Below are 41,458 nucleotides of genomic sequence, written 5' to 3'. Positions count from 1 at the left end.
AATTACATAAAAATCTTTATTTTATAATAAAAACCATCATATTGAACATTTAATTTCTCAATAAATTTCTGAAAAAATTTTATTAAGAAATTTATTTAAAAATAACTATTTACATCTTTTTCTCTAAACAACGCTTCCTTCAAACATAAATCATACCGATATAACTATATGAAAAAAGGACATATGCCTACTATTAAGCATATGTCCTCTCATAATTAAAATTTACTATTAACCTTTTTATTAGTTTTATTATTTCACCACAAACCGAGTCTCACTACAACCATTCTTCTGCTTCGTTACCTCTAAAACTGCTGGCATTGCGTTTTTCAACTCTTGAACGTGTGAAATAACGCCAATAAATCGTCCTGATTTTTGTAAATCAATCAATGCATCGATCGCTTTTGTTAATGACTCTTCATCTAGCGAGCCAAATCCTTCATCGATAAACATGGTTTCGATAGAAATACCGCCTTCATATGCCTGGATCACATCTGCCATACCAAGTGCTAGACAAAGCGATGCATTAAATTTTTCCCCGCCAGACAATGTTTTTACGTCACGTGTTTGACCTGTATATGCGTCATATACATCTAATCCTAGTCCACTTTGACGATTTCGTTTTTCAACTCTTTCACTTCGTTTTAAATAGAACTGGCCGTTTGATAGTTTACGAAGTCTTTCGTTAGCAATTTGAACAATTTGTTCTAAATACTCAATTAAAATGTAACGTTCAAACGAAATACGACTTTCGTTATCCCCTTTCATGACTTCATATAAATCAACAAGTTCTTGGAAAGCTTTTTCTTCTTCATGAATTTGTTCATCAATTCGTCTAATGTTTTCATGCAAATCGGTAATGTATGCAACTGCACTTTGGGCACGCTGGCGCTTTTCTTTTGTAATATCAAGCTGAATTCCTAACTCTTTCATTTGTTCTTCTAGAGCTGTAATGTCCGTCCATTCTTTCCCGCTTAATTCATTTACTAGTTCCTCAATTTGTTTAGCCAATACTTCTAAGGATGAATAGTACTCTTGAATTTGCTCATGCAAATGCTTCATTTCTACATCTGTTAATTTTGCTTCTTTATAAGCTTGTTGGTCGATAAATCCACCTTGTTCAAGCTCTGTCGTAAAGCGAAGTAAAGTCTCTTCTTGCTTTTCTTTTGCATGACTTACTTGCTTTAGAGCACCATCATACTCAGCTTGTATGCGTATATTTTCATTTTGCCAATATTGATAAGCTTCTTGTACTTTCTTCCACTCCTCTTCCATAAAGCGAAGTGTGCTAACAGCTTGATCAAATTGTTTTTTCCAGGCTTCTAACGTTTGTAAGTCCTCATGGGTTTTTTGCTGATCATGTTCATAGGACGTACGAAGTTGCATGCACTCCATTTCAGTACGGTGCTGCATCACTTCAGCTTCGCGTTTTTGCTTCTGTAATTCTTCTACTTTTTCTTCTAATCCTTTTACACTTAACGCTAGCTGTTTACGTTTTTCTTCACTTTCCTTTAATGTGTTTACCTCAGCTGCTAGTTGTTTTCCGTTTTGCACTAGCGTACGGTATGTTTCAACTAACTCTTCTGAACGGTATCCTCGTTTTACGACTTCATCTATTACTTGCTCATATTGTAATCTGTAGAAATTCCATTTCTCTTCTACTTGAACATGTAATTTTTCAGCAACTGTTTTCTTTTCGCGCAGTTCATTTAGCTGTTTTTCATCAATGGAATCTCCACGTTCTGTAGCTTTCTTTGGATGATCTATGCTACCACATACAGGACAAGATTCACCTTCATGAAGATGAAGAGCTAACATTCCTGCTTGTTCATTTAACCAACGATGCTCCATCTCTTCATATGCTTTAACTGCAACTTCCATCTTTTGATTTGCAACTTCTTTTTCTTGCTCATATTTTTGCTTTTCTTGCCAAACGTCATATGCTTGCTTTAGTACTTTTGCATCTTCCCGCATATTTGTTAGCTCTTCTACTTTTGCTACATATTGCTCAAGTGCAACCTCTAGCTGTTGTAATTCTCCGGCAATTTGTTGTTTTTGAGAAATCTGTCCTTCTAGCTGTTTCTCAAACTTCTGAATACCTTCCTTCAATTTCCCACTTTGAAGTTCTGCCTGTTGCAATTTTGATTTTTTCTCTGCTAATGAAGCAATAATTGGCTGTAACTCTTCTAATCTTTGTACAGTTTTCTTACCTTCTTCACGAACAGACTCTTTACCCTTTAATTCTTCATATTTCTCATAAGCAAGTTCAAACGCCTTAACCGTCTTTTCTTTTTTTACAGATATTTGTTTCAATAATTGTTCAGCATTTTGTTCACTCTGTACCGCTTCTTCATACCATTGTTCAAATGGTAATAATCGTTTCGCTTGTTCAGCAAGTTTAAAGCGTTGTTCTTCTGTTTCTATTTGTTCTCGATTTGCTTGTAAAACTGCTTGTTTCTCTTGTTTTTGCTGTAAATCTTTGAACTTTTCATTAATAGACTTAGCTGTATGAAAACGATCTTCGGCTTTTTTTAATTGCTGCGTTTGCAATGTTTGCTGCGCTTGTAATTGTTCAACTTCCGCCTCATAGCAATTTTTTTCTTGTTCAAGCGCTTCGACTACTTGGTGCGTATTTACATGTTCCTGTTGAACTAATGTCTCTAATAGTGAATCATCTCGAACCGGTAATTTAAAAACATTACGGAAGTACAGTTCTCTTTCTTTTTGCTTTTCTTGTAAGACGTCTTTCCACTGTTTACGTTTTTGATCTAACAATTCACGCATTAATTTATAACGATCTGTTTTAAAAATACGACGTAAAATTTCTTCTTTATTTTCTGTTTCAGACGTTAATAGTTTTCGGAATTCTCCTTGCGGAAGCATAACAATTTGACTAAATTGATGTTTGCTAAGTCCGATTAACTCTTCAACCTTTTTGTTCACATCTGTCACATGAAAACGATCCACACATGGAACCTTCTCATCACCTATTACTTCATATAGCTCAACAGCATGCCCTGTAACTGTTTTATTCCCTTGTTTTTTATGACCGAGCTGTCTTTTTATTTCGTATTGCTTTCCTTTCAACTGGAAGGTTAATTCTACACTTGTGTATATATTATCATCAGCAAATTGGCTACGTAGCATACTCGTATCACTACGTTCTTCTCCGCTCGCTTCCCCATATAATACATAACAAATCGCATCAAATATCGTTGTTTTCCCAGCTCCCGTATTTCCTGAAATAGCAAAAATACGGTGATCGCCAAGATCGCTGAAATCGATAACTTCTCGCTGTTTATACGGACCAAATGCGGTCATAATAAGCTGAAGTGGTCTCATCCTCGTTCACCTTCCCGTTCCTGCACTGTTTGTAATACGTCTAAGAAAAGACGTTCTTTCTCTTCTGATAAATCTGAGCCCTTCATTTCTCTATAAAAAGCTTTCAAAAGGGATAGATCATCTGTTTTATGTCTAGAAACAGTAACTTCATTGGTTTCTGTAAATTCTCGTCTTTGCATAGAACGTTCAACATGCATAGCATTTGGATATACAGAACGAATTTTTTCCATTGGCTGCAGTACAGGATTTTCATCTAATAACTTTACGAAGACATAATCTTCACTTGTTGGATACTTTAATAAATCATCTATTTTCGCTTCTACTGTTCGCATTTGGCGACGAGGTGTAAATAAACGCTTTTCTATTTCCACTTGACCTGTTTCGTCTAATTCCACAATATAATACCCTTTTTTATGCCGCTCTTCAGAAATAGAATACGCAAGTGGTGAACCAGAATAACGAATCGTTTCATTACGTACAAAGTGCGCTTGGTGCAAATGCCCCAGTGCTGTGTAATGAAACTTATCAAAATAATGACTATTTACGTATTCAGCACCGCCGATGGAAAGCGGACGCTCTGCATCACTCGTATTTTCTTCTGCTTCACCTGAAGAAGTGACAAATGCATGGCCTACAAATATGTGTCTTGCTTCTTGATTCATCGTTTCTGAAAGTTCATTCATGAAAATACGCATCGCATCATCATGCGACCGAATATCTTCATTTTTCATCACATGTCTTACAATACTTGGATCCGCATATGGGATTAAATGAAAATGCACTTCCCCATACTTATCATGTAAAACAACTGGTTCATACGGAAATTGAAATTGGCCAACAATATGTAACCCTTGTTTTTTCATTAAACTGCTGCCAAAATGAATACGGTCTGGACTATCATGATTCCCTGCCACTGCAATTACTGGCGTTTGTAAATCAATCACTATCTTTTTTAATACATCATTTAGTAAATCTACTGCTTCTATTGGAGGAATCGCTCGGTCATACAAATCACCTGCAATAATTACGGCATCTGGTTTTTCTTCTTCCACAGCTTGAACGAACTGATCTAATACAATTCGTTGATCTTCGGTCATATACACACCGTGAACAAGTTTTCCTAAATGCCAATCCGCTGTATGAAAAAACTTCATCTTTTCCTTCCTTTCTCTCTTTTAATTTACTGATTGTAATGAAACCAGTTGGTAGTTAAGTGTTGTCTTCCCATCTTCCCACTCTAACTTTTGAACGATTGCACTACCGATTCTTTCTTGATCAGATTTATATAAAGGTAACATTTCATCCACAGCAAATAAATGATAACCGTCTAATATTAATTGAAATATATTTTCTTCTATATGTAATCTCATTTCTTTTTCATTTGAAATAATCTTTGTATGCATCTCAAATTTCATATAAATACAACCCCTTTTCCAGTTCTCTATACTTTAATAGTATAGCGGCTATTCACGATTGACAAGTGAATACATGATGAAGAATTCACTTTCACATTCATTTTATTTTTTTATGCTATATGTATTTTTTAAATTATAATACGGTATGTGAAATTAACAATATTTCATGTGGATTGGAAATTAAGTCACGATGTTTAAAATAGAATCGCTGATGTCGCGTGACCGTTTGGAAAAGAAGAATGAGCTGAATGTTCTACAAGTTGAATGATTTTATATGATACAAAAAACAGTCCCAATAAAAATATGATTCAATAAGTTTATTAATATCCTAAAGTCAAAGCAATAATAGCTTAAAAAGCAAGTATACAGAAAGCAATTTTAGAAAAGCAGGTAAACAGTAATATGAATTCACATCTTCAAATTCCGGTATAAATTGTTTAATTTCATAAAAATAAAAATGCCTTTTCAGGCATCTTTATTTTTGCAAATACTCTTTCATTATATAGTACAATACAGTTATTAAAACAATTGCTATAAAAAATGAGAATGATGCCACGATATATCCATCTTTATTTAACACATAACACAGTGAGATAGATAATATAAAAACCGGAAATACGAGACGTACTTTATCTTTAATTTCTTCTGTCGTATCTGTACGATGAAAATACTGTGTAATTCCTACCATGAGAGAAGACAAAATAATAACCGATAATAGCAAAGGCCCTGGCATTCCGATCTCCCCTTTCTCTACTCCTATTATATACAAACTCTCACTTCGTTAAAAGCAAGACAATTCAGTAAATAAAACAAAGTGAAGTTGCTATCCATATTGAATTCATTCCAATTACTCACTTTCTTTCAAATTAAATATGGTATATAGTATTCCCTTCATTTTCAAGTTACAAACAATACCCCTACATTTTAAATGACTGATGTTGTAATATTCATTTTCATATGTTGAAATCCTGCAAATATAACTCGTCAAAATATGCACCATTCTAAAAAGTATCTAGTCCGACGTCTAAATGTCCATTTGTTTAGACAGTTAGACACTTTATTACTGGCATTTCTTCTTAATTAAGGACATTAAAACTGGCACGCTACTTGCAATATCAAATAAATTATAAAGGACATTTTAGCTTGTATCGAGAAATAAGAATGAGAAGATATATAAGAGGAGGATTCAAAATGACTGAAAATGTTTTATTTTCCATTCACGAAAATGGCGTCGCGTCAATCACTTTAAATCGCCCAAAAGCACTTAACTCTTTATCTTATGATATGTTACATCCGATTGGTCAGAAACTAAAAGAATGGGAAAAAGATGATCGTATTGCCGTAGTAATCTTGAAAGGTGCTGGCACGAAAGGATTTTGCGCTGGCGGTGATATAAAAACATTATACGAAGCACGTTCAAATGAAGTTGCATTACAGCATGCTGAACATTTTTTTGAAGAAGAATACGAAATAGATACTTATATATATCATTATCCAAAACCAATTATTGCTTGTTTAGATGGAATTGTAATGGGTGGTGGCGTCGGTCTTACGAATGGGGCAAAATATAGAATTGTAACAGATCGTACAAAATGGGCCATGCCTGAGATGAACATTGGTTTTTTCCCAGACGTTGGAGCTGCTTATTTCTTAAACAAGGCTCCTGGGCAGACTGGTCGGTATGTTGCGTTAACAGCATCTGTTTTAAAAGCTGCTGATGTATTATATATAAAAGCTGCTGATCATTATATGCCATCGGAAACTTTACCTACTTTCCTAGATGCAGTCGAAAAGGTAAATTGGCATGATCAAAATATACATATCACTTTAAAAGAACTCATTAATAAATATGAAACAGCTCCTAGTGTAGAAAGTGAACTTGTTTCCTTATTAGAAGAAATTGATCAACATTTTTCATTCCATACAGTTGAAGATATCATCCATTCATTAGATAATGCTGACGGATCCTTCGCTTCAAAAACGAAAGAAACATTACTATCAAAATCTCCGTTCTCATTAAAAGTAACATTAAAACAACTTATTGACGGAAAGGAAAAATCGATAGAAGAATGCTTTGCAACAGATCTCGTGCTCGCTAAAAATTTCATGAGGCACGAAGATTTCTTTGAAGGAGTACGTTCAGTCGTTGTCGACAAAGATCAAAATCCAAAGTATAAATATAAACAATTAAGTGATGTTTCAGATGAAGATGTCAATCGCTTCTTCAATCTGCTTAATGCCTAATCAAAAAGCTAGATGAAAGCAACCTATTTGCTACTTCATCTAGCTTTTTTCCTTCTAGACATATGTATTATGTATCTTCATTATCAGAACGATGGAGGCGTTACAGCGAATAAAATAACGGCATCTTGATCAAATAGATTCTCCCATTTATGTTTCATGTAAGAAGGGATTTTCACACTATCCCCGGGGTATAAAGTATATATATCTTGCTGTAAATACAAGATAATCTGTCCTTCTAAAACATGAGCAATTTCCTCTCCTTTATGCTCTAAAAGTTTTTCGGAGGAAACAGAATTAGGTGGCAAAGTCATTAAAGATACTGCCAAAGCACCCGTTAAATCTGGTGATAATAATTCATAGGATAAATTTCCTACGATCATTTTTTTACGTGCATTCGCTCTTATAACTAGATCATCCGTGTTCGTATCTTCAATGAGAAAACTAAAAGTTGGAACTTCTAAAGCCTTGGCTAGCAATTTCAATGTTTGAATCGAAGGATTAGCTAATCCACGTTCAATTTGACTTAACATAGAAGGTGTTATTTCTGCCATTTTAGCTAACTCTCGCATACTCAGCTCCTTATATTCCCGAAGCTCTTTCACCTTTTTTCCGATATTTATATTTTCCATACCTCATGCTCCTTCAAACAATATGATAGATATATTTTAACATACTTAAATTTTATTTATCATATCACTTAAATTGTGTTAAACTATTTTTAATTAAATTTTCTGAAAAACAAGCACAGAAAGGTGGAGTGATTGTGGAGAACTATCTTCTTTTTATTATCATGTCTATTTGTCTTATTATTTTACCCGGGCCTGATACTGCAATGGCTACAAAAAACACTCTTACTTCAGGAAAAATAGGAGGTGTAAAAACGGTTTTCGGCACATGTATCGCCCTTTTAATTCATACTTTAGCGGCTGTAATTGGGCTTTCCGCTATCATTGTTAAATCTGCTCTCTTATTTTCTATTTTTAAATATGTTGGTGCCTTTTATCTAGTCTATTTAGGAATAAAAGCACTTTTATCTTTAAAAAGCAAAAACAGCATAGATACAAATGAGTTACCTATGAAACGTACAGATGAAAACAGCTCTTGTTTTCGCCAAGGGTTTCTTACTAATCTTTTAAATCCTAAAGTCGCTGTATTCTTTTTGACCTTTTTACCACAATTTTTAAATCCTAACCATAATACATTCATTCAATTTCTAACCATGGGTCTTACCTATCTCGTTTTAACCGTGATATGGTTTGCCTTTTATATCTTCTTAATTGATAAAATCAGTGTTTTCATGAAAAAACCAGCTACTCAAAGATACATCCAAGGAGTTACTGGTATTGTATTAATTGGATTTGGCATCAAATTAGCTTTTGAAAAGAATAGTTAACGATGAAAAGTACACCCCTCTCTAATGGAGGCCACTGAAAAAGTCCTTATAGTTAAAAAAGTGAACTCAAACATAGACACGGGTATGATATGGCATCTTCCTCGGGTCTCATTGGCATGCAAATGCAAGGAGCAATGGCAATATTCGCTGTTAACTTAAAACGAATTATGACCTTATTAAAAGGAAAACAGTAACAAAAATATAGAGAGAAAGGCGACTTTTCGTTCAAAACTGAACGAAAAGTCGCCTTTTTTGTTTTACACGTGTTTTATGAGATGAAAAACGAAAGTTTTTCAGTGGCCTCCTCTAATGAGGGGTGTACTTTTTGTACATGTATATGCTATTCATCTATTAAAACCAGCGCTCTGTCACAACTTTTTTACGTGTATAGAATTGAACACCGTCTGTTCCATTTGTTCCAAGATCACCATAGAAGGATGCTTTATTTCCAGCAAATGCGAAGAATGCCATCGGTGCTGGAACGTTAACGTTTACGCCAATCATTCCTGCATCGATATTATCACGGAATGTTTGCGCATGTTTACCGCTTGATGTATAAATAACTGCACCATTTGCAAATTTGGATTGATTTGTAAGTTTAATGCCTTCTTCTAAATCTTTTACTCTCACAATACTTAAAACTGGAGCAAAAATTTCATCTTGCCAGATTTTCATAGCTTGATTCACACCATCAAAGATTGTTGCTCCAACAAAATATCCTTCACGGGCTTCTTCATTAATTTTACGACCATCTACTAATAAAGTAGCCCCATCTGCTACACCACTATTAATATAGCCTAGTACACGCTCTTTATGAGATTCACGAATTAATGGACCTACATAATTATCTTCATGGAAACCATCGCCAACTTTTAATTTACGTGTTTCCGCTACTAGTACATCAATAAACTCATCAGCAATTTCATCCACAACAGCTACAACAGAACATGCCATGCAGCGCTCTCCACTGCTCGCAAATGCAGAACCAATAACACCTTGTACTGTTTTTTCAAGATTGCAATCTGGCATAACAATCGCATGATTTTTCGCTCCTGCGAGTGCTTGTACTCGTTTTCCATATTTTGTTCCTGTTTCGTATACATAACGTGCAACTGGCTCAGATCCAACGAATGAAACCGCTTGAATGTCCTTATTTTCTAGAATGCTATTTACAACGTCTTTTCCGCCTTGCACTAAATTTAAAACTCCTTTTGGGAAACCTGCTTCATAGAATAACTCTACCAGTCTCTCAGCTAAAAGTGGTGTTCTTTCAGATGTTTTTAATACGAATGTGTTACCGCAAGCAATTGCTAATGGGAACATCCATAATGGAATCATCATCGGGAAGTTAAACGGTGTAATACCAGCAACAACTCCAATTGGGTAACGCCAAATCGAACCATCAATTCCACCTGCAATGTTCGGGAGTGCTTGCCCCATCATTAAATTTGGTGTTGATGTTGCCAATTCTACAGCCTCAATACCACGCTGTACTTCACCACTCGCATCTTTTAATGTTTTTCCATTTTCTAATGTGATAATTTTCGCAAGCTCATCTTTATTTTCTTGCAAAAGTTGTAAATATTTGTATAGCTGTCTTGAACGATTTGGAACCGGCACTTTAGACCATGTTTCATAAGCTGTTTTTGCAGCTTCAACAGCACGCTCCACATCTTCTTTTGGAGAAAGCGGAACATAAGCGATTATTTTCCCAGTTGCAGGATTTGGAACAGCTTCAACTTCCGTACCAGTAGATTCTACCCATTCACCATTAATATGATTTTTCACTCGTTTAATTTCTGTTGTAATCATTGTATTCGCTCCTTTTTTATTGTTATAAGTTCGAATTGTTTCTCACAATTTATAATTCGACGCTATAACCATTCATTATTCATGACTAGAGATTACTTGTTCACTTATCTTCTTATATAAAGCAGCCATGTCTTTTTCCCCATACCCCGCTTTACCCGCTTCATCATACAAGTTCAACAGCATTTCACTTACTGGTAAGTGAAGTTCACTTTCTTTTGCTAAATCAACCGCAAATCCTAAATCTTTCTTTAATAGATTTACAGTAAAACCTGGCTCATAGTTTTCTGGTGCAATAAAGCTTTTATAGTTGCGCTCATAAATTCTACTTTGTCCGTAACTCACATTTAGAATATCAAACATTTTCTCTAAATCCATATTGTTTTTCTTCGCTAAAGTCAAAGCTTCACTTACACCCGCTGTGTAGAAACCTATCAATAAGTTATTAATAAGCTTTACAGTCGTGCCACTATCAATTTGTTCACTTACATGAAACACATTTGCCCCTAATACTTCCATCACTGGTAAACCTTTTTCATATACTTCTTTTGATCCACCGACCATAAAAGTTAATGTGCGATTTTCTGCTCCAATCACCCCACCACTAACCGGCGCTGCTAAGAAATCTACTTTTTTATCATTAGCAGCTTCTGCTAATCTTTTATTCAATTGCGGTGCTACTGTACTGGTATCAATTAGAACAACATTCGGATGACTATTCTCAATTAAACCCTCTTCTCCAAAATAAACCGCTTCCACATCTCGCGGAGATGGTAAACTTGTAAAAATCAAATCACATGTTTCTGCCAAGTTTGCAATTGATAAGCCGATGATTCCTCCATCTTTCTCAAAAGAAGCCTCAGCATCTTTATTTAAATCGACGCCATATACAGTGTAATTTGATTTAACTAAATTTTTAGACATTGGAAGGCCCATATTACCTAAACCAATAAAACCAATCTTTTTCATATTGTTCTCCTCCTATTTAAACAATATATTTTCCGCGATTTATAATGGCTTTTGCAATTTCTCTCTTTTTCATAAATATGTTCGTATATAGAGGTATTGACAGTTGACGAATTTCATCTAGAATAGCGTTTCTATTTTGCTCTTCTTGTACTGCTGCAGAAAGAAGAACCATTGCTGCTGATTCTACTTTACGATACCCTTCCTCACAAAGAACATCTGTTACGAACTGTTTTGTACGTTCTTTTTCTTCACCATTTTTACTCACTGCTTTCTTCGTACGTAAAAATGCTGATTCCATTACATACACATCTTTCAACATGTCTGCTAATACGCGTGAATATTCTTGTTCTTGCTCGATTTTTAATTCAGGAGTTTGAGATAGCGTTTTCAAAGATTGCTTCAATAACTGTTTCGATAATAAAATATAACGATGGTTTCGTTCTATATTTTCAAATGTGCCTTCGTCTACTTGATCTCCTATTTGCTTCGTTTGTTTCATTAACATTTTCGCAACTGTTAAGCGGTTAATTTCATTCGTTCCTTCAAATATACGGCTAATTCTAGCATCACGATATAATCGTTCTACTTCATATTCTTGCATATAACCGTAGCCACCATGAATTTGTACAGCTTCATCCACAATATTTCCTAGTGTTTCCGAAGCATTCACTTTATTAATGGCACACTCCATTGCAAATTGAGACATTTTCTGCATGATGCTTCCATCCCCATTTGTCTCATGAATTGCCTCGTCAATTACGCCTGCTGTTCGATAAGCTGCACTCTCTGCACCGTATGTAGCGATAATCATATTTGCAATTTTCTCTCGAATCATCGTGAAATCAACTAATTCTGTTTGAAACTGTTTTCGTTCTTTTCCGTATTGAACAGATAAACCAATTGCTTGTTTTGCTGTTCCAATATTTCCAAAAGCGAGTTTCAATCTAGCGAAATTGAGGATATTAAGGGCTACGTAATGACCCTTTCCAACTTCCCCTAATACATTTTCAACTGGAATTACAACATCCTCTAAAATGAGTGTCGCAGTCGAAGATCCTTTAATGCCCATTTTCTTTTCTTCTAAGCCAATTGAAACACCTTCACATGTTCTTTCGACAATAAATGCTGTCATTCCTTTATTTGTCTTTGCAAAAACAACATATACATCAGCCATATGAGCATTTGTAATCCACTGCTTTTCCCCATTTAATTTCCAAGTTGTTCCTTCTTCATTTAATACAGCGCTTGTTTTTGCACTTAATGCATCTGATCCAGCATTAGGTTCTGTTAATGCATACGCTCCAATCCATTCGCCTGATGCAATTTTAGGTAAGTATTTTTCCTTCTGCTCGTTTGTGCCATAGTATATATATGGCAATGTTCCTACACCAGCATGAATATTAAAGGAAACACTAAATGCTCCTGCATATCCCATCTTTTCTGCTACAAGGCCAGAAACTGCCTTTCCTAATTCGAACCCACCATATTCTTCTGGTACCTCTATACTTAACAACCCAAGTTCTCCGGCCTTTTCAAACAACCCGCGAGAAACTTGATAATTGTGCTGCTCGATATTTTCAATTTGAGGAACAATTTCCTGTTTAACAAACTGTTCTGTTGTTTTTGCGATTAAATCTTCATCACCTGAAAAATCTTCCGGTGTAAAAAAAGTTGTATTAAGATTCTTATTCAGCGAAAAAAATTCGTCCCATTGCAACTTTGTTTTCTCCATCTGTATCCCCCTATCATTTCGGTCTTCATTTTCTTTATATGCAAAATCTATGCCAAACTAAAAACTTGATAGAACCTGGGCTAAATAAATAGAAAACGTAAAACTGTCTAGACAGTTTTACACTGTTTATAACAATTTGCCTAGATTTTGAATCGTGATAATTTGTTATAAAGAGTCGCCCTAGAAATCCCTAACAATGCTGCTGCCTTTGACTTATTCCCTTTTGCTTCTTTTAAAACGCGTTCAATTAATCCTCGCTCTTCCTCTTCACGTACCACTTTCATCGCTTCTTGCTTTGCTGGTAAAGACTGAATCATAGGTACTAATTTCTTCTGTTCCATATCCCGATAATAGAATTCTTCTGGTAAATCCTTAGCTCGTATATGTACATCATCCGATAGTGCAAATAGTCTTTCTAACACATTGATTAATTCCCGAACATTTCCTGGCCAATTGTAATGGAACATAAGGCGTAATACTTCTTTATCAAGTGTCTTTTCTTTAGCACCATACATTTGACATAACTTTTGTAAATGTTCTTCGACAATGAGTGGGATGTCTTGCTTTCGAAAACGAAGTGGTGGAATATGAATCGGAATAACATGAAGACGATGATATAAATCTTCTCTAAATGTACCTTCTCTAACCATTTGTTTTAAATCTTTATTTGTCGCTGCAATTAGCCTAAAATCAACTGGAATTGGATGTGTACCACCAATTCTTTCTATCTCCCTTTCTTGTAAAACACGTAAAATTTTCACCTGTGTTAATAGAGACATATCACCGATTTCGTCTAAAAATAACGTGCCATGATTCGCAAGTTCAAACTTTCCTGCTTTCCCGTTCTTTTTCGCACCTGTAAAAGCACCTTCTGCATAACCAAACAGTTCGGATTCTAGTAAATTATCAGGAATAGCAGCACAGTTCACACTGATAAATGGACCGTTTTTTGTTATACCTGTATCATGTATAGCTCTTGCAAATTGCTCTTTACCAACACCACTTTCTCCAGTAATTAACACAGACGCTTTCGACCCAGCTGCTTTTCGAGCCATTTTTTTCGTTTCAGAAATCGTCTGACTTTCTCCAAGAATATCTTCGAATCGAATTTGCTTCTTCTTCGGTTTAGAAAATAACGGTTTGACAGCACTATCTTTTTGATCAAACCTCTCTAGTATTTTATAAATATCTGAAATCCCTTCATGAATAAGCATGCCTACAGCACCTATCACTCTTCCTTGCTTCCAAATCGGCATCCGATGCACAACTAAATTTTGGCCTTGCAAACGATGCACTTGATTTCTTTCTGGTACCCCTGTTTTTAATACAACTGGAAGCCTCGTATTCTCAATTACATTTTCGGCCAGTTGTCCAATTGCTTCTTCTTTCGATACTCCGACAAAGCGGCTATACGTATCATTAAACATTTGAATGACGCCGTTTTCATCCACAATCGCAATGCCTTCATACGCAGTGTCGAAAGACAAACGAAACCATTCAATTAATTGTTGTGATTCTTTTAATTGCTGTTTTAGAAACTTTTGAAAAGCGAAAAGTTCAGGCTTGTCTATGATTCCTACAAGTACTCCGTCTTGTTCAGTTGTCACATAAAATGGTATATCCTGTAATTCGTTCATAGTTGTTTTCATACTACCCTTATTAATAGAATTAGTGACAATCATATGAACTAACATACTTTTATCACTTTTTTGTTGTATCCACTGAATACAATCTGTTAGTTTTACAATGCCAATCATTTGCTTTCCATCTAGCACAGGAAGTTCATCCTTTGATATTTTAATAAGAAGTTTAACTGTTTCAGTAATCGTATCGTTACTTCTCACAAACTGGAAATCTTGCTGCATCCATTTTTCTACAGAGAAATCTTTTGTAGAACTCATATCTTCTCACCTCTTGTATACAACAATTCAAATCATATAAAAAGGCGATGAATTCTCACATCAAGCAGTTGTTCTTGCCCAAGATGTCCCATCATCGCCTTTCTTCTCTGTTCTATTGATCTTCAGATAAAACTGTTTTTGCAATTCCGTTATCTAATTCCTCAAAATCATGATACGAAATTGTTTCATACAATTCACTTCTCGTTTGCATGTTAGATAACCCTTCTTTTTGTGAGCCTGTTTCTTTAATTAGCATAAACACACGCTCATATGCTTTTGCTGCAACGCGAAGTGATGTAACCGGATAAATCACCATTTGGAAGCCCATATTTGCAAATTCTTCTGCACTATAATATGGAGTTTTCCCAAATTCAGTCATGTTCGCAAGCAACGGAACATTTACTTTACTGTTGAACAAACGGAATTCTTCTTCGGATTGAAGTGCTTCCGGGAAAACAGCATCTGCACCTGCTTTTACATAAGCAATCGCTCTTTCAATTGCTGCATCTAATCCTTCTACACCGCGAGCATCTGTACGTGCTACAACAACAAGTGTTGGTGCTACTTCTTTAATCGCTTTAATCTTCTGTACTAATTCCTCAGTGGAAACAAGTTTTTTTCCATTTAAGTGTCCACATTTTTTCGGTAATTGTTGATCTTCAATTTGGACAGCGGCTACATTTGCTTCCACCATCTCTACAGCCGTTCTTGCTACATTTAACACTCCACCAAATCCTGTATCAATATCGACAAGAAGAGGTAAGTCCGTTGCTCTAACAAGATCTCTTGCTCTGTCAGCTACTTCAGTAGACGTTACAATACCTAAATCTGGCAAACCCTTACTTGCTGTATAAGCAGCTCCCGATAAATAAAGAGCTGAAAATCCAGTGTTTTTTGCAACAAGAGCAGCCATTGCATCATGAGCACCAGGGATTTGTAAAATTTCAGGTGCCTCTACTAAAGCTCGGAATCGATTAGCAAGCTCTTCTTGTGTTGACGGTTTATTCACAACCCAAGCCATTCTTATTCCCCCTATACTTAAATTAAGAAAAGATCTACAAATTCATTTACATTCATATTTTCTAACTTTTCTTCATTCAAACAAGCTTCATGAATTTTTTCTTGTTGTTTATTAGAATAATGAACAGCCATATTTGCAGAAAACTTTTGAACAACCTTTGGAATCGCTTCGTCTCTACGGAAACGGTGACCTAATGGGTATTCACACTCTACGTTTTCTGTTACTGTGCCATCTTTAAAATGAACTTGAACAGCGTTGGCGATTGAGCGCTTGTTCGGATCAAGGTAATCCAAACTATACTGTTTATTTTCTACAACAACCATCTTATTTCGTAATTCATCTACACGAGGGTCAAATGCAACTTCATCCTCATAGTCATCTGCAACGATATCGCCTTTTAATAGACCAATTGCAGTAATGTATTGTAAGCAATGATCGCGGTCAGCTGGGTTATTTAATAGACCTTCTTTATCAATAATACGAACCGCCGATTCATGTGTTGTAATTGTAATACGGTCAATTTCCTCTAATCGCTCTTTCACTTCTGGATGTAATTTCACTGAGCATTCTGCAGCTGTTTGAGCATGGAATTCTGCTGGATATGATACTTTAAACAATACATTTTCCATTACATAAGAATCTAAAGGTCTTGCTAATTTTAGTTCCTGCTTATTAAATAATACATCTTGGAATCCCCATCCTGGTGCAGATAACGCTGTTGGATAACCCATTTCACCTTTTAATGCAGTAAGTGCAAGGTAAACACCACGGCTTGTTGCATCCCCAGCTGCCCATGATTTACGTGAACCTGTATTTGGGGCATGACGATATGTACGAAGACTAGAGTTATCAATCCATGCATGAGACAATGCGTTAAAGATTTCTTCACGCGTGCCACCAAGCATTTTTGTAACAACTGCTGTTGTCGCTACTTTTACATATAATACATGGTCAAGACCAACGCGGTTTAAACTATTTTCTAATGCAAGTACACCTTGGATTTCATGAGCTTTAATCATCATTTCAAGTACATCGCGTACTTTTAATGGTTCTTTTCCTTCTGAAATACGAACGCGGCTCACATAATCTGCAACAGCTAAAATTCCACCTAAATTATCAGACGGGTGTCCCCATTCTGCAGCAAGCCATGTATCGTTATAATCCAGCCAACGAATCATACATCCAATATTAAAAGCACCGCGTACTGGATCAAGTACAAATGATGTTCCTGGTACACGTGTACCATTTGGCACAACTGTTCCTGGTACAACTGGTCCAAGGAGTTTCGTACATTCAGGATATTGCAGCGCTAAAATTCCGCATCCAAGCGTATCAAGTAACACATAGCGTGCTGTGCTAAATGCTTCTGAGCTCGTCACCTCTTTATTTAATACATAATCCGTAATCTCTTCTAAAATTGCATCTTTTTGTTTAATTTCATTTGTTTTAATCATGCTATCCTTCCCTTTCTGTCGAAAATTCGTTATTATTGAGGATGGGTGTCGGTCAAACACCCACCTGGCGGGCGGCCTTAACAACTCCCCAGTTGTTTTTATTTGCTAAGCACATGTCGCTCGCCGATATAATTTACACGTGGGCGGAACAAGCGATTGTTTGTATGCTGTTCAATAACATGCGCACATAAGCCTACTGTTCTAGAACTGAAAAAGATTGGCGTGTACAGTTGAATTGGAATGCCTAACATCCAATATACTGGAGCTGCATAATAATCTAGATTCGGATAGATTCCTTTTTCCTTCTCCATAATTTTCTCTCCAGCTTCACACATTTCATATAATGTATAATCACCTTTTACATCACATAACTGTTTTAAAGCTTCTTTCATCATGAGTGCTCTTGGATCCATCTTCTTCATGTAGACGCGATGTCCAAATCCCATGATTTTTTCTTTGTTATATAATTTTTTTTGCAGTAACTCTTCAAATTTCTCAACATTTCCAGCTTCTAACAGCATGTACATAACTGCTTCATTTGCACCGCCATGTAGGCTTCCTTTTAAGGATGCGACTGCTCCTGTTAAAGCACCATATAAGTCTGATTGCGTAGATGCGATAACGCGAGCTGTGAATGTAGAGTTTGGCATTTCATGTTCACTATATAAAACTAAAGAGCGGTCGAAGATTTTCTCTTCAAGCTCAGTCGGTTTTTTACCAGTTAACATATAGAAGAAATTCGCACTATACGATAACTCCTGAAGCGGCCCGATTGGCTCTTCATTGCTTAAAATATGATAACTGTTCGCAACAATATTTGGCACTTTGCTTAACAATTTATAACCACGACTTTTGTTCACTTCTAGCGAACGGTTTTCAATATCGTTATCATAACCAGCTAATGCTGATACACCTGTACGTAACCCATCCATCGGGTGCGTTTCTTTTGGCAATGCTTTTAAAACATTGAATACACCTTCTGGTACTTCATATTCTTCCTTCAATTTCTGTTCAAGTTTTTCCTTTTCATCCTCATTTGGTAGATGTTCTTCTAATAAAAGGTGCACAATGTCTAAATAACCTTTTGTCTTTGATAGTTCAATTAAGTCATATCCTTGAATAACAATTTCACCTTTTACCGTATCGAGAAACGAAATTTTCGTCTCCGCTGCGACTACACCATCTAATCCCGGGGAAAATTTTTCTTCAGCTTTCATTATCATTTCCTCCAATCCTAATAGATCTTCGTGCACATAACTGTAAGCCTTTACAACATTGTGAACTACATTTCTATTTCAATGTATCAGAGTTTTTAGAAGATTTCAATTTATTTTATAATGATAAGTTTCCTATACTTTTCCTGCTGTAATAAAATTGTTTTTTAAGAATAACATCTAAATTTTTTATCAAAAAGCCCGTTGTCCCTTCTTTTTCTTTTAAACCGAAATATATTGATTTTCAATAAAATTCCATATAAAGCTTATACAACAAACAATTTACTCCGTATATTTATTATCTTTTTTCAGCACACAAAAAAGCGAGTTGTACATATACACAACTCGCTCACACTTATTTTATATATCGATATTAATTAAATACAATTTTTATATAAAATATTTTCATTTTTAATAAAATTATTATTTTACATAGTTAAATTCAATTTCGTCCATTTTCTTATGATAACTTACTACTAAATCACAGTCCCGAAAATACCAAATATCGTCGGAATCGACAAAAAAAATTGAATGCCATCCTGTTCAACAGATGCGGCTATATCTTCTGACACCTCAAAAGCCACTCCTAAAGAATAACTAGGCTGAATGGTGCTATTATCTCCATATAAAAACTCATAAAAGGTATTATTTATTACAATCATATTGTATCTTTTTATATAGGGACTTCCTTCCGTAAATAGATGTGTTTTTATAAAAAAAGTCCACCATCTATAGTTGGAGTTAGTCTTTCGACTATTGAACTATTAAATAAGTTTATATTTTTTTTGAATATAATTATTGAAAGCGGCTCTTCATATTATAAGGTATCAAACAATAGGTGGTGAGAATTATAACGCATATTATTGATTTTCAAGCTATTCAGCCACGTAGTAAAACAAATGCAAGACAACCAATTCCAATTGACCATTCTCCAAAAAGAAATTCAGTTGCTCAGTTACGAGTAAATATTCCACGTAGAGACTCCCGTGACAACACAGTAGAATTAATCGCAACAGTTGGAGTTGAAGGAGTTACAAACATCGCTCAAATCGTATTTCGTATTTTCCGCCATCATACTGAGATTTTCAACACTCAAGTTGGGATCGAATCCACTGATTCAGAACAATTTTATGCTGTAACCTTCCAAGCAATTGACAAAGATCTAAGATCCGGAACTCATGTTTACACGCTTACTGTTGAAAATATGACTGCCGGTGCCGAAGCTGCAATAGTAGGTCCGGTTTCTTTTAGCGCGTTAGCTATTGGCAACGACCACGATTGCTGTTAATGAAACTACTACAATATCTAAATGTCTTTCTTGTTCTTTTTTATATACATTCTATACTCTGTAAAAATTCGCGTGCACATTTGCAGCTCGTGCAAGAATATACTGCTATATAATACGATTTAGGGGTGATTCTTTTATGTATTTATTTCCAACAAGAATTGCCGTTGTAGCCCCAGTTGCCTCTCCTTCTGTCCATTCTGTTCCCGTTCATACAGCAACTTCTGATGTTGGCATTGAACTCCCAGCAACTTGGCAGCAATATCAATTATCAGGTGGAGCAACACCTTCATTTTGGCATCACGGCACACCTCCTAGTGGCACTACCTATTATGGTCATCCTCCCCATTCTCCGTATCCACCTCTCCAGATTTTCTATCATTTCCCATCAATTTATTTTCAAAATTTTTATGGGACCTTCAACATTTGAACATATATATATATTCTTCCATTTCATATACAGTATTTTTATACATGATAGCATACAAAAAAACACCTAAGTTACCGATCGATCTCCGGTATCCTAGGTGTTTTCCATACACTTTTATATGATTGAAACTTTAAAAAACATTATATTTATTGACCACCATTTGGAGTTGCCTCTCCTTGACCATTTCCATTGCTCGGTTGTGTTGCATTTTCTTGGCCGTTTTCACCGCTTGGTGGAGTTGTATTCCCCTGGCCATTTCCGCTGCCTGGCGGGGTTGTATTCCCTTGGCCATTTCCACTGCCTGGTGGAGTTGTACTTCCTTGGCCGTTTCCACTGCCTGGTGGAGTTGTATTTCCTTGGCCGTTTCCATTGCTCGGCGGAGTTGTATTCCCTTGACCATTTCCATTGCTCGGCGGGGTTGTATTCCCTTGATCATTTCCATTGCTCGGCGGGGTTGTATTCCCTTGATCATTTCCACCTTGATTATTTGTTGCATTGTCTTCATTTTGTTTATTTTGATCATTATTTTGCTTATTTTCTTCATTTTGTTTTTGCTCTTGTTGTTTTTTATCTCCATCTGTTTGTTGCTGCTGTTCTTGCTGTTTATTTTGACCATCATTTTTCTGCTGTTCACTTGAGTTTGAATTTGACGTGCTCGGATTTGGAGAAGAATCTCGTTTTGCACCTTTCACACGTAATTCATCACCCTCTTGAACAACACTACTTGGCGCCTTAAAACGTGACGTATTTGTTCCAAATTTACTCATCATTTCTTTAAAAATCTGTTGTGCAATTTTCGTATTTTTGCTGCTTATATAATCTTCAGGACTATCTTTCATATATCCAGTCCAAACTGCCATTGTATACTGCGGTGTATAACCCGCAAACCAACTATCACGCGATGCACTAGATGGTATACCATATTTCGATATTTGTTCAGATGAATAGTTTGTTGTTCCTGTTTTACCTGCCACATCTAAAGAACTTACATTAGCTGCTGTACCAGTACCAGAACTCACAACAGAACGTAGCATATCTGTGATCATATATGCTGTATAATCTTCCATAACACGTTTCGATTTTGGTTCAAAACTTTGTGATTTCCCATCAGGATAAACCACTTTTTTAACAAAGTGTGGTTTTGTATATTTACCATCATTACCAAATGTAGCATATGCCCCTGCAATTTCAGTTGGCGATACTTCATTTGTACCAATTGCTGTTGACTCAACTGCATCTTTTTTAAATGGAATACCTAAGCTTTCTGCAAAGCTTTGTGCTTTACTTAATCCTACCTCTTTTGCTGTTTTAATTGCTGGTATGTTACGAGACCATTTAAGAGACTCACGCATTGTTATCATACCTTTATACGTTTTATCAGCATTTTGAACCTGTTGTCCTGTCGAATATTTATATGCTGAATCATCGAGTTGATGATAAGTTGGCCATTTTAAATATTCAATTGCTGGACCATAGTCAAAAATTGGCTTCATTGTTGAACCTGCTGAACGATCTAGTTCAATTGCCATATTATGCCCTTTGAATGTCGCTTTATTTTCACCACGTCCACTACCTATAGCGCGAATTTCTCCAGTTTTTGTATCCATAAATGTAAAAGCACCTTGGAATTTATCATTTGGATAACTAATAATATTTTTGTTTAAAAGATCATCAGCATATTTCTGCGCTTCTTGGTCTAAAGTTGTGTAAATAGATAACCCATCAGATCCAACGTTTGCATCTGGTAACTCTTTCTCTACTTCCTTCACAACAGCGTCTATAAATGCTGGATATGGCATTTCTGTAACTTCTTTAGGAGGAAGTAGTCCGTCGGTTACAGGGACCTTCGATGCTTCTTCCATTTGTTTTTTCGAAATATATCCATGTCGATTCATTAAATGTAAGACAACATTTCTACGCTCTGTTGCCCGCTCTACATTTTGCGGTTTTGTTGGATCATAAATACTAGGGCCTTTTGGTAGTCCTGCAAGCATCGCAGCCTGTGGTAAAGTTAAGTCCTTTAATTCTTTTCCATAATAGTTTTCAGCTGCTGTTGCAATACCATATGAGCGGTTCCCTAAATTAATCTTATTTAAATACATTTCTAATATTTCATGTTTTGAATATTGCTGTTCTAACTTATAAGCTAAAAATATTTCTTGTGCCTTACGCTTAGGGGTTTTATCCATAGACAAGAAATAGTTTTTAATAACCTGTTGGGTAATTGTACTTCCGCCTTGTGAGCCATAATTCCCAGTAAGGCTGACTAAAACAGCACGTGCAGTCCCTTTGAAGTCAACACCACTATGATCATAAAAACGTGCATCCTCTGTAGCTAAAAATGCATTTTCTATTAATTTAGGTACTTGATCATACGTAATATTTGTTCGTTTCTCTTTCCCATATTCATATATCAGCTTTTTATCTTTATCATAAATTTTTGCTGATAATGGATTGACAAGCTTTTCCTTTTCAAGTTTCGGAGCATCTTTTATCATAATGAAAAAAGTAGTTACTCCTCCTACGAGCGCCACGATTCCAAGTATTAAACATCCAATTAAAAATTTACGAAAAAACGATGTTTTACCTTTCGTTTTTTCTACATTAGCACTTGGTTGCTTTTTCTTTTGTACTTGTCTTCGCTCTTCTCGAGAGCGATAATTTTCTGACATCTTGCTTTCTCCTGCCTTTCAATTCTCCCGTTGATTTACACGAAAATGAAACCAACATCTTGATTTCACCTCAACAAATAAGCCTATATACTTTGGACAACTTTTTCCCCTCTATCTTTCTAATAATACTTACATGTAACACATATAATATAAGAGGTTGGCTTTCATTTTGCTTTTGGCATAAGTTAATTCGAAAATTTTAAACAGCAAAGTATAAAAAAACATATAACCTCGTATAAATAATATACTTTTTTTTCATTTGGTCAAACTTTTTTATTTGAAAAACTATTACTAGTAAATCAATAGTGCAATAAAAATATCACACCAATATGAATTTCGTGTGAACTCACAATAAACTAAGCGATCACAAAAAACAGTACTATATAAATACAAATTGAAAAACCGACATAAAACCTTTCTTTTTTAGGTAAAAGAGAGCATCCGGCCATGCATAGAAGCGATCAGACCCTCTTCCTACCCCATAGAAAATGAGTGCAGGCCACCCTTTGTTCTTCATAGCAGCGACTTATATGTCGGAAAATCAAAATGGATATATAATATGCAATGTATAGCATCTAAGTATTATAATTCTATAAATTAGCAGGATTTTCCTTTCTTAACAGCTAAACATATTGAAGAAGGGAGATGAACTAACATGACTTTATATCCAGTAATTTCTAAAAATTTAGTCGCTGTAGGTTATAATCCATCATCTATGATTTTACGAATTGAATTCAGAAATGGCACATATGATTTTTACGATGTACCAGAAAGTATATACACAGGATTACGAAACGCGCAATCCAAAAGCTATTATTATGACACCTATATTAGAAATTCCTATCGTCACACCAAAATTTAATCAGTAAGGTTCCTCATTCTCCTAACTTCTTTTCTTGCACTGACTTTCGAAGTAGTGATATTACTGTCTGCAAATAGCATGATAAATAGGAAGCAATTTATATCATTGTATAAATGATTATCTTATGTAAAACAAAAATGGTATTACATTGTTTATCGAATGTAATACCATTTTTAAAATTTAAATATAGCTTCCAATACTACTTGATCACTACTTGCTCCTCTTTAATCCAGCTGCTTTGTCCAATATCAATAGCACCCTCTTTTCTTGCCCAAACACGATAAGAACTTGAACCATCAATCAAACCTTTAAAATTTATACATTCAGGTTCTGCATAATAATTAATTCCATATCCAACGGGGTAGTTTGAATATGCATGGAACCACTCTACATCAAAGTGCTCTAATTTCACCCACTGTTTCTCGTTTCCTAATTTAATCATATCCTTATCTCCACCACCCCAATATCCTTCAAAAATTAGATACGGAATTTTATTTGTGATATGTCCAGTAAATATAGGCTCTTCAGGATTCTTATATAGATGAATTCCGTAACCTTCAGGGTATTTCGAAATAGCAATTCCAATACCTACTGGTTGTCCTAAATTGTCCTGCACCTGACTTGTACCATCTATAAACCATGAAAGTGACTTATCGCTAACTAAATAATTCAAATCAACTTTTCCTATCCCGTCAATATTTCCTGTTTCAGTATATTGCCATATATCACATGGATATGCTGGTTTATTACCACCATATCGCGGAATCCAAAGGAAATCCGCTCTCACCCCACTTAAACCATACTTATTATACATGTGATGACCTACGTACAATCCAACTTTCCAACTCGCAGCTTTACAAGTATCAATAAACGCTTGGGATGCTTCAGCTAACTGATCAGGACCACAACTTTTTAACGTATCATCTTCAACATCAAGAACAAGAAATTTAGCGTTAGCACTTACTCTTGCCATAAAATCTTTTGCTTCTACAATTGCATCTTTAACAGAAACATAACAACCATAAGCATATGCTGCATGTGAAATACCACGTTGTTCCAGATTCGTTACATAGCTTGTATACCGCTCATCAACTGTTCTCGAACCATACTGCACACGGCATATTGCAAGATCAATCTGAGGTGCTACCACATCCCAATCGATATTACCATTCCACTTAGAAATATCAATAATATGTTTGCCCATTATTCATCTCCTCCTTTTGTAATATCACATTTAAATACTTAGAGAAATACTTCAATCTCCCCTCCAACTTGTCCATATACTTGATCGATTCCGACAATATGAATATAGTAGGAATCGATTAAAATAGGTGTGTGTTTTGCCAGTTCGATTTAATACTTTATCGAACGCTAAAGTGAAACTTTAATCAGTGGGGAGCTTACTACCCGCGAATAGAGGGATAAATTAAATATTCAATCAGGATATAAAATGTTATATAACGCCCTATCATGACTCAGTTATATACCTTCTATAAAAACAATTTTCATCGTACACTTTTTAAGAAACAATCCTAAAAATTACTTACCACTATACTTGTAGTAGTAAGTATCTATACTAAACATTGGTAATATTCAATACAAACATTATCAATTAACTATATGAGTCAACTATGTTACATTAATACCACGGTTACTATTACCGTTAAATCCTTGCTCCCTTCAAGGATTTAACATACTCTCCTAATCCAATATGTATAAAAGAAAAAAAGAATCTGTAACAGATTCTTTTTTTCTCATGCTACAACTTAAAAGAGTTTAACAAGAACATATAAAGCATGACTCCCCAGCAAAAAGACCTTTAAATATAAAATTCTGCAAATAACCTATTCTCATTTGTTATACTTAATATGAGGAACGATTGTTACAATTTATATGCTAGCAGAAAACAAAGCAGATGATACAAATTCCTTTTTTCCAAACAAAGCTACAATTATAACAAATGATGGTGAACAAAAAGAAGCTCATCCGTTATTAAGTCAGCAAATTGGTGGTGAATTTACTGGCAAAGAAAAATAAGAAGGCAGTGTAGTCTTCCTTCTCGATGGTGATCCCGAAAAAATTAATCATTTAAAATTAGTATTTAAAGCACCACAAAATAAAGACTCTGTAACAATCGGTGAAGAAAAAACAATTGAATTTGATATGTAACACAAAAGCCGACTTTTTTAAATAAAAGTCGGCTTCCTTCAAAAAATAAGACTTTGTAATATGAGCTTTTAGACATACCACTTAATCTTTATTTCTATTATTGATTTTGTCATATGCTCTAATTTGTTTTTCAAGACGCCTATCTGCTTTTTTATCATTCACCACAAGAATCGCATGGATAACTCCTGGTACCCAAACAATCAATGTCAAAAAGAAGTTTATAATTGCTTGAAACGGTTTTTCGCAAAGTAGAACCGCAAGTGGTGGAAAAAGAATTGCTAATAAATACATCATTCTTATCAGCTCTCCTTATCATTTATTTGTTAATTTATCCCGCATCGACGGACAGTAACACTCCCACTTCAAAATTCAGCTAAAGCAAAGAGGTTATGTATGAACTATCCGTAAAGCCCCATTGATGCGGGCTAATAATCAAATGATAAAAAGCATCCTATTGGACCATCGCCATCAAGTTAAGAAAAGCAAATACCCCAAAACGAAGAAAATGAGTTGAACTCTCATAAATAACTGTAAAATAATAAAATTTTCGTTTTGGGGACACTTCAAAATATTAGCTTGATGGGTATGTATAGTGATCCCTATTATGTATTATGAAACATTACAATTTACTATCACGGGTACGTCGAGAGAAAAAGAAGTATAGCAATGGTGCTGAATTTGTGGTAGTATCACATCTCTTAGAACGACAATTTAAAGTATCAGCTCCCAATGAAAATGGTTTACTGATGTGACATACTTGACATTTGGAGAACGCATCTTGTATCTTTCCACCATCATGGATGCCTTTTAATCGTGAAATTATTAGTTGGGTGATAAGCTTTCAGATTTTAGTTAAAAAGAACTTCATTATTTTTGCAATAGAGTCTTATTGTAACCAGTCTTAGGAAGGGTGATTTGAAATCTCGTTTTCCCTTCGTCTGTATGTAAATAAATTTGGCCTCCGTGTTTCTCCACGATATGTTTTGAAATGGTTAAACCAAGACCTGTTCCCCCGTCGCTTTTTCTTGATTGATCTCCCCTAAAAAATGCTTCAAATACTTTTTCTTTTACCGCATAAGGAATGCCGATGCCATCATCGATGATATTGATATGTATCTTTTGAGTATCTTCAATTAGTGAAATAAGAATATTTGTTCCTTCTGGGTTGTATTTTAGGGCGTTGGACAGTACGTTAGAAACGGCACGATATAACAATGTATAGTTAAACAAAACGTATATTTTCTGAAAAGGGATTTCAAATTGAAAGTTAAATTGTTTTTCTTCAAACAGGCTATAATATTCTGCAGCTATTTCACGAATAAATCCACAAATATCCAATGTGTCAGTTGGAAATGGATAGTCAGGGCTTTCAAGTTTAGACAACTCAAAGACATCCTCAATTAATTCTGTAACGAGTCGTGCTTTTGTATGTATGGTATGTAAAGCTTGCTGTTTCCTCGCTTCCTCCTTAATAAGACCCAATTGTAGTGCTTCAACACAGCTCTGAATAGTTGTAATAGGAGTTTTTAAATCGTGAGAGATATGGACAAGCATGCGCTGCTTGCTTTTTTCTAATTGTTTTTTCTCAATTTCTGTTTTTTCTAGTTTTTCAGCCATTAGGTTAAAGTCATTCTGTATTTGCATTAATTCATAGTTGGATTTAAAACGAAGCCTTTTGTAGTAATAGCCATTTGTGATGTTTCTAATTCCATCAGCAATTGAGCGTAAAGGATTTGTTATTTTCATAGCCATCCAGCGGCTATATATATACATTAAGCCCGAATAAAAGGAGAAAAAGGACAAAGGTTTGAAGTAGCAATTTTGTAAAAGCTGTAATATGCTCTTTCGCTGCACTTGTTATCGAGAACTCTTTCTTTACATATGTTTTTGGAATCTTAACGAGACAATAAGCTGTTTTCCCGTCTTTCGTTTTAAATGGTGCTAGAGAAGAGTAGTACGGATTCTCCTCTTGGTCGTAAAAAAGGGTGTTTAATTCTTTTTCCGTATAGGCGGACGATTTATCTTGTTTTTTTCCTTTAACATAAATAACTTGCAGATTTTCATCGAGAATTTCTACCCAACCATCAAATGACTCAATTGCCTCAGAGGGGATGTCTGCATAGTTCTGTCGTACGATTTCAGTCGCTTTTAAATTAGACAACATAGTATTATCGAACTTCTGTATCATTTGAAAATTTAAAATGACCAGCAAGATAACGACAGTAATTCCAACGGTCAACGAGAAGAAAACATAAGTTTTAATTAAGGTGTTAAATATCTTATTTTTATCGCTCATTCAATTCTTCCTTTTTAGCAAATCGATAACCTAAGCCTCGTATAGTTTTTAAATAAACTGGATTTCTCGGATGATCTTCAATTTTTTCTCTCAATCTACTGATTTGAACCATAATAGTATTGTCATCCGAATAATAATGATCGGACCACACGTTCTCAAAGATTTGTTTTTTCGTAAAAATACGACCTGGCTCCCCCATAAATAGCTTCAATAATTTATACTCAAGGGCGCTAAGTTTAATTTCGTGTCCCCGCTTGTCAAGAATACAAGAGTGGTGATCCAACACTAGGTCATCAATACATGTTTGAGAACCCTCTTGATTAAGTGAGTCAGTATTAAAATCATATGTTCTTCGAAGTTGAGCTTGAGTTCGCGCTAATACCTCCAACAAGCTGAATGGTTTCGATATAAAATCATCTGCTCCTAGCCCTAGTCCCATAATTTTATCCATTTCTTGATTTTTGGCAGAAAGAATAATAATAGGCATTTTATATTCTTTCCGAACTATTTTAATCAATTCGTACCCATTAATATTCGGCATCATAATGTCAATAATAGCTAGATCAATTTTAAATTTCTGTATAAAATTTAAAGCTGATTTACCATCACGCGCTTCCAGTATCGAAAAGCCTTCCATTTCCAAAAAAAGTCTTAGTATCTCTATGATTTCAGGCTCATCATCAACGATTAAAATAGTTCTCACCATCTTCTCCCCCGTTTCTACTAGTTAAAATCTTGCTTAAAACTAACATTTCCCTTTTGTAAGATTATTGTAAGATAAATGACAGTTAAGGGAAAGATTAACATTGTAAGGTGGAGTTATCTTAAACGAAAGGCAACTGAAAAAACTTATAAAGAAATGCAAACTAAAAAAGCTAACTACCGAATAAATCTAGAAAACTTGAACATCATGATACTTGTATGTTAAGTGGCTTCCAGTTATGCATTTGATCAAAAAAGTAGGTGAACCAGCACGTGTAAAATCTGCTCAGTGCAAAAAGAATTTACCCCTAAGATGTTTAGATTCGTATCATAATCAAATCCTCGAATGTGAAAAATGAATGTTTCTATGTTTCTAGTGTACTAGAGTGGATGTTTTAAATAGTTAAAGGAGTGATAGATATGTCATTATCAGTAACCTATGAACAGTATGAGAAAGCAGAGCGTCTGCTTTCTTGGAACACTGTAAAAGATGTATGTAACGGTAAGGTTTTTCCTAATTGGTTAGATAAAGGAAGCCGTTTTTGGTATCAAAGAGATATACAAAAAGAAAGTGAATGCGGCAAACAATTTGTATTAGTTAATCCACGATTAAACACTAAAGAATCCGCTTTTGATCATGCTAGGCTTGCAGAGTCTCTCTCAAATGTAATTAACCGTCAGGTCGACCCAGATAACCTTCCCTTCAATTCCTTTACTTATATCAATGAAGAGAAAGCAATTCAATTTGAAGTAGATGAATCCACGTGGATTTACGATTTAGCTAAATACCAGTGCAAACAAATCAGGACTAAAAAAGTACCTGCGCATGAACTTCGATCCCCTGACGGGCGCTGGTCTGCGTTTATCAAAGGATATAATTTATTTGTACGTTCTTTAGAAACAGGGAAAATCATCCAACTAACTCATGATGGTACGCGATACTATGATTATGGTATTCAACCGGAATCAGAAATTTCCGCTGTCGTTAAACGATTATATAATCCTAAAATTCCACCAGCAGCACTCTGGTCACCGGATTCCAAACAAATCTTGACGCACCGGCTTGATCAACGCAAGGTACGAAAAATGTCTCTTCTACAGTCAGTTCCTCCTGAAGAAGCAAAGCCGCCTGTCATCCATTCGTATCGTTATCCACTAGTCGGAGATAAACACCTTCCATTAGCCCAATTTGTAATTTGCGATATTGAACAGCAATTGATGATTCAATTGGATACAGAACCTATGATTACGGGATTAGTATCACCGCTCAGTCCTAGTTGTCAAACAGCTTTTTGGACAAACGACAGCGACTTTGTTTATTTCACAAAAATGTCTCGTGACTATCGATCTATGCAATTTGTTGTCGCTAATACAAAAACTGGTGAAATTCAAACTTTGTTAGAGGAGAAAAGTGAGACTTTCCTATTTACAGATCTCTACAACATCAAAAGTGGAAAAGGTATAAATGTCCAATGGTTATGCCATGGTAACACTTTTATTTGGCATTCCGAGCGTGACGGATGGTCACACCTTTATCTTTATGATAGTCGTACAGGAAGACTTAAAAACAGAATTACCTCTGGATCCTGGACAGTCCGTCGATTAATTGGTGTTGATGAACAAAAAAGTTGGGTGTATTTTACTGCTAGCGGCCGAGAGCCGGGACGGGATCCTTATTTTCAGCATCTTTATCGAGTTCGGCTAGATGGATCAGACTTAGTGCTCCTTACACCTGAGGATGCTGAGCATGACGTGTTTATTTCTCCTGATTATTGTTTTTTTGTAGATACTTTTTCACGTGTAGATATACCACCTAAATCTGTATTGCGTTCAACCGATGGAAAATTAGTTTGTGAACTGGAACAAGCTGATATTGAACTTCTCTTATCAAATGGATATCAAATACCAGAACGTTTTACTGTCAAGGCTGCCGATGGGATGACTGATTTGTACGGAGTACTGATTCCTCCTGCAAGCACAAACACAGAGTGTAAGTACCCCATCTTGGATTATATCTACGGTGGTCCTCAACTACTCCACACGCCAAAAGAATTCATTTGGGGAGGGGAGTATTCAGTAGAACAACCGATTGATCTAGTCGGCGGTGCCCAATCTTTTGCACAGCTTGGCTTCGCCGTTATTCTAATGGATGGAAGAGGCACACCTTACAGGTCAAAGGGCTTTCATGATTTTTCTGATGGGAAGCTGGAATGGTCTGCAGGAATTGAAGATCATGTAGTAGCTATTAAGCAACTTGCGGAACAGTATCCTTTTTTAGATTCAGAAAAAGTAGGTATTTACGGCGAATCTGGAGGTGGATATGCAGCCACTCGAGCTATACTGACTTATCCGGATGTGTATAAGGTAGCAGTATCTGGGTGCGGGAACCATGATCAACGCTTATACTTAGCAGCTTGGGGAGAACGATTTCAAGGACTTTTCAATTCAGAACTATACCGTGAACAAGATAATACTAGATTGGTTAAGAACCTAAATGGAAAGTTACTTTTGGTAACAGGAGACCTGGATGATAATGTCCATCCTGCTTTAACCATGCGAATGGTAAATGCTTTGATTAAAGAAAACAAAGACTTTGACCTACTGATTCTCCCTAATCGGCAGCATGGGATTTCTGTAGATGTTTACTTTATACGTCGACGATGGGACTATTTTATACGAAATTTAATGGGAGTAGAACCACCAAAAGAGTATGCGATTAAAGATCCTATGTTTCCAGGATGATGAAGATACTCAGTCCTGGCTTAAAAGATGGAAATGCTAAGCTAAAAGATAAAGTAGCTCCATGGGCTGAACAAGCGGTCAAAACGGTAGTTGCTTTAGAGTTATATGGTCCCGAAGTGACGAAATATCGAGATGGCGCGGTAAGATATTATGCGAAAAGAAATATGACCCACCAGGAAGCAGCGGCTATGATTACCAGAGCTTTTCACAAAAACTTTGGCAACTAAACCATATATAACTGAATAACTAATCCAGCATAAAATTGAAGTTTGTCTCCTCCAATGTTTGAGTTAAATGTTCGTCTTCATGTGCTGACAGTAATAACATCTAGCGAACAAACGCATTTTCCCACGGATTCACTTTTTCTTCATGTCATTATTTCACAAGTTTTGGTATTTCTGAAAAATGTATTTCAATGTCATCACTTAAGATTTGTTGCGTTTTTGTATTCCATAATTGTCCGATAGTTTGAAATGCTTCATCGTGAGAAAACAAAATAAAATCTAATAAATCAATCATTTCTAAGTTTCCTTCTCTCCTATATCTAACCTCTTCACATCAGAACGTAACACCACCGTACCTACTTCAAAATTTGTTAAGGACTGTTAGATTTCTCCTATGTCTGAAATTTATTTTATTAATTTAATATGGTACGTGAAATTATCTATGATAATTGTATTTTTTTGATGGGAGAATGAGATTTTACTATTTTGCTAATGAAGAAATCTGAAAAAATAAAAAAGACACCTATAATGTGCCTTTTTCTGACTTGATAACCACTTTAATTTTAATAATATAAGTGCTGGACTCCCATCCAATTACCATTTTACCATATCTATCTATATTGTGTGTTGAGAAAATGAATTCAGCACATTACTTTGTTAAGGGAAATTACGTTTTACTCTCTTTTTTCTTTATGCACTTTTTCGGGTTCTGGTGCAGATATATGAAGAAGAACATGGATGGTAGTAGGTTCTCGTATTTTATGCTATAAGTCCAAACACTTGAGGAATAAACTCTTTCTGATTTTGAAAAGACTTGTCCTGTAAAATAATTTTCTCTTTTTTATCATATGCATCGCTTCTATTCCAGAAAGAATAGCCTTGGTAGTACGAAAAGATTTCAATCCAACCATATTAGACATAAAGCTTTGAAAATTAAAAGAGTGTGTCGTTAATACCAATACTGGTATAATCCAAATCAATAGTATGGAACCTACACCAAAATAGATAGATCTTTTCTTCCATTTAATGTGCTTAAACCATAAGGAAGCCCCAAAAACTAAAAGCGAAATTAATATAACGATAGAGAGTAAAACAAAAATATAATCGAAAATTGAAGGTACACTTGCATGAACTGTACCATCAATATAATCCCCGGTTCCCTTAAATAAAGATACGAACCAATCTGTAAGCCAGGAAATATCAAATGGTAGATCTTCGCTTTTCGTTTTAGGAGAAGCAGCGGAATACAACACCTCCAAATCATTCATCCCCTTTCTGAAAAATACAATATCGCTAGTATAAGGATATATATTTTTCTTCTATAAACTAAGAAAACAGGAAAAATATATTTGAATAAGTAATTAATTTTTTAAAATCTGTCTCTAAATCAAAAACAAAAAAGAGCTGTAAATTTACCATTACAGCTCCTATTTCTAAAAATTCATAAGGTTGTCTATTTCATTTTATTTCAGCTAATTCTTTTGCTAAATATCGATAAGCAATGTCAAAATACTCTTGTTTCCCCCAACTTTCTGCATTCCCAATCACTACGAATACCTCTTTTGCTCTACTTACTGCAACATTGAGTAAATTTGGCGTACTAGAAGCCCATTTTAGTGGACCTTGTTTTTGATTATCTACTCCTAATACAAAAATAACCATTGGTGCCTCTTTCCCTTGAAAAGTGTGCACAGTCCCAATTTCAATATTTTCATACTCTTTCCCAGGTAGTTTTTGTTGTTTTAGTTGCTTTAATTTTTGAACAACACTTACAAAAGGTGAAATAATATAGCAAGATTTATCTGGGTTATCTTGCGAGAATTTTTTTGCAATCTCAATTGCTTTTTCACCTTGTTCGGGAATAAAGTGATTTCCTGACCCATATGTTTTCCCACCTATATCTAACCATTGGCTAACATATTGAGGCTTACTTTCTTTACTTTTAGTATCCGTTAATCCGTAGAACATTTTACCTTGATACGTTGTTTCATTACATATTGAAAACATTGGATTTTCACATCTTCTATGAACACGCAGAGGTGACCCTAACCATGTTTTATTCTGATTCGAGTCAATCATCTCGCCTCCATATCTATTATTAAGATCAGCAAACTCTTGAACACTGACTTCATTTCTAGTTAAACGATAATAGAAATTATATTGCTCATTTATTCCAGCACTGTCATTTGCAATTAGTTTAAGTTGGTCATCACTTAATGTAACGACAGGAGGAATTTGCAAGGGATCTCCTACAACAACAACATTCCTAGAGCGCCAAATCGCACCTATTGCAGATTGGGGAGTAGCTTGGCCTGCTTCATCAATAAACAACCAACCTATATCCTCCGTCTTTAAATCTTTTAAAAACCTTGCAATGGAAGCAAATGTTGATGAGATAATTGGAGTGAGTAAAAATACAGTATCAAACATAGCTTGAATGAAATTGTCTCTTTGGGCTTCGTTAATTTGAGAATCAAGATTTCCTTTTTCTTTACCGCCTAAAAAATAGGTTTTTGCTAAAGATAAGTTCTTTTCAATCCTGCCTTGATTTGCAATTAAAAAAGCATTATATTCACTCATTAACTTTGCAAAAAGTTTACTCCGCTCGCAATTCATCCGCTCATTTTTGTTTTCACCGTCGATATTCACAAATTGTTCCTCTGATGTTTGCCACTTCTTTTCATTAACATTATGAAAGACATCATTCTCTTTTACCGTAGCTATCTTTTTCAGCACATTTTGTTCTAATTGTTTAAATGAATATACGTTTTCATGCTCTAAATCACCAACACGCTGTAAATCCTCTGTAATTGTAGTGAAGTATTCCTTTATATTTGCAGTTTTCCCCATTGCCGCAGAAATTTTCCCCCAGCATGTTTTCTCTTTGTCGAATCCCAAGAATTGATAACCGTTTTTCAGTAAATCTTTATCTTTTGGTAAATCCACACTTATATTTTCAACTGCAGAATTATTATTAGATGTTACTAAAATACGATACTCCTTAAGTTTAGGGTGAAAGGAATAATAATAATCTTCTTGTCCCTCCGCAAATTGCACTTTTGAGAATACATCTGTGGCCTCTTTTAGAAACTTTACTTTTTCAAATAAAATATTCGCAAATACGTCTTTTAACAACGTCGTTTTACCTGTTCCCGGTGGCCCATTAACAGAAAAAATAAAGCCATTATCTTCTTTTGATTTTGCAATAATAAGATTTAAAGCAACCTGCTGCATGAGTCCTAATGGAAATTCCGAGGGCCATCTCGTAATTGGTATTTTTCGTAATATGCTCTTCATTTCACTTATACTTTCATTCTTAAATAAATCCACCCTCTCACCTGAGTTTTTTAATGCTTCCCAGTTACTTAAAGATAAATAGGTTTCTAAAGCTTTACCAACAGAGCTATCTTTAATTTCATATTTTACTTTTTCTAAATCATTTATATAAAAACTGTTTACGCCTACATGTTCTTTATATGTTAGACGGACATATTTTTCATATTCTTTTTCACTGCAAAACCGAAATACACCATCTTTATCGAAATGTCTCTTTGAAATATATGATTGCAATGTACTTTGAATATTCCAGGTCAGCTCTTCCCAATTTTTAAATCTGATATGTATATAATTGATATCTTTCTCTAAAGAATCTTGTTCTTTTGACCCACTGAATTCAAGCGTTTTGTCTTTTTTTCCATAATTATCACTTTCAATTACAGATGAAATCGTATTGATTAAATCTGATTCTAGCTCCTTTAGACTCTTCCCTGTACGTAGAAAGTACTTCACAATCGGACTAACCACCACACTAGATTCGATCGAGGTATCAGGGATTAGCTTAAGCATCTGATTGAGTTGAATATGGATCAAAAAACTATTCGGGTCCTTTTGGAAATCAGTAAAACTTGCTTTTTGCTTAGATTCATTCGAGAAATACCTTAATACTTCATTTTTTGCTACTGGTAAATAAAATAATGACGCATTATTATCTGCAAGATATTTTCCTTTTGCGCTATTTCCCTTTCTTTGAAGGAATATTTGCATATCCTGATGTGGAGTTCCATTAGGGTTGATAAAATCTGGTATATGAATATTAGGTTCTTTGTGAAAAAAACTTTTAAATGAATGCAGAGTTATAGACTCTTTATCACAATTCATGAAATTGAAATGCTCTAATTCAATAAAATAGTTAAGTGTTTTTGTTGCCGTCTCTTTATAATTCGTTTTTTCTTTATCTGTATCTTTCCTTTTGTTTTGAAAAAAGAATGGAAATATTTTCTTTAACCCTTTCATTATTAGCCTCCTAGTAGCAGAATTTACCTAAATTATACTAAATTATACTTAGATTATTTAATACAATTCTTTTTCTTTCAATTATTTGTATGGATATTCATAATTGATTTTTTATATAAAATATATCTTTTCCCGGTTCTAGGATAATGTAAGTAATTTGTCAAAATGAAAAAAGACCCGTTTGTGAGGTTTGGTTTTGATAATAAAAAGGTGCTTTCATGATTAGAAAACACCTTTTCAGTCTACTACTTTATTTTAATAGCCAATACTTTTTAAATATATTAGCTAATGCTTCTTTCAGAAAAACTTAATCAAATTTCGCAATGAGTTCCAGAAAACACCAAGTATCTAACCCTACAACCCCATCAGCTGGCCAGCCGTTTAAACTTTGAACATTTTTTACAGCAGTAACTGTTTTGGGTCCATAAACACCATCTACTGGTAAAGATTAGAATTCTTTTAGCAATTAGTAGTAAATACGGTACAACGATTCCAGTGAATGCCCCCCTCCTACCACCTGTGCTATGCCCTACACGTGCTTGAGGAAGGGGAATTCTGTTGGGGTACTGTTAAATAATGATGAACAAGAATAACAATAGACATCCCTTATACTTTACCTCCAAATACTCGGTGAATGACTCTGTTTGATTTTGAACAGAATGAATTTCGTATTAACTTATACTTTTTACAAATACACTCTTTAATTTTTTTCGAAAATGAATACCTAACGTAATGGCTACAATGATTATCGCTCCGAAGATAATTTTCCCAATGTGCTGTCCAAGCACTTCAAATATATCATGTAAGTTTCCTCCTAACCAATAGCCACCGATTAAAAAGAAAGATACCCAGAATAGAGCACCAGAGTAGATCGTTATGGCAAAACGACGGAGGGGTAAATTAATAATCCCTGCAAAGTAACCAGTAAAATGACGTACACCTGGGACGAAAAATCCAATAAAGATAAGGAAATATCCATATTTATCAAACCACATTCTTGTTAAATCAATTTTTCTTTGTGTTAAAAATACATATTTTCCATATTTCTGTACAAAAGGCATACCAAGTTTATTGCCTAAAAAGTACTGAATTGTCATCCCAGCGCTTGTACCAATAAATGATAAAATAATTAAAAGCGGTAATTCTAAATCTCCTTTATGTGCCAAATAACCCGCATACACTAACGTCGGCTCCCCCGGAAACGGAAATGCAATATATTCTAACAATGTTCCAACAAGTACTACATAGTAGCCATATTGCTGAAATAATTCATAAACCCATTCCATGTTGTTTTCTCCTTTTTTTCTACAGCATTAATTACGTACAATAACTAATGATTACACTGGCGTTCGTAGGAATCTCGGCATTTCAATGCTGAGTAGTTTCAAGCCTTTACTGAGAGCGATAATTAAGAAAATAGAAGTTCAACCTAACCATAAAGGTATAAAGCGGAAAACCGTATCACAAATGAGGGATACGGTTTTTACTATTATTTAAAAATCATAACAGTATAAAATACATTAAGTTTTGCCTTCATTGAAGCCAAATGCTTCGCCAATCAATTTTTTAATAGACTCATAATCTTCTTTAACTAGACTTCTGTATATTACTTTATCCATCTTTGTAAACTCCCTTTTATATAAGTAAATTTTCATTTCGTATGTAAATATCTTATTATAATAATAATGTCTCCTCTAAGAGGAGAGTCAACGGTAATATTAGAAAAAATATAAAGGAAGTGATTAGGGTGAAAAACTTATTTTCTATTGGAGAAGTTGCTAAAATAAAGGACATTACCATAAAAGCGTTAAGATATTATCATAAAATGGGATAACATTAATGCAAAAAAACGATATTCTTTTTGTAGGAATTTACAGAAAGAATATCGTTAGACCCAAACTACTCTTAGATTACTAACAACAAAAGACAAGCCTATATGCTAAGTGGTTTTTGACTACAGTATTCAAAAACGCATAGGCTCACGCCTAAGAACATTCATCTTTCACCTAAAATTGTTGTTTCACACCTTCACATTTTTGAAGAAGGAGTCTTCTGTCGAAACATGATAAATTGTTTTGAGTTACATCATAATCTGTCATTGAACTGTCCATGTAGATCTCTATGTCTCTATCAAATGATTTTTGTATTAGAACCTGATTTTTTTACCTTTGATATTTTTTCCAGTCTTAAAACCGTTTTAGAAAATTCTAAAAATACATTAAGGATCTTTGAGAAACTAACTTTCTTATAATTATGCTTGCTATTTCCTCGATGTTTTCATGTAGAAAGAAATGCTTACCTTCAAAAGAGTGGAATGTACACATTTTATTTGTGTATTTCTCCCATTTTTTTACCTCTTCATATGAAGTTAATTTATCATTTTTTCCATTTAAGATCAGAAAATCAATGTCACATACTTGTATATTATTATTATGTATATATGTCTCTACGATTTTAAAATCCGCTCTTAGAATGGGGAGAAAAATTTCCATTAATTCTTCTGATTGAAACACCTCGGATGGTGTACCACCCATAGCAATAACTTCATTTTTAAATTGTTCATTAGATAGATTGTGTCGGATATCTTTTATTTTGCTATTTGGATGATTTCTACCAGACAAAACAAGAAACTCAGGTAATACGTCATTGGAAATTTGTATTTTCCTGGCTAATTCATAGGCGATCAAACTTCCCATGCTATGTCCATATAGAATATATGGTGAATTCTTTAGCTGCTTAATAATAATTTTATAGACATCATTTACAGCCTCTTTAATACTATGATAAAGGCTTTCTTCAATTCTATATCCCCTACCGGCTAACTCTATAGGGATTACTTCAATAAATGGATTAAAGTATTTTTTCCATTTTGAGTAATTAAACGCAGATCCCCCAGCATGTGGCAAACAAAAAAGTTTAATCTTCGTCATTACTGTCTCCTTCGATTAAAATTTGTTTATATTCTGGCAAATTATATAAATATCTTTAATTATTATCTCCTTTGGTAACTCATCTAGTGTTGCACAAGCAGACATCTTATAATTAGGCTCAATATTATATTGTCTAAAGTGAAAATTTCGAGGTATGTTCTTGTATGAAATTGAATTTTGAGCTTCTTTTTTTATGGAGAATGAATTTAACGGGATATAAAGCCCCTTCCCAATAGTTTTTATATAACTTTCTTTTAACGTCCAAAGATCAAAAAAATAACTAATTTGTTCATCAGAATTTATATTAGATAAATCATGAAATTCTTCCTCTGAGAAGAATTCTTGTGCTAATCTAAGAGCGTCTATTTCTGAAATTTTTTCTATATCAATACCAACATTTGAATTAGCAGTAATACAAACCACCCATTCTCCTGAGTGCGAAATATTAAAATGAAAATCAGAAAAATTTTTAACAAAAGGTTTTCTGTGCTTATTATATACAAATTTAATTTCGTCATTATTAATTTTATATTTTTCACAGATTAAAGAACGGACTAACAAATCTCCTATCAAAATCCTATTAACATCGTCCAATTTTATTAAACGCTTTATTCGTTCTCTTTTCTCATTTGAAATCAAATTACTAAACTGATTAAACAAATCATTATCAATATTCTTTGGTATTTTTACAGCGTGAATTCGTATTATAAATCACTTCCTTTTTAGAGATGTAAAATCTTATGTATTACGTAACACCCTTGAAATACATATAAATCAAAAGAATTGTATATTTACATATTAATGTAAATATACAATTTTCACCTGGAAATATAATTAAGATACTCGGTTCTGGTGCAGAAACTTCAGGGTAATTGCATCATAATCTGTCATTGAACTGTCCATGTATGTTTCTATGTCTCTATTGCACCAGAACCCTATACAGTGCTGCTATTGATATATTCGTAATGTCTCAAATTTGATGTACAGTCATTAAGCGGCTTTTTTTGCATTCACATCACTATTCACAAATAATACCTTTGATAGTGAAAATTTATGTTCATAAAGTTGTATCTTTCTAGACACTCTACTTTGTGGTTAACGAAAGGTACGCTCCCTCTATCCCTTCTAATTCATTTACGAGACATTTGGCTATCTTTTCCACTGCTGGGGAGAAGACAATCTCTTCGTGCGACCCAGGCACCGAATACTTATTCACTTTCCCCTGTAATAACGACCTCCAATCCGTGAATAAATCTATACCTTCTTCAGCACTGAAGTAGATGACCTCCCCAAAATATGGCGTTAAAACATGTTCTGCCATTAAATTTAGACCCTTCCTGTGGGCATTGATAATCTGCTTTAGACTCGTAAGATCCGCATCAGGCAGGAGCACTCCTTCCACGATCAACTGATCAACAAGCATGTCCTGTTGATGAACGAGTTCTTCTCCCTGCTCTACTAGATCTAAATGGATGAAATGCTTTAATATATAAGAAAGCATATCATCCTCTGTCTTGTGATCCTGTTCTGAAGGTACCTTGGTATCCATGAGTACCAACATCTCAACTTCTTCTCCCTGGTTCCGTAGTATAGTTGCGATTTCATAGGCGATGGCACCGCCCAGAGACCATCCTCCTAGACGATACGGCCCCTCTGGCTGAACTCGCTTCATTTCCTCGATGTAGAGTTGAACTACTTCCGACAAAGTCAACCCGTCCATTCCTTCTTTCTCTACGAGAGGATTCTGTAGACCATAAAATGAGCAGTGATCCTTGAGTAACCTTGCTAGCTGAATGTAACAGAATACATTACCCATAAACGGATGAACACAGAAGAAAGGCCTTTTCTCTGACTCTTGTAATGGAACCAGAACCGATAACGGTTTTTCCATACCATGATTGTCACGGATGAGACAAGCGATTTCTTCCACTGTCGGGTTCTCAATCAGTGCGGACACCTTAATCTCTTTTCCAAATTTCTCTCTGACCTTTGAAATCAATTTGATTACCAGGAGAGAGTGACCCCCTCTATCGAAGAAATCATCGTTTACATGGACATCTTCTATCTGTAGCACATCCTGCCAGATTCTAATCAGCTGATACTCGATTTCATCCCGTGGGATAATTGGTGTAGAAAAGGTACTTTCTTTTTGAATCGTTAAGCTGTTCAGTGCCTTTCGATCAACCTTCCCATTTGTTGTAAGCGGAATCGCGTCTACCTCAATAAAGTGTGCAGGAACCATATAATTCGGTAAATGTGTTTTCAGATGCTCCCGCCATTCATTTACACTTCCTTCACCAACTACATAAGCTACCAATCGTTTGTCTCCTGGATGATCCTCTCTTACCAGTACAACAGCTTC

29 protein-coding genes and 8 pseudogenes are annotated in these 41,458 nt (G+C 34.9%); 10 read left to right on the top strand and 27 right to left on the bottom strand.

All coding sequences use genetic code 11. From position 1 onward, the window contains the following. Positions 1–249: 249 nt before the first annotated feature. The 4 genes from JDS96_RS20855 to JDS96_RS20840 all read right to left on the bottom strand — a co-directional run bounded on the left by JDS96_RS20855 (position 250) and on the right by JDS96_RS20840 (position 5,487). A complete protein-coding gene (locus tag JDS96_RS20855; RefSeq protein WP_199667904.1) occupies positions 250–3,339 on the bottom strand; it encodes an AAA family ATPase in 3,090 nt (1,029 codons plus the stop codon). Continuing rightward, positions 3,336–4,493: an exonuclease SbcCD subunit D gene (locus JDS96_RS20850; protein ID WP_199667903.1), complete on the bottom strand. Its 1,158-nt coding sequence runs from the start codon at positions 4,491–4,493 to the stop codon at positions 3,336–3,338. Before JDS96_RS20850 ends, JDS96_RS20855 begins: the two co-directional genes overlap by 4 nt. A 21-nt stretch (positions 4,494–4,514) precedes the next feature. Continuing rightward, complete coding sequence (locus JDS96_RS20845) at positions 4,515–4,754, bottom strand: DUF2584 family protein (protein WP_016114814.1); 240 nt, start codon at positions 4,752–4,754, stop codon at positions 4,515–4,517. Between the two features lie 475 nt (positions 4,755–5,229). Continuing rightward, positions 5,230–5,487 carry a hypothetical protein gene (locus tag JDS96_RS20840; RefSeq protein ID WP_003197605.1) on the bottom strand — a complete coding sequence of 86 codons (258 nt, stop codon included), beginning with the start codon at positions 5,485–5,487 and terminating at the stop codon, positions 5,230–5,232. Between the two features lie 458 nt (positions 5,488–5,945). Here JDS96_RS20840 and JDS96_RS20835 point away from each other — a divergent pair, with 458 nt between their 5' ends. Continuing rightward, a complete protein-coding gene (locus JDS96_RS20835) occupies positions 5,946–6,998 on the top strand; it encodes an enoyl-CoA hydratase/isomerase family protein (protein WP_199667902.1) in 1,053 nt (350 codons plus the stop codon). 83 nt (positions 6,999–7,081) lie between these two features. On the opposite strand, the gene JDS96_RS20830 is transcribed toward JDS96_RS20835, so the two are convergent. Next, positions 7,082–7,627, bottom strand: a complete 546-nt coding sequence (locus JDS96_RS20830) for a helix-turn-helix domain-containing protein (protein WP_003197601.1) — start codon at positions 7,625–7,627, stop codon at positions 7,082–7,084. 131 nt (positions 7,628–7,758) lie between these two features. On the opposite strand from JDS96_RS20830, the gene JDS96_RS20825 reads away from it, so the two are divergent. Then, positions 7,759–8,391: a LysE family translocator gene (locus JDS96_RS20825; protein WP_199667907.1), complete on the top strand. Its 633-nt coding sequence runs from the start codon at positions 7,759–7,761 to the stop codon at positions 8,389–8,391. Positions 8,392–8,742: 351 nt separating this feature from the next. Here the strand turns inward: JDS96_RS20825 and JDS96_RS20820 are convergent, their stop codons facing one another. From JDS96_RS20820 to JDS96_RS32280, 8 genes and pseudogenes are all read right to left on the bottom strand, one after another. Beyond that, positions 8,743–10,203 carry a CoA-acylating methylmalonate-semialdehyde dehydrogenase gene (locus JDS96_RS20820; protein ID WP_199667901.1) on the bottom strand — a complete coding sequence of 487 codons (1,461 nt, stop codon included), beginning with the start codon at positions 10,201–10,203 and terminating at the stop codon, positions 8,743–8,745. A gap of 75 nt (positions 10,204–10,278) precedes the next feature. Next, entirely contained in the window at positions 10,279–11,169 is an 891-nt protein-coding gene (locus JDS96_RS20815) for an NAD(P)-dependent oxidoreductase (protein ID WP_199667900.1), read from the bottom strand. Between the two features lie 16 nt (positions 11,170–11,185). Beyond that, positions 11,186–12,901, bottom strand: a complete 1,716-nt coding sequence (locus JDS96_RS20810; protein WP_199667899.1) for an acyl-CoA dehydrogenase family protein — start codon at positions 12,899–12,901, stop codon at positions 11,186–11,188. A gap of 140 nt (positions 12,902–13,041) precedes the next feature. After that, complete coding sequence (locus JDS96_RS20805; protein WP_144569518.1) at positions 13,042–14,802, bottom strand: sigma 54-interacting transcriptional regulator; 1,761 nt, start codon at positions 14,800–14,802, stop codon at positions 13,042–13,044. 112 nt (positions 14,803–14,914) lie between these two features. Continuing rightward, entirely contained in the window at positions 14,915–15,823 is a 909-nt protein-coding gene (gene prpB, locus JDS96_RS20800; RefSeq protein ID WP_006094816.1) for a methylisocitrate lyase, read from the bottom strand. 17 nt (positions 15,824–15,840) lie between these two features. Beyond that, positions 15,841–17,277 (bottom strand): 2-methylcitrate dehydratase, encoded by a 1,437-nt coding sequence (gene prpD / locus JDS96_RS20795; RefSeq protein WP_199667898.1) that lies wholly within the window; start codon positions 17,275–17,277, stop codon positions 15,841–15,843. Between the two features lie 98 nt (positions 17,278–17,375). After that, complete coding sequence (mmgD, locus tag JDS96_RS20790) at positions 17,376–18,494, bottom strand: citrate synthase (protein ID WP_199667897.1); 1,119 nt, start codon at positions 18,492–18,494, stop codon at positions 17,376–17,378. A gap of 420 nt (positions 18,495–18,914) precedes the next feature. Further along, a pseudogene (locus tag JDS96_RS32280) lies at positions 18,915–19,117 on the bottom strand (HesB/YadR/YfhF family protein); the annotation flags it as partial. A gap of 224 nt (positions 19,118–19,341) precedes the next feature. On the opposite strand from JDS96_RS32280, the gene JDS96_RS20785 reads away from it, so the two are divergent. Next, positions 19,342–19,779 (top strand): exosporium protein C, encoded by a 438-nt coding sequence (locus JDS96_RS20785; protein WP_199667906.1) that lies wholly within the window; start codon positions 19,342–19,344, stop codon positions 19,777–19,779. A gap of 136 nt (positions 19,780–19,915) precedes the next feature. Next, a complete protein-coding gene (locus tag JDS96_RS20780) occupies positions 19,916–20,206 on the top strand; it encodes a hypothetical protein (protein WP_003197573.1) in 291 nt (96 codons plus the stop codon). Positions 20,207–20,352: 146 nt separating this feature from the next. Here JDS96_RS20780 and JDS96_RS20775 read toward each other — a convergent pair whose 3' ends face one another. Next, positions 20,353–22,878, bottom strand: coding sequence for a transglycosylase domain-containing protein (locus JDS96_RS20775; protein ID WP_199667896.1), 2,526 nt, complete (start codon positions 22,876–22,878; stop codon positions 20,353–20,355). Between the two features lie 655 nt (positions 22,879–23,533). On the opposite strand from JDS96_RS20775, the gene JDS96_RS20770 reads away from it, so the two are divergent. Further along, positions 23,534–23,740, top strand: a complete 207-nt coding sequence (locus JDS96_RS20770; RefSeq protein ID WP_018767192.1) for a KTSC domain-containing protein — start codon at positions 23,534–23,536, stop codon at positions 23,738–23,740. A gap of 199 nt (positions 23,741–23,939) precedes the next feature. Here the strand turns inward: JDS96_RS20770 and JDS96_RS20765 are convergent, their stop codons facing one another. After that, positions 23,940–24,944 carry a GH25 family lysozyme gene (locus JDS96_RS20765; RefSeq protein WP_199667895.1) on the bottom strand — a complete coding sequence of 335 codons (1,005 nt, stop codon included), beginning with the start codon at positions 24,942–24,944 and terminating at the stop codon, positions 23,940–23,942. A 689-nt stretch (positions 24,945–25,633) separates the two neighbouring features. Between JDS96_RS20765 and JDS96_RS20760 the strand changes: the two genes are divergently transcribed. After that, positions 25,634–25,777, top strand: a complete 144-nt coding sequence (locus JDS96_RS20760) for a hypothetical protein (protein ID WP_003197566.1) — start codon at positions 25,634–25,636, stop codon at positions 25,775–25,777. A gap of 213 nt (positions 25,778–25,990) precedes the next feature. On the opposite strand, the gene JDS96_RS20755 is transcribed toward JDS96_RS20760, so the two are convergent. Then, positions 25,991–26,203 carry a YqaE/Pmp3 family membrane protein gene (locus tag JDS96_RS20755; protein WP_033797484.1) on the bottom strand — a complete coding sequence of 71 codons (213 nt, stop codon included), beginning with the start codon at positions 26,201–26,203 and terminating at the stop codon, positions 25,991–25,993. A 335-nt stretch (positions 26,204–26,538) separates the two neighbouring features. Here JDS96_RS20755 and JDS96_RS20750 point away from each other — a divergent pair. Further along, positions 26,539–26,748, top strand: a pseudogene (locus JDS96_RS20750) (IS3-like element ISBt2 family transposase); the annotation flags it as partial. A 28-nt stretch (positions 26,749–26,776) separates the two neighbouring features. Here JDS96_RS20750 and JDS96_RS20745 read toward each other — a convergent pair. Together JDS96_RS20745 and JDS96_RS20740 are read right to left on the bottom strand one after the other, a co-directional pair. Further along, positions 26,777–28,205 (bottom strand): annotated as a pseudogene (locus JDS96_RS20745) (sensor histidine kinase). Next, entirely contained in the window at positions 28,195–28,911 is a 717-nt protein-coding gene (locus JDS96_RS20740; protein ID WP_199667894.1) for a response regulator transcription factor, read from the bottom strand. Before JDS96_RS20740 ends, JDS96_RS20745 begins: the two are co-directional and overlap by 11 nt. Before the next feature lie 416 nt (positions 28,912–29,327). On the opposite strand from JDS96_RS20740, the gene JDS96_RS20735 reads away from it, so the two are divergent. Both JDS96_RS20735 and JDS96_RS20730 read left to right on the top strand, forming a co-directional pair. After that, positions 29,328–31,649 carry a S9 family peptidase gene (locus tag JDS96_RS20735; protein WP_199667893.1) on the top strand — a complete coding sequence of 774 codons (2,322 nt, stop codon included), beginning with the start codon at positions 29,328–29,330 and terminating at the stop codon, positions 31,647–31,649. Then, complete coding sequence (locus tag JDS96_RS20730; protein WP_003197554.1) at positions 31,649–31,876, top strand: hypothetical protein; 228 nt, start codon at positions 31,649–31,651, stop codon at positions 31,874–31,876. The genes JDS96_RS20735 and JDS96_RS20730 overlap by 1 nt, the downstream gene beginning before the upstream one ends. A 34-nt stretch (positions 31,877–31,910) precedes the next feature. Here the strand turns inward: JDS96_RS20730 and JDS96_RS20725 are convergent. From JDS96_RS20725 to JDS96_RS20700, 6 genes and pseudogenes are all read right to left on the bottom strand, one after another. Then, positions 31,911–32,165, bottom strand: a pseudogene (locus JDS96_RS20725) (Rpn family recombination-promoting nuclease/putative transposase); the annotation flags it as partial. Between the two features lie 467 nt (positions 32,166–32,632). After that, a pseudogene (locus JDS96_RS20720) lies at positions 32,633–33,141 on the bottom strand (hypothetical protein). A gap of 190 nt (positions 33,142–33,331) precedes the next feature. Continuing rightward, positions 33,332–36,166 (bottom strand): DEAD/DEAH box helicase, encoded by a 2,835-nt coding sequence (locus JDS96_RS20715; RefSeq protein WP_199667892.1) that lies wholly within the window; start codon positions 36,164–36,166, stop codon positions 33,332–33,334. Between the two features lie 307 nt (positions 36,167–36,473). After that, positions 36,474–36,599 (bottom strand): annotated as a pseudogene (locus JDS96_RS20710) (peptidoglycan-binding domain-containing protein); the annotation flags it as partial. A gap of 238 nt (positions 36,600–36,837) precedes the next feature. Then, positions 36,838–37,452 (bottom strand): DedA family protein, encoded by a 615-nt coding sequence (locus JDS96_RS20705; protein ID WP_199667891.1) that lies wholly within the window; start codon positions 37,450–37,452, stop codon positions 36,838–36,840. 246 nt (positions 37,453–37,698) lie between these two features. Next, positions 37,699–37,785: pseudogene (locus JDS96_RS20700) on the bottom strand (GNAT family acetyltransferase); the annotation flags it as partial. Positions 37,786–37,883: 98 nt separating this feature from the next. Between JDS96_RS20700 and JDS96_RS20695 the strand changes: the two are divergent. After that, positions 37,884–37,997: pseudogene (locus JDS96_RS20695) on the top strand (MerR family DNA-binding transcriptional regulator); the annotation flags it as partial. Positions 37,998–38,373: 376 nt separating this feature from the next. On the opposite strand, the gene JDS96_RS20690 reads toward JDS96_RS20695, so the two are convergent. The 3 genes from JDS96_RS20690 to JDS96_RS20680 all read right to left on the bottom strand — a co-directional run. After that, entirely contained in the window at positions 38,374–39,096 is a 723-nt protein-coding gene (locus tag JDS96_RS20690; protein WP_199667890.1) for a thioesterase II family protein, read from the bottom strand. A 15-nt stretch (positions 39,097–39,111) separates the two neighbouring features. Then, positions 39,112–39,795, bottom strand: coding sequence for a 4'-phosphopantetheinyl transferase family protein (locus JDS96_RS20685; RefSeq protein ID WP_374221006.1), 684 nt, complete (start codon positions 39,793–39,795; stop codon positions 39,112–39,114). Positions 39,796–40,180: 385 nt separating this feature from the next. Next, positions 40,181–41,458: thioesterase domain-containing protein (locus tag JDS96_RS20680; RefSeq protein ID WP_199667889.1), on the bottom strand; the 1,278-nt coding region annotated here is incomplete at its 5' end.

This window comes from Bacillus cereus group sp. N21 (assembly GCF_016483395.1).
Lineage (GTDB): Bacteria > Bacillota > Bacilli > Bacillales > Bacillaceae_G > Bacillus_A > Bacillus_A pseudomycoides.
The sequence above is the reverse complement of the archived record's forward strand: the minus strand, read 5'-3'. Positions and strand labels throughout refer to the sequence as shown.

Coding starts and splice junctions, on each gene's coding strand:
- JDS96_RS20820 (WP_199667901.1), bottom strand. CDS start 10,203: ATGATTACAACAGAAATTAAACGAGTGAAAAATCATATTAATGGTGAA.
- prpB (WP_006094816.1), bottom strand. CDS start 15,823: ATGGCTTGGGTTGTGAATAAACCGTCAACACAAGAAGAGCTTGCTAAT.
- JDS96_RS20815 (WP_199667900.1), bottom strand. CDS start 11,169: ATGAAAAAGATTGGTTTTATTGGTTTAGGTAATATGGGCCTTCCAATG.
- JDS96_RS20830 (WP_003197601.1), bottom strand. CDS start 7,627: ATGGAAAATATAAATATCGGAAAAAAGGTGAAAGAGCTTCGGGAATAT.
- JDS96_RS20810 (WP_199667899.1), bottom strand. CDS start 12,901: ATGGAGAAAACAAAGTTGCAATGGGACGAATTTTTTTCGCTGAATAAG.
- prpD (WP_199667898.1), bottom strand. CDS start 17,277: ATGATTAAAACAAATGAAATTAAACAAAAAGATGCAATTTTAGAAGAG.
- JDS96_RS20835 (WP_199667902.1), top strand. CDS start 5,946: ATGACTGAAAATGTTTTATTTTCCATTCACGAAAATGGCGTCGCGTCA.
- JDS96_RS20775 (WP_199667896.1), bottom strand. CDS start 22,878: ATGTCAGAAAATTATCGCTCTCGAGAAGAGCGAAGACAAGTACAAAAG.
- JDS96_RS20760 (WP_003197566.1), top strand. CDS start 25,634: ATGCTAGCAGAAAACAAAGCAGATGATACAAATTCCTTTTTTCCAAAC.
- JDS96_RS20690 (WP_199667890.1), bottom strand. CDS start 39,096: ATGACGAAGATTAAACTTTTTTGTTTGCCACATGCTGGGGGATCTGCG.
- JDS96_RS20780 (WP_003197573.1), top strand. CDS start 19,916: ATGTATTTATTTCCAACAAGAATTGCCGTTGTAGCCCCAGTTGCCTCT.
- JDS96_RS20765 (WP_199667895.1), bottom strand. CDS start 24,944: ATGGGCAAACATATTATTGATATTTCTAAGTGGAATGGTAATATCGAT.
- JDS96_RS20730 (WP_003197554.1), top strand. CDS start 31,649: ATGAAGATACTCAGTCCTGGCTTAAAAGATGGAAATGCTAAGCTAAAA.
- JDS96_RS20840 (WP_003197605.1), bottom strand. CDS start 5,487: ATGCCAGGGCCTTTGCTATTATCGGTTATTATTTTGTCTTCTCTCATG.
- JDS96_RS20705 (WP_199667891.1), bottom strand. CDS start 37,452: ATGGAATGGGTTTATGAATTATTTCAGCAATATGGCTACTATGTAGTA.
- mmgD (WP_199667897.1), bottom strand. CDS start 18,494: ATGAAAGCTGAAGAAAAATTTTCCCCGGGATTAGATGGTGTAGTCGCA.
- JDS96_RS20850 (WP_199667903.1), bottom strand. CDS start 4,493: ATGAAGTTTTTTCATACAGCGGATTGGCATTTAGGAAAACTTGTTCAC.
- JDS96_RS20755 (WP_033797484.1), bottom strand. CDS start 26,203: ATGATGTATTTATTAGCAATTCTTTTTCCACCACTTGCGGTTCTACTT.
- JDS96_RS20770 (WP_018767192.1), top strand. CDS start 23,534: ATGACTTTATATCCAGTAATTTCTAAAAATTTAGTCGCTGTAGGTTAT.
- JDS96_RS20735 (WP_199667893.1), top strand. CDS start 29,328: ATGTCATTATCAGTAACCTATGAACAGTATGAGAAAGCAGAGCGTCTG.
- JDS96_RS20805 (WP_144569518.1), bottom strand. CDS start 14,802: ATGAGTTCTACAAAAGATTTCTCTGTAGAAAAATGGATGCAGCAAGAT.
- JDS96_RS20715 (WP_199667892.1), bottom strand. CDS start 36,166: ATGAAAGGGTTAAAGAAAATATTTCCATTCTTTTTTCAAAACAAAAGG.
- JDS96_RS20740 (WP_199667894.1), bottom strand. CDS start 28,911: ATGGTGAGAACTATTTTAATCGTTGATGATGAGCCTGAAATCATAGAG.
- JDS96_RS20845 (WP_016114814.1), bottom strand. CDS start 4,754: ATGAAATTTGAGATGCATACAAAGATTATTTCAAATGAAAAAGAAATG.
- JDS96_RS20855 (WP_199667904.1), bottom strand. CDS start 3,339: ATGAGACCACTTCAGCTTATTATGACCGCATTTGGTCCGTATAAACAG.